At 37.6% G+C, this 57,671-nt stretch carries 56 protein-coding genes, 4 tRNA genes and 1 pseudogene (2 of these 61 running past the window's edge); 35 read left to right on the forward strand and 26 right to left on the reverse strand.

Annotation, left to right across the window (positions count from 1 at the left end):
- Positions 1-144 carry the start of an acyl-CoA dehydrogenase gene (locus G8E00_RS05380; protein WP_166222492.1) on the reverse strand. Its footprint begins 2,493 nt before the window's first position, so the window shows 144 of its 2,637 coding nt (coding positions 1-144); it begins with the start codon at positions 142-144; its stop codon lies off the left edge, out of view.
- A 504-nt stretch (positions 145-648) separates the two neighbouring features.
- Between G8E00_RS05380 and G8E00_RS05385 the strand changes: the two genes are divergently transcribed.
- The gene (locus tag G8E00_RS05385; protein WP_166222494.1) at positions 649-1,059 is read left to right on the forward strand and encodes a hypothetical protein; all 411 of its coding nucleotides are present in this window, start codon (positions 649-651) and stop codon (positions 1,057-1,059) included.
- A gap of 146 nt (positions 1,060-1,205) precedes the next feature.
- Here G8E00_RS05385 and G8E00_RS05390 read toward each other — a convergent pair.
- The 6 genes from G8E00_RS05390 to G8E00_RS05415 form a co-directional block, all read right to left on the reverse strand.
- Positions 1,206-1,281: transfer RNA gene (locus G8E00_RS05390), tRNA-Glu, on the reverse strand.
- A 55-nt stretch (positions 1,282-1,336) separates the two neighbouring features.
- Positions 1,337-1,412: transfer RNA gene (locus tag G8E00_RS05395), tRNA-Glu, on the reverse strand.
- Between the two features lie 25 nt (positions 1,413-1,437).
- Positions 1,438-1,513: transfer RNA gene (locus tag G8E00_RS05400), tRNA-Glu, on the reverse strand.
- 123 nt (positions 1,514-1,636) lie between these two features.
- A complete protein-coding gene (locus G8E00_RS05405; RefSeq protein WP_166222496.1) occupies positions 1,637-2,533 on the reverse strand; it encodes a hypothetical protein in 897 nt (298 codons plus the stop codon).
- 73 nt (positions 2,534-2,606) lie between these two features.
- Positions 2,607-4,019, reverse strand: coding sequence for an amino acid permease (locus G8E00_RS05410; protein ID WP_166222498.1), 1,413 nt, complete (start codon positions 4,017-4,019; stop codon positions 2,607-2,609).
- A gap of 111 nt (positions 4,020-4,130) precedes the next feature.
- Positions 4,131-4,206: transfer RNA gene (locus G8E00_RS05415), tRNA-Glu, on the reverse strand.
- A 32-nt stretch (positions 4,207-4,238) separates the two neighbouring features.
- On the opposite strand from G8E00_RS05415, the gene G8E00_RS05420 reads away from it, so the two are divergent.
- Entirely contained in the window at positions 4,239-4,997 is a 759-nt protein-coding gene (locus G8E00_RS05420) for a hypothetical protein (RefSeq protein WP_166011842.1), read from the forward strand.
- Positions 4,998-5,077: 80 nt separating this feature from the next.
- Here the strand turns inward: G8E00_RS05420 and G8E00_RS05425 are convergent, their stop codons facing one another.
- Entirely contained in the window at positions 5,078-6,508 is a 1,431-nt protein-coding gene (locus G8E00_RS05425) for an amino acid permease (protein ID WP_166222500.1), read from the reverse strand.
- A gap of 237 nt (positions 6,509-6,745) precedes the next feature.
- Between G8E00_RS05425 and G8E00_RS05430 the strand changes: the two genes are divergently transcribed.
- Together G8E00_RS05430 and G8E00_RS05435 are read left to right on the forward strand one after the other, a co-directional pair.
- Positions 6,746-7,213, forward strand: coding sequence for a YaiI/YqxD family protein (locus G8E00_RS05430; RefSeq protein WP_166011844.1), 468 nt, complete (start codon positions 6,746-6,748; stop codon positions 7,211-7,213).
- A 48-nt stretch (positions 7,214-7,261) separates the two neighbouring features.
- Positions 7,262-8,176, forward strand: a complete 915-nt coding sequence (locus G8E00_RS05435) for a DMT family transporter (RefSeq protein ID WP_166222502.1) — start codon at positions 7,262-7,264, stop codon at positions 8,174-8,176.
- 91 nt (positions 8,177-8,267) lie between these two features.
- On the opposite strand, the gene G8E00_RS05440 is transcribed toward G8E00_RS05435, so the two are convergent.
- A complete protein-coding gene (locus G8E00_RS05440) occupies positions 8,268-8,843 on the reverse strand; it encodes a PilZ domain-containing protein (protein ID WP_166011846.1) in 576 nt (191 codons plus the stop codon).
- A gap of 23 nt (positions 8,844-8,866) precedes the next feature.
- On the opposite strand from G8E00_RS05440, the gene G8E00_RS05445 reads away from it, so the two are divergent.
- The 3 genes from G8E00_RS05445 (at position 8,867) to G8E00_RS05455 (ending at position 13,339) form a co-directional block, all read left to right on the forward strand.
- Entirely contained in the window at positions 8,867-10,102 is a 1,236-nt protein-coding gene (locus tag G8E00_RS05445) for a lipoprotein-releasing ABC transporter permease subunit (protein WP_166011847.1), read from the forward strand.
- Positions 10,095-10,772, forward strand: coding sequence for a lipoprotein-releasing ABC transporter ATP-binding protein LolD (gene lolD / locus G8E00_RS05450; protein WP_166011848.1), 678 nt, complete (start codon positions 10,095-10,097; stop codon positions 10,770-10,772). Before G8E00_RS05445 ends, lolD begins: the two co-directional genes overlap by 8 nt.
- A gap of 158 nt (positions 10,773-10,930) precedes the next feature.
- Positions 10,931-13,339, forward strand: coding sequence for a DNA internalization-related competence protein ComEC/Rec2 (locus G8E00_RS05455; protein WP_227591400.1), 2,409 nt, complete (start codon positions 10,931-10,933; stop codon positions 13,337-13,339).
- Here the strand turns inward: G8E00_RS05455 and G8E00_RS05460 are convergent.
- Entirely contained in the window at positions 13,298-14,272 is a 975-nt protein-coding gene (locus G8E00_RS05460) for a lysophospholipid acyltransferase family protein (RefSeq protein WP_166011850.1), read from the reverse strand. The genes G8E00_RS05455 and G8E00_RS05460 overlap by 42 nt on opposite strands.
- 133 nt (positions 14,273-14,405) lie before the next feature.
- Between G8E00_RS05460 and sppA the strand changes: the two genes are divergently transcribed.
- Positions 14,406-15,419: a signal peptide peptidase SppA gene (gene sppA, locus G8E00_RS05465; protein WP_166011851.1), complete on the forward strand. Its 1,014-nt coding sequence runs from the start codon at positions 14,406-14,408 to the stop codon at positions 15,417-15,419.
- Positions 15,416-16,216 carry an alpha/beta fold hydrolase gene (locus G8E00_RS05470; RefSeq protein WP_166011852.1) on the forward strand — a complete coding sequence of 267 codons (801 nt, stop codon included), beginning with the start codon at positions 15,416-15,418 and terminating at the stop codon, positions 16,214-16,216. Before sppA ends, G8E00_RS05470 begins: the two co-directional genes overlap by 4 nt.
- Before the next feature lie 112 nt (positions 16,217-16,328).
- Here G8E00_RS05470 and G8E00_RS05475 read toward each other — a convergent pair whose 3' ends face one another.
- The 3 genes from G8E00_RS05475 to purM form a co-directional block, all read right to left on the reverse strand.
- On the reverse strand, positions 16,329-16,769 hold the full coding sequence (locus tag G8E00_RS05475; RefSeq protein WP_166011853.1) for an META domain-containing protein: 441 nt from the start codon (positions 16,767-16,769) through the stop codon (positions 16,329-16,331).
- Between the two features lie 322 nt (positions 16,770-17,091).
- Entirely contained in the window at positions 17,092-17,721 is a 630-nt protein-coding gene (purN, locus tag G8E00_RS05480) for a phosphoribosylglycinamide formyltransferase (protein ID WP_166011854.1), read from the reverse strand.
- Between the two features lie 18 nt (positions 17,722-17,739).
- Entirely contained in the window at positions 17,740-18,810 is a 1,071-nt protein-coding gene (purM, locus tag G8E00_RS05485) for a phosphoribosylformylglycinamidine cyclo-ligase (RefSeq protein ID WP_166011855.1), read from the reverse strand.
- 136 nt (positions 18,811-18,946) lie between these two features.
- Between purM and cxpE the strand changes: the two genes are divergently transcribed.
- The 7 genes from cxpE to G8E00_RS05520 all read left to right on the forward strand — a co-directional run bounded on the left by cxpE (position 18,947) and on the right by G8E00_RS05520 (position 28,676).
- Positions 18,947-20,161, forward strand: coding sequence for a chloramphenicol efflux transporter CxpE (gene cxpE, locus G8E00_RS05490; RefSeq protein ID WP_166222506.1), 1,215 nt, complete (start codon positions 18,947-18,949; stop codon positions 20,159-20,161).
- Positions 20,162-20,181: 20 nt separating this feature from the next.
- Positions 20,182-20,898, forward strand: a complete 717-nt coding sequence (hda, locus tag G8E00_RS05495) for a DnaA regulatory inactivator Hda (RefSeq protein WP_166222508.1) — start codon at positions 20,182-20,184, stop codon at positions 20,896-20,898.
- A 347-nt stretch (positions 20,899-21,245) separates the two neighbouring features.
- Positions 21,246-23,069: a rhombotarget A gene (gene rbtA, locus G8E00_RS05500; protein WP_166222510.1), complete on the forward strand. Its 1,824-nt coding sequence runs from the start codon at positions 21,246-21,248 to the stop codon at positions 23,067-23,069.
- 5 nt (positions 23,070-23,074) lie between these two features.
- Entirely contained in the window at positions 23,075-25,477 is a 2,403-nt protein-coding gene (locus G8E00_RS05505; protein ID WP_166222512.1) for a CSLREA domain-containing protein, read from the forward strand.
- A 320-nt stretch (positions 25,478-25,797) separates the two neighbouring features.
- Complete coding sequence (locus G8E00_RS05510) at positions 25,798-26,580, forward strand: tellurium resistance protein (RefSeq protein WP_166222514.1); 783 nt, start codon at positions 25,798-25,800, stop codon at positions 26,578-26,580.
- An 8-nt stretch (positions 26,581-26,588) separates the two neighbouring features.
- Entirely contained in the window at positions 26,589-27,728 is a 1,140-nt protein-coding gene (locus G8E00_RS05515; protein WP_166011861.1) for a toxic anion resistance protein, read from the forward strand.
- 27 nt (positions 27,729-27,755) lie between these two features.
- Positions 27,756-28,676 (forward strand): hypothetical protein, encoded by a 921-nt coding sequence (locus tag G8E00_RS05520; RefSeq protein WP_166222516.1) that lies wholly within the window; start codon positions 27,756-27,758, stop codon positions 28,674-28,676.
- A gap of 76 nt (positions 28,677-28,752) precedes the next feature.
- On the opposite strand, the gene G8E00_RS05525 is transcribed toward G8E00_RS05520, so the two are convergent.
- Complete coding sequence (locus G8E00_RS05525; protein ID WP_166222518.1) at positions 28,753-29,361, reverse strand: DsbA family oxidoreductase; 609 nt, start codon at positions 29,359-29,361, stop codon at positions 28,753-28,755.
- 209 nt (positions 29,362-29,570) lie between these two features.
- Positions 29,571-29,774 (reverse strand): hypothetical protein, encoded by a 204-nt coding sequence (locus tag G8E00_RS05530; protein ID WP_166222520.1) that lies wholly within the window; start codon positions 29,772-29,774, stop codon positions 29,571-29,573.
- A gap of 251 nt (positions 29,775-30,025) precedes the next feature.
- Here G8E00_RS05530 and ahpF point away from each other — a divergent pair, with 251 nt between their 5' ends.
- Positions 30,026-31,591: an alkyl hydroperoxide reductase subunit F gene (gene ahpF, locus G8E00_RS05535; protein ID WP_166222522.1), complete on the forward strand. Its 1,566-nt coding sequence runs from the start codon at positions 30,026-30,028 to the stop codon at positions 31,589-31,591.
- A gap of 705 nt (positions 31,592-32,296) precedes the next feature.
- On the opposite strand, the gene G8E00_RS05540 is transcribed toward ahpF, so the two are convergent.
- Both G8E00_RS05540 and trhP read right to left on the reverse strand, forming a co-directional pair.
- Entirely contained in the window at positions 32,297-32,548 is a 252-nt protein-coding gene (locus G8E00_RS05540) for a YfhL family 4Fe-4S dicluster ferredoxin (protein WP_166222524.1), read from the reverse strand.
- Between the two features lie 8 nt (positions 32,549-32,556).
- The gene (gene trhP, locus G8E00_RS05545; RefSeq protein WP_166222526.1) at positions 32,557-33,978 is read right to left on the reverse strand and encodes a prephenate-dependent tRNA uridine(34) hydroxylase TrhP; all 1,422 of its coding nucleotides are present in this window, start codon (positions 33,976-33,978) and stop codon (positions 32,557-32,559) included.
- Between the two features lie 153 nt (positions 33,979-34,131).
- On the opposite strand from trhP, the gene G8E00_RS05550 reads away from it, so the two are divergent.
- The 4 genes from G8E00_RS05550 to arsH are packed head-to-tail and all read left to right on the forward strand — an operon-like array spanning position 34,132 to position 36,710.
- Positions 34,132-34,455 carry an ArsR/SmtB family transcription factor gene (locus G8E00_RS05550; protein ID WP_166011686.1) on the forward strand — a complete coding sequence of 108 codons (324 nt, stop codon included), beginning with the start codon at positions 34,132-34,134 and terminating at the stop codon, positions 34,453-34,455.
- A 15-nt stretch (positions 34,456-34,470) separates the two neighbouring features.
- Entirely contained in the window at positions 34,471-34,944 is a 474-nt protein-coding gene (locus G8E00_RS05555; RefSeq protein ID WP_166222528.1) for an arsenate reductase ArsC, read from the forward strand.
- 20 nt (positions 34,945-34,964) lie between these two features.
- Positions 34,965-36,005 carry an ACR3 family arsenite efflux transporter gene (gene arsB, locus G8E00_RS05560; protein WP_166222530.1) on the forward strand — a complete coding sequence of 347 codons (1,041 nt, stop codon included), beginning with the start codon at positions 34,965-34,967 and terminating at the stop codon, positions 36,003-36,005.
- Entirely contained in the window at positions 36,006-36,710 is a 705-nt protein-coding gene (gene arsH / locus G8E00_RS05565; protein ID WP_166011651.1) for an arsenical resistance protein ArsH, read from the forward strand.
- 9 nt (positions 36,711-36,719) lie between these two features.
- Here the strand turns inward: arsH and G8E00_RS05570 are convergent, their stop codons facing one another.
- A complete protein-coding gene (locus tag G8E00_RS05570; protein ID WP_166011649.1) occupies positions 36,720-37,136 on the reverse strand; it encodes a MerR family DNA-binding protein in 417 nt (138 codons plus the stop codon).
- A 77-nt stretch (positions 37,137-37,213) separates the two neighbouring features.
- Between G8E00_RS05570 and G8E00_RS05575 the strand changes: the two genes are divergently transcribed.
- Both G8E00_RS05575 and G8E00_RS05580 read left to right on the forward strand, forming a co-directional pair.
- Positions 37,214-37,840, forward strand: coding sequence for a cation transporter (locus tag G8E00_RS05575; RefSeq protein WP_166222532.1), 627 nt, complete (start codon positions 37,214-37,216; stop codon positions 37,838-37,840).
- Positions 37,841-38,020: 180 nt separating this feature from the next.
- Positions 38,021-38,443 carry a putative periplasmic lipoprotein gene (locus G8E00_RS05580; protein ID WP_166222534.1) on the forward strand — a complete coding sequence of 141 codons (423 nt, stop codon included), beginning with the start codon at positions 38,021-38,023 and terminating at the stop codon, positions 38,441-38,443.
- A 62-nt stretch (positions 38,444-38,505) separates the two neighbouring features.
- Here G8E00_RS05580 and G8E00_RS05585 read toward each other — a convergent pair whose 3' ends face one another.
- Complete coding sequence (locus G8E00_RS05585; protein ID WP_166011643.1) at positions 38,506-39,285, reverse strand: ferredoxin--NADP reductase; 780 nt, start codon at positions 39,283-39,285, stop codon at positions 38,506-38,508.
- A 105-nt stretch (positions 39,286-39,390) separates the two neighbouring features.
- On the opposite strand from G8E00_RS05585, the gene tsaA reads away from it, so the two are divergent.
- Complete coding sequence (gene tsaA / locus G8E00_RS05590) at positions 39,391-40,104, forward strand: tRNA (N6-threonylcarbamoyladenosine(37)-N6)-methyltransferase TrmO (RefSeq protein WP_166222536.1); 714 nt, start codon at positions 39,391-39,393, stop codon at positions 40,102-40,104.
- Positions 40,105-40,153: 49 nt separating this feature from the next.
- On the opposite strand, the gene G8E00_RS05595 is transcribed toward tsaA, so the two are convergent.
- Positions 40,154-40,978: a hypothetical protein gene (locus G8E00_RS05595; RefSeq protein ID WP_166222538.1), complete on the reverse strand. Its 825-nt coding sequence runs from the start codon at positions 40,976-40,978 to the stop codon at positions 40,154-40,156.
- Positions 40,979-41,408: 430 nt separating this feature from the next.
- On the opposite strand from G8E00_RS05595, the gene G8E00_RS05600 reads away from it, so the two are divergent.
- From G8E00_RS05600 to G8E00_RS05620, 5 genes are all read left to right on the forward strand, one after another.
- Entirely contained in the window at positions 41,409-43,166 is a 1,758-nt protein-coding gene (locus tag G8E00_RS05600) for a GspE/PulE family protein (RefSeq protein ID WP_166222540.1), read from the forward strand.
- Positions 43,167-43,356: 190 nt separating this feature from the next.
- Complete coding sequence (locus G8E00_RS05605; RefSeq protein WP_166011683.1) at positions 43,357-43,758, forward strand: NirD/YgiW/YdeI family stress tolerance protein; 402 nt, start codon at positions 43,357-43,359, stop codon at positions 43,756-43,758.
- Between the two features lie 350 nt (positions 43,759-44,108).
- Positions 44,109-44,465, forward strand: a complete 357-nt coding sequence (locus G8E00_RS05610) for a NirD/YgiW/YdeI family stress tolerance protein (protein WP_166222542.1) — start codon at positions 44,109-44,111, stop codon at positions 44,463-44,465.
- Positions 44,466-44,695: 230 nt separating this feature from the next.
- Entirely contained in the window at positions 44,696-45,358 is a 663-nt protein-coding gene (locus G8E00_RS05615) for a response regulator transcription factor (protein WP_166222544.1), read from the forward strand.
- A 6-nt stretch (positions 45,359-45,364) separates the two neighbouring features.
- Positions 45,365-46,711, forward strand: a complete 1,347-nt coding sequence (locus tag G8E00_RS05620) for a sensor histidine kinase (RefSeq protein WP_171522268.1) — start codon at positions 45,365-45,367, stop codon at positions 46,709-46,711.
- Between the two features lie 232 nt (positions 46,712-46,943).
- On the opposite strand, the gene hemP is transcribed toward G8E00_RS05620, so the two are convergent.
- A complete protein-coding gene (hemP, locus tag G8E00_RS05625; RefSeq protein ID WP_166011633.1) occupies positions 46,944-47,114 on the reverse strand; it encodes a hemin uptake protein HemP in 171 nt (56 codons plus the stop codon).
- A 137-nt stretch (positions 47,115-47,251) separates the two neighbouring features.
- Here hemP and G8E00_RS05630 point away from each other — a divergent pair, with 137 nt between their 5' ends.
- Positions 47,252-48,208: a (deoxy)nucleoside triphosphate pyrophosphohydrolase gene (locus G8E00_RS05630; protein WP_166222546.1), complete on the forward strand. Its 957-nt coding sequence runs from the start codon at positions 47,252-47,254 to the stop codon at positions 48,206-48,208.
- 211 nt (positions 48,209-48,419) lie between these two features.
- Here the strand turns inward: G8E00_RS05630 and G8E00_RS05635 are convergent, their stop codons facing one another.
- On the reverse strand, positions 48,420-48,977 hold the full coding sequence (locus G8E00_RS05635) for a tetratricopeptide repeat protein (RefSeq protein ID WP_166222548.1): 558 nt from the start codon (positions 48,975-48,977) through the stop codon (positions 48,420-48,422).
- A gap of 161 nt (positions 48,978-49,138) precedes the next feature.
- The gene (gene mrcB, locus G8E00_RS05640) at positions 49,139-51,541 is read right to left on the reverse strand and encodes a penicillin-binding protein 1B (RefSeq protein ID WP_166222550.1); all 2,403 of its coding nucleotides are present in this window, start codon (positions 51,539-51,541) and stop codon (positions 49,139-49,141) included.
- 530 nt (positions 51,542-52,071) lie between these two features.
- Between mrcB and G8E00_RS05645 the strand changes: the two genes are divergently transcribed.
- Together G8E00_RS05645 and G8E00_RS05650 are read left to right on the forward strand one after the other, a co-directional pair.
- Positions 52,072-52,977, forward strand: a complete 906-nt coding sequence (locus tag G8E00_RS05645; RefSeq protein ID WP_406741398.1) for an NAD(+) kinase — start codon at positions 52,072-52,074, stop codon at positions 52,975-52,977.
- A 2-nt stretch (positions 52,978-52,979) separates the two neighbouring features.
- Complete coding sequence (locus G8E00_RS05650) at positions 52,980-53,246, forward strand: YeaC family protein (RefSeq protein ID WP_166011625.1); 267 nt, start codon at positions 52,980-52,982, stop codon at positions 53,244-53,246.
- A 301-nt stretch (positions 53,247-53,547) separates the two neighbouring features.
- Here G8E00_RS05650 and G8E00_RS05655 read toward each other — a convergent pair whose 3' ends face one another.
- Positions 53,548-54,546 carry a glycosyl transferase family protein gene (locus G8E00_RS05655; protein WP_166222553.1) on the reverse strand — a complete coding sequence of 333 codons (999 nt, stop codon included), beginning with the start codon at positions 54,544-54,546 and terminating at the stop codon, positions 53,548-53,550.
- Between the two features lie 349 nt (positions 54,547-54,895).
- Here G8E00_RS05655 and G8E00_RS05660 point away from each other — a divergent pair, with 349 nt between their 5' ends.
- Together G8E00_RS05660 and G8E00_RS05665 are read left to right on the forward strand one after the other, a co-directional pair.
- The gene (locus tag G8E00_RS05660) at positions 54,896-55,222 is read left to right on the forward strand and encodes a hypothetical protein (protein WP_166222555.1); all 327 of its coding nucleotides are present in this window, start codon (positions 54,896-54,898) and stop codon (positions 55,220-55,222) included.
- A gap of 203 nt (positions 55,223-55,425) precedes the next feature.
- Positions 55,426-56,581, forward strand: a protein-coding gene (locus G8E00_RS05665; protein ID WP_406741453.1) for an IS3 family transposase whose coding sequence is annotated in 2 segments (ribosomal slippage) — positions 55,426-55,668 and positions 55,670-56,581 — 1,155 coding nt in all. Because the reading frame shifts where the segments join, the coding sequence is not laid out codon by codon here.
- A gap of 16 nt (positions 56,582-56,597) precedes the next feature.
- Here the strand turns inward: G8E00_RS05665 and G8E00_RS16340 are convergent.
- Positions 56,598-57,088, reverse strand: a pseudogene (locus G8E00_RS16340) (transposase); the annotation flags it as partial.
- A 238-nt stretch (positions 57,089-57,326) separates the two neighbouring features.
- On the opposite strand from G8E00_RS16340, the gene G8E00_RS16475 reads away from it, so the two are divergent.
- The gene (locus G8E00_RS16475) at positions 57,327-57,449 is read left to right on the forward strand and encodes a hypothetical protein (protein ID WP_264821384.1); all 123 of its coding nucleotides are present in this window, start codon (positions 57,327-57,329) and stop codon (positions 57,447-57,449) included.
- 22 nt (positions 57,450-57,471) lie between these two features.
- Here the strand turns inward: G8E00_RS16475 and G8E00_RS05680 are convergent, their stop codons facing one another.
- Positions 57,472-57,671, reverse strand: partial view of an RNA 2'-phosphotransferase gene (locus tag G8E00_RS05680; RefSeq protein ID WP_166222559.1) — the 3' portion only. It continues 337 nt past the right edge of the window; the window shows 200 of its 537 coding nt (coding positions 338-537); its start codon lies off the right edge, out of view; the stop codon is at positions 57,472-57,474.

Genomic DNA, 57,671 nt, shown 5'->3' on the forward strand with positions numbered 1-57,671 from the left:
TAAGACGATTGACCAAGGACTAATGAATGCAGCGATAATCGCGACAACAATCGTGACTATGCTACCGATAGACCGTGGAACTTCAAAAAAGAAGATTGCCCATAGAGCAATGAATAAAATAATGATGCTAATGATCAAAGCCATTTATCGTTTCCTCGCGTGTCGCTTTACACCGTGAGGCTGTCATAGGTGTGATGAATATGACGTATGTAAAGGTGTAATTTTTATAGAATGAAGAATGATGTAATTCAGTTATTAGAGCATTTCATTTTTAAGTTAGGTTAAAACTCATTCAAATGAAAGACAGAAGCTGTGCATAAATTGTTTAATTACGTAAATCTTTTTATTTTTCAATTATTAATTCTCAATGAAATATCAATTTGAATATTTTGATAAAACTTAAAAGTGCAATGACACCATTTTTATAAATCGCCTCCTTATCTTTTGATAATAAAAATAATAATAAACAATGTCTTAATATTTTTTGGAATAAATTAAATGTGGAATGCATCACTGAATTACTACAGAACAGTAAGGCAAATTTAGTAAAATTATTGCGATAAATTCATTCAGATTATGAATAAATACTTTAAAAAAAATTTATCACTTATACAGAACGTAATTGCCTATATTTTAGAGGAAAAGAATATGAAAAAAGTTTTCATTTTTTCGTTGTTGTCTGCATGTTCAAGTTTAAGCTTTGCTGCAACTTGCACTAAAACCATGAATAATAATATTGTGAATGGTGATTTAAACATTCCAGCAAATGCTGTGTGTGTATTGAATGGTTCTGTGGTCAATGGTGATATTACCGTTGCTAAAAATGCATCTCTAACCTTGAATAATGCAACGATTCAAGGAGATATCACAGCGCAACAAGCTAAAGCATTTCATCTGAATAAGTCAGCAGTACAAGGTGATGTAAAATTGACACAAACAAGTTCATCGATTGTGATTGATAAAGCTGTAATTAATGGCGATCTAAGTTGTGCAGGTAGTGTCGCATCAACTGGTTCAAAGAACGTAATTAATGGTTCAGTGCAAGGCAAATGTAAATAAGAAAAATTGTTTTGTATTTAAAAGTCAGTATTGTTTTTTGAATCTTATGATCTAGTTTTGTGTGTTATTTGATTTAAAGCATAAGCAATAAAAAAGCCCAAGTCGCAATGCTTGGGCTTTTTTATAAGATGTTGCCATCTTGAATATGGCGTCCCTACGGGGATTCGAACCCCGGTTACCGCCGTGAAAGGGCGATGTCCTAGGCCTCTAGACGATAGGGACAGTTGAAGTAAATATTTTTAAAACCAAAAATTTTACCTAATGCATAGGTCATTAATGGCGTCCCTACGGGGATTCGAACCCCGGTTACCGCCGTGAAAGGGCGATGTCCTAGGCCTCTAGACGATAGGGACTTAATAAAAACTTTACTTCTGAAATTGGCGTCCCTACGGGGATTCGAACCCCGGTTACCGCCGTGAAAGGGCGATGTCCTAGGCCTCTAGACGATAGGGACGTTTCAGAGGTGGGCGTATATTAGGGTGGATATGTTGATGTGTCAAACCTTTTTCTAGTCGAATCTATAAAAAATCAATCAAGTGCATAAAAAGAAAACAAATATGTGAAATGTGCTTTTAAATTAAGCTGTTTCGATGCTTAAACTTTCCAATATGCTTTGAATCACCAATGGGTTGGCAAGATATCCAATAATACGGTGTGGATTGCTAATCAGTGTTTGGATGGCTAAGTTCTCAATCGGGGGGTGAAAATCGAACGGAGGTTCAGTCAGTGGGAAGGCTGTGAGAAAATCATCAGGGGAATAAAAATTAATCCAATCACCTGAAAAATGAGAAGGTCTAGAAATAGGCGTGGAGAGGCGCTCTTGGATCACTTTAAAAGCCAGTGGAGAGCCTAGGGTAATTAATCGGTTTATTCTGCATAATTTATTCTTATGAATGAGATTGTATGCAATCACTGTCCCTAGTGAATGTGAAACCACGATGTACTCTTCATAGGGATCTAAATTGTGCATAATCCGATCATGTACTTCATTCATAAAATCTGGATTGGCTAGGTAAAGATAGGTTTCGATTAAAAATTTTTCAATGAGTGTGGCATGTAATTTGGGATAGTGATTGAGAAAAATCACCAATTCTTTTAATGCTCGATCTTTGGCAAGCGATGAGGTCAGTGCCAAACGTTGTGTCAATGTTTGTGGCTGTATATCTTCATTAGAAGGCAAAGCGGTTAAGCATGGATCTTTCTCTTGAACCACACTCATTGCATTTTTAAAGTGAAAAGGACTTTTAAAATTTTTCCAAGATTTGGGTAAAAATGTCCTCAAATCAAGCGTATTGTTTAATTTATGCTTGCTGAGTAAATCGCCATAGAAAGGCAAAACAATATCAAGTGCATTGACGTCTAAATCGATATTTAAACGATGTAATCCAGTTTGAAACACTTGTAGCCAGAATTGTCTTAACGTTTCAGCATTATAATTCTGCTGATTCATACCATGAATAAAGAGAATCTTCATAGGCTGACAGATTGTGATTGATATGTGTTTTAGATTAAAAAAAAGAGCAGCAATTCGCTACTCTTTTTCTGTGTTAGTTTTGCTTTTGATAAAAAACAAAATAACTGATATAGCAGATTGCAATGAATATTAAGCAACTGATAAATCCTGCTAACATCTCCGTATCAAAAACCATGCTGACACAAGTAATGAAACAGAAGATAAAACCTAGAATTGGAACGATTGGAAATAATGGTGCAGCAAAACCGAGTTCTTTGGCACTATGACCGTCTTTGTACCATTGACGACGGAAATTAAACTGACTTAAGCAAATGCTCATCCAGACAATCACCATGGTAAAGGCTGCAACACCCAAAAGATTCTTGAAAATGGTTTCTGGTGCAAATTGTTCTGACAATAAACCTGGCAATGCACCAAACATGGTGACGATGACAGCAATGTAAGGAATACCACGGCTATTCAGCTTAGAAAACACCTTTGGCAGTTGTTTCTTTACAGAGAGTGACCACATCATACGAGAGGCTGCAAATAATCCAGAGTTCGCAGCTGACAATAATGCTGTGATAATGACAAAGCGAATAATGTCTTCAGCATAAGGAATACCAATGCTATTAAATACAGTCACAAATGGGCTGCTACTGACACCTTCAGCGCCTAAACCAGCCAATTGATGAGGCAGTAGGGCGCTAATCACGACAATCGTACCAACAAAGAAAATCAATAAACGCCAAATTGCGGTATTAATTGCTTTTGGGACATTTTTCGCAGGATCTTGCGTTTCACCCGCGGCAACACCAATGAGTTCAGTTCCTGAGAATGCAAAATTGACAATCAACATGGTTGCAAAGATAGGAAATAAACCCTGTGGAAACCAACCTTGAGCTGTCAAATTGCTGAACAGTGGTGCAGATTCATAACCTTGATAGCTAACTAAACCGAAAATCGCCATTAAACCTAAAATGATAAAGGCAATCACAGTAATGACTTTGACTAAAGCCAGCCAAAATTCAGATTCGGCAAACCATCGTGTTGAACTCATGTTTAAGCCAAAAACGATTGCAGCAAAAATAATGGTCCACAACCAAACTGAAACTTGTGGGAACCACTCCTGCATTAACAGTGCAGCAGCGGTAAACTCTGTTCCCAGTGTGGCAGCCCATGTCAACCAATACAGCCAAGTAATGGTATAACCTGTACCTGGACCAATATATTGTTGAGCATATGAACCGAAAGAGCCGGATTCAGGCATATGAACGGCAAGTTCGCCCAAACACAGCATCACCATATAGGCGATTACACCACCTAGAAAATAGGAGATAATGGCACCAACTGGCCCCGTTTGTGCAATGACTTCACCCGACCCTAAAAATAGGCCTGTTCCGATTGCGCCGCCAAGCGAAATCATGACCAGATGTCGAGTACTCATAGCGCGTTTTAAAGGCGCAGAATTGCCCTGATGCGAAGCATCATTCGGAGATGAGTGCATAAAGAATAGACAATAAAAAATACGAAGGAAGGTATTGTAGATTAAAACGACAAATCTGCAATGGAATAATTATAAGGATGCAGATTTAAATGATCGATCAAGAAGATCAGATGGCGTCCCTACGGGGATTCGAACCCCGGTTACCGCCGTGAAAGGGCGATGTCCTAGGCCTCTAGACGATAGGGACGTTGCGAGGTGATGCGTATGTTATAGATAAGGTTGGGAATTGTCAAAAAAGAAAGACGCTGTTATGGTTTAAAAGTCTATTATTTAATCTTAAAAAACAAAAATATGAATTCTAATTATAATCAATTTATTTATTCAGTTAATTTTGAAGTTAATTCGTTTAATGTTGGCGTTAAAAATGAGCATGCCTATCGTATGTTGATTAATTATGCAGATTGGTTCGAATATTCCATACAAAACTATACACATATCATTTCAAAAGAACAATTTTTAAGCATTATTGATCAGCTATATATCCATGAGCTAGATCAATCCACCAGACAATTTTACCTCAGTTTAAGCACAAATCAAAACGAAGTATTTGCACTCGATCTTCTTAGCCTATTTAAGCTCTATTTGATTCTTAAAGTACGCAGATATCAAACTTCAAATCAAGATCCAAATTTAATAAATCTGAAAAATAAATTGGAAAATATATTTTTGCCACTTGAATGGTCTGAACAAGAAAAGTTAGACCTAAAGATTCAAAAAGCACTTCCAGATTTTTCAGCGAGCAAAAATTCAAATCACGTTACATTACCTTTGTCACTATTGGTCGCAAATGCGGCGTTGATGAAGTTTATTCCATATACAACATTGAGTTTGATTATACATATCGGAATTTTTCTAATTATTGCGGGTTTATTGTCGAATGCACTAAAGAAGACAAAATCTAAAGATGATCAGGCGATGCTAACCGCATGGATATATATCATTGAAAATAATTTAAGACAGCATGAAATGAATAATTAGAAGAGATTAATACATTCTTCGTCTCAACTATATTAATTAAGAAAACCCGCAATAATGCGGGTTTTCTTATAAGATAAAACTTAATTCTTATTATGGTATAGCCAATAATAGCTTCCGTAACAGGCAGCCATAAAAATTAAACACCCAATAAAGCCTGATAACATTTCTGGGTCAGCCGCCATACTCAGTCCCGTCACCGTACAGGTAATAAGTCCTAAAATTGGTACAAGCGGAAACCAAGGTGTTTTAAATTTTAATTCAGACATTGAATGACCTGACTTCAGCCATTTACGACGGAAATTGAACTGACTCCAACAAATACTCATCCACACAATCACCATCGTGAATGCTGCAACACCCAGTAAGTTTTTAAAGATCACATCCGCACCAAACTGTTCAGACAATAGACCCGGTAAACCGCCGATCATAGTGACTAAAATCGCAACAATCGGTGTGCCAGATTTGGTCAATTTTGAGAATACTTTAGGAAGTTGTTTTTGAACTGATAATGCCCACATCATACGTGATGCAGCATATAAACCTGAGTTTGCCGTTGAAAGTAATGCGGTGATAATCACAAAACGCATAATGTCTTCAGCATATGGAATACCAATAAAGTTAAACACAGAGACAAATGGGCTATTACTGAGACCATCACCATGACTACTGTTCAATCCAGCATCTTGATAAGGGAGTAGGGCGCTAATGACAATGATCGTTCCGACAAAGAAAATCATTAGGCGCCATACTGAGGCATGAATCGCTTTAGGTACATCACGTGCTGGATTTTCAGTTTCACCAGCAGCAATACCAATCATTTCTGTACCGTTAAAGGCAAAATTTACTATCAGCATGGTGGTGAAAATAGGGAATAAACCGTTTGGGAACCAACCGTGTGAGGTGAGATTGCTAAACAGTGGGGCAGAATCGTAACCTTGATAATTGATTAAACCAAAAATCGCAGCCAATCCTAGAAGGATAAAGATCAATACGGTTGCCACTTTAACCAAGGATAACCAGAATTCAGACTCTGCAAAGAAACGCGTTGAAGTAAGATTGGAAATGAGGACTGCACTGGCAAAAATAATCGTCCAAATCCAGACGGAGATGCTTGGAAACCATTCCTGCATCAGCAGTGCAGCGGCGGTAAATTCTGTTCCTAATGTTGCTGACCAACCCAGCCAGTACATCCAAGACACCATATAACCTGTCCCAGGACCTATATTATTAGATGCAAAAGCGCCAAATGAACCTGTCACAGGCTGGTTCACTGCCAATTCACCTAGGCAGAGCATTACCATGTAAGCAATCAGACCACCAATAAAATAGGAAATCACTGCGCCAATTGGACCTGCATCTGCAATGACAGAACCAGAACTGAGAAACAAACCTGTACCAATTGCTCCACCTAATGACAGCATAATCAGGTGGCGTTTGGTCATTGATCTTTTTAGGACAATAGAGTCACCTTCAGCACCAGTGGCCTGAGGTTCGTGTATGGGAGAGTTCATAACAACAGAAAATGAATAGTAAAGTAATATTTTAGAATAAAATGTGATAAATCTCAAAACTATCATTTAGTTAAGGTGATTAAAGTGTGTATTAAAATTAAATTATGATAATTAAAGCTTAAATTTGAAATTTATCATTTAATTGCAGATCTAAACTTTGACCCATGAAAAGAATGCTTTCAACACTATTGGCATTTGTTAAACTAGAGGATATTAAATTCATTTGAGTATTTTATTTTGTTGCCATTCAAACTTTGGGTAGATGCTGATGCTTTGCCTAAAATTTTACGTGAGGTGATTATTCGAGCATCTGATCGTTACCAACTTGAAGTGATCTTTGTAGCGAATCAAAATGTCGGAATTACACCATCCGTACGTATTAAATCGATTCAAGTCATGCAGGGCGCAGACCAAGCGGATAAAGAAATTGTAGATCGTATGCAAGCAAATGACATTGTAATGACACAAGACATACCGCTTGCCGCACAAGTGATTGAAAAAGGTGGAGTTGCCATTAATCCTCGTGGAGAAATTTGGACCGAGTCCAATATTAAAGCACGTTTGCATCTAAGAGATTTTATGGACACATTACGCGGAGCTGGGGTACAAACGGGCGGTCCAGCACCTATTTCTGAACGTGATAAACGTGAGTTTTCTAGCAGTTTAGATCAAACGATTCAGAAGCAAAAACGTAAAACAGCATAGTTTTATTTCTATATTTTTATCAATAAATGCTCTTTTAGCGAGATTGAAATGCCATCAAAAGCCAGTATTGTGATGACTTATGCCTTATTGGTTTTTATTTGGGCAACGACACCATTGGCCATTGTGTGGAGTGTGAGTGATCTTTATCCACTTTGGGCATTGTTATTTCGCTTCTTTATTGCCTTACCCATTATTTTGATCTTGCTGCTTACCTTTCGTGCAAAACTTCCTTTCGATCGCTTATCTATCCATAGTTATATTGCTGGTGCTTGTAGTTTTATTGTGGCGCAAATTTTTGTTTATTTAGCGACCCCATATTTAAGTTCAGGCATTATCGCCTTAATGTTTGGTTTGGCTCCAATTATTGCAGGACTCATCGGACACTTTGCTTTCTCAATACATTTACACCGCTTACAGTGGTTAGGAATGTTGATTGCAGTTTCTGGTTTAAGCATTATTTGTTTGGGTGGAAGTAATCAAAATGTGCATCCAACTGGCATTGTTTTGATGCTTATCAGTGTTAGCATTTATTGTGCTTCCATTTTCTGGATTAAAAAGGTCAATGCCCCGTTACAACCCATTTCACAGGCAACTGGTTCTATTTTAATTTCTTGCATTTTTTCGTTATTGATGTTGCCTTTTATTTGGCAACATGCACCTGATCATTTACCACATTTCAAATCGCTTTCAGGACTATTGTATTCATCCATCATGGCATCTGTATTTGCCATGTTATGTTATTTTAAATTGGTCAAAAATGTACAAGCAACCACAATGTCACTCACAACAGTACTTACACCCATGATTGCTTTATTTTTTGGCGCATTTTTAAATAACGAAAAATTAACAGTGATGATCTTTATGGGAGCATTGGTGTTGGTATTCGGCTTGGTGGTTTATTTTTATCGTGATCTGAAAGCGCATGATAAATTTAACAAAAGAATTTCTGCAAAAAAGCAGTAATTTAAATATCGTAAAACGAAATGACAAATTTTGATGTATAACGATTTAAATATATTGAATGTTTTGGAAGATACTTTTGATAAAAGTATCTTCAATCCGATTGATTGTTTCTTATTGAATTGATACAGCTGGCAATTTTGACTTTATCTTGTGGGTGCAAAGTTACGAAGTATGCTCCAATTTTATACATGTCATTGTCTTCGAGTTTAGAATAGGCCACCATCGCAATGGCTGCGATATGAAAAAAGTTCTCAGGATGACTAATCGTGACATGAATATATGAATCTTTAGCAATAGCTTGGTTGGTATAAAATCCAAAACCACTCTCAGAAATGTTCACATTTTGAGGGATTGGTAACATGGTTTGTACAATTGAGTCGTAAAGTGAGCCCGTAATGAGGTTTAATTTTTGGTTAAATAAAGATAATATTCGAGCAATCTGTTGATCTTTTTGATTTAATTGTTCTAATTCGTATAAAAGCGCGTGATCAAATTGATCTAATTCTGCAAGTAAGAGAAAATAACGCGGTAATACAAAATTAGCATCGTACGGATCATTCAGTGCGACTTCATCAGAGATAATCTGATAATTGATTCTTAAGGCGGCATCAATACGAGACATGACGCGTCTTTCATTTTCTTCGTTTTGGTGCTGCATAGCTTCCATTAAAACACCTCGGACTAGATGGTATGTTTAAACCGATCTCGCTGTATATAGGGTTGAGATATACTCGCGCACGGCGGAGTAATCACTTTATTTCTTTTATTGCTTTGGTATCCATGATCGGTTTGACTCTAGGAGTCGCTGTTCTTATTACAGTCTTATCTGTGATGAATGGATTTGACCGCGAATTGAAAAACCGTGTCTTGGGTATGATTCCACAAGCCACTGTTTCTTCAACACAAATCTTAACAGACTGGCCGAATCTTGCCAAGAAAATTGAGCAACACGAACATGTCACTGGTGTAGCGCCTTTTACCCAGCTACAAGGCATGCTGACTGCTCAAGGACAAGTGGCAGGTATTATGGTCACTGGAGTCGACCCAAAATATGAACGTAATGTTTCGATCATCCAAGATCATATGGTTGCTGGTAGTATCGACGCCTTGAAAAAAGGCGAGTTTGGTATTGTTCTAGGCAAACAAATGACCGATGCATTGGGCTTGGATATTAACGACAATATTACGTTGGTTTTACCTGAAGCAACGCCTTCTCCAGCTGGTGTCGTGCCTCGCTTTAAGCGTTTCAAAATTGTCGGTATTTTCAGTATTGGTGCTGAAGTCGACTCAATGATGGGATATATCGCCCTCAATGATGCGGCGACATTATTGCGTTTACCTGATGGTGCGCAAGGGATTCGCATGAAGTTGGATGACATTTTCCGTGCACCAGAAGTTGCAGATGATGTCGTAAAAGCCTTACCAGGTAATTTCTATGCATCAAACTGGACTTATACCCATGGTAATCTGTTCAGTGCCATTCAAATGGAAAAAGCAATGGTCAGCCTATTGTTATTCCTCATTGTACTGGTTGCTGCATTTAATATCGTGTCATCGCTTGTGATGGTTGTGACCGATAAAAAATCGGATATTGCGATTTTAAGAACCTTGGGTGCTTCTCCTGCCACCATTACTCGAATTTTTATGGTTCAAGGTACGGTGATTGGAGTGATTGGTACACTTGCAGGTGCAGTATTGGGGATTATTTTTGCGACCAATATTAGTAGTGCAATTGGCTGGTTAAATACCACATTTGGTTTGAACCTGTTCGATGCCTATTTCATTAACTACTTACCTTCTTACTTAAGATGGCAAGATGTTGTTGTGATTGTCGGTCTCTCTTTATTACTGAGTTTCTTAGCCACGATTTACCCAGCATTCCGTGCTGCTAAAATTCAACCAGCGGAGGCACTTCGTTATGAATAATGTGGTGTTAGAAGCAAAGAACATCCAAAAAAGTTTTACCGATGGTAAAACAACGGTCAATGTGATTAGGGATCTTTCTTTGCAGGTGATGCAGGGCGAGTTTGTCTCGATTGTGGGTTCAAGTGGCTCAGGTAAAAGTACTTTACTGCATGTTTTGGGTGGTTTAGAGCGCCCAAACGAAGGTATGGTCTTTTTGAATGGTCAGCGTTTTGATAGCTTAGGTGAAGCTGAGCGTGGTTTTCAGCGTAATGAGCATTTAGGCTTTGTCTACCAATTCCATCATTTATTACCTGAATTTACCGCTTTAGAAAATATTGCAATGCCGCTTATGTTGCGTAAAGGCGCAGACTTTAAAAAAGTCAAAGAGCGAGCAGAATATTTACTAGAGCGTGTTGGTCTTTCACATCGTATGACGCATCAACCAGGTGAACTCTCAGGTGGTGAGCGTCAGCGTGTTGCGTTGGCACGTGCGCTTGTGACTCAACCTAAAGTCATGTTGGCAGATGAACCTACAGGAAACCTTGATCGTAAGACTGCAATTAGCATATTTGAATTACTTTCAGACTTACGTAACGAGTTTAATATGTCGATGTTGATCGTCACTCATGATGAACAATTGGCCAAATCAGCAAATCGAATTTTACATATGCAAGATGGTGTATGGGTCTAATACTCATCGGCTAAAATCCCATTAAAATCCGATTAGTTGTCTTTTAAAGCTCATGAAAATGGGCTTTAATTGTTTCAACAAGAATATAAACGACAGAACAATAAGAATACATGTTTGGGTATTGCATACTTTTCGGTTGGATTCTAGGTATATCAACCATGGGGATGGTGTTATCTCCTAAACTCATCTCAATGACACTTTGGTTTTGCTTGATCAGCACAGGCTCATTTCTTGCACGTTTTATTGTCCCCAACATCTACAAACAGCAATTTTTTGTCCTCATTTTTCATATATCAGTGTTGTGCAGTAGCTTTTTACTGGGGCATTATTTTGCTGACCATAAATTGAACCATCGTTTAAGCCAGCGTATTGATCAAATCTCAGAACAGACAGTATTGGTCTATATTAATCACATTGACGAGCGCTCATCATCCCAAGAACACGTGAGTGTTAAACAAAAAGTCACCGTGATTGCTGAGAATCATCAACCTTATGATGTGATGCTGTATTTGAAAATGGGGCCAGATCAAAAAGCACTACAACTGGGTGAATATTATCGGGTAAGTGGAAAGTTAAAACCAACGCATTCCTATGCGGTTGATGGTGTATTTGATCAAGAAAAATGGTTTATACAACAAAATATTATGGGAACGATGCAAATCCGTGATGTACAACAGCTGACAGTTGAAGATCGCCTCATGCTCAATTATTCTGTATTTGCCAAACAACAAAAGAAAATCTTCAATAGAATCAAATTATACGCAGAAAAGCATAGATTAAAATTTCGCAATTTTATTCAGAGACAGGCATTTGAGAACAAAGGTTTACTGCTGGGTTTATTGACAGGGGATGAGAGCCTATTGTCTAAAACGACGCAAGATCAATTTAAGACACTGGGTATTGCACATCTTTTGGCCATATCAGGCCCACATGTTTTAATTTTTGCCGTGATTGTATGCTTTGTACTGAATATGGTGGTCACCACATTTATTCCTAAAGTCTTTTTGCGATTACCTAGGCCATATCTGCTGTTATTACCATTTTTGTTCTGTGTGCTGATTTATACTGCTTTTGTTGGGTTTGAAATCCCTGCGATGCGAACCTGTTTAACGGTTTTTATTATTTCACTATTATTAATTTTTAAACAACAAATCAATGCCTTAAAACTACTTTTATGTAGTGCCAGTATTTTGTTATTGATTGATCCATTCGGTATTTTATCTGCGGCGTTTTGGTTGTCCTATGGTGCTTGTTTTATTTTAATCAGGGTTTATCAAACCGTAGTTCAAGAGCCACAAACACCTGCCCAAACTCATCAAACTGAATTAAGTGTATGGAAATCAAAGTTAAGCAAGTTTTTGTACGTTCTATTCGATTCACAATGGAAAATATTTATTGCATTGTTTCCTTTGGTTGCCATCATTTTTCAGCAGGTGTCTTGGATTGCACCCTTGGTCAATCTGATTGCAATTCCAATCATTGGAATATTCGTTGTGCCTTTTGAGATCGTGGGTGCATGTTTGAGTGGCTGGATTGAGCCATTGTCTTTGGTGTTTTTTTATATTGCTGATTGGAGTTTGAGTTTTTTAAATTTTTGCCTAAATACTTTACAAAAAATATTCAATCCTCAATTAAACTGGTTGGCTTTAACGCCTTGGAAAATTGCGCTTCTTGGATTAGGCATTTTCATTTTATTTATGCCCAATGGCACCTTACCCAAAGGCTGGGTGGTCATTTGTGTTCTACTAATATTCATGACAACGCCACCAGCAAAATTTGAATTGACGGTGTTGGATGTGGGGCAAGGGCAAGCGATATTTTTACAACTGCCCAATCAAAATATGTTGATTGATACAGGTGGTTCTTTCGATGAAGATAAATTCAGTATTGGTCATAATATCATTACGCCATATTTGATGAAAAAAGGCATTACCAAACTCGATAAAGTGGTCTTGACTCATTTGGATCAAGATCATGCGGGCGCTTTTGAATATGTTGCCAATCATATAAAAATTAAACATGTCATTTCAAATCAGCAGGATAAAAGATTTGATGCGATGAATTTTGAGTATTGTTCGGCTGGGCAGCATTGGAATTTTGATGGTGTGCAAATTCAAGTGCTATCACCTGATGAAGATCAGCTTGATGAGGTACATACAAATCAGAATGAAAGGTCTTGTGTACTTTATATTCAAGTGCCAGAGGCAGAACAATATCGAAATTTTTTATTGATGGGCGATGCAGGTTGGGAGACAGAGTTTCAGCTTTTACAGCAATATCCAGATTTGAGTGTTGATGTGCTTATTTTGGGGCATCATGGAAGTCAACACAGTTCTTCTTATGATTTTTTACAACGACTGAATCCTCAATTGACCATTGCATCAGCAGGATTTGATAATCGTTATAATCATCCGAGTGGAATTGTACAAGCGAGATTGGCAGCACTTTCAATTCCTTTTGAAAGTACGATTGAAAAGGGGAGTATTCAATTTAAATTGAACAATCACCGAGTGATGCAAAAAAAATCATTTCGTGAATCGAAGAGGTGGTTCATTCGAAGCAGTTGAATTTTCTGCTCGGACTCGATTCACTACAGCCACTGCTTCATCAAAGGGCAAATTATAAATTTCCCGTAATTCAGGGTTGGCTTTAAAACGTTTATAACTCCAGTGCGCATGTTCTGGATATTTACGAATTAAATTTTCAATCGCATGATGGATCACCAAAGTTCCTTCATTTGGTGTTCCTTCATAGATTTTTTCATCAATCGGTTCAATAAACATATCGAAATCTTCAGTATCGTTACGTATTGCATACACCAACAAAGCTTTCGCTTTGGTTTTTTGGATTAATTTTGAACTCAAGTTACTTGATGCCAAAGGTAAACCAAAATAATCAATGGTTTCTACACTATGTTTGGGCGTATGATCAGGCAGAACAACCGTTGTACCACCCATTTTCAGTGCTTTGAAAATTTGTCTTACACCACTTTCATCAGTTGGTACTAGATGTGCACGTTCACGGCTTCGTGCTTGTCGAACAAACTGATCCGCTTCATCATTTTTTATCGGTTTGTACATGATGGTCATTTTGGTATGTTGAGCAAACCAAGCATTCATGACCTCCCATGTTCCAAAATGCGGAGCTAAAAGAACAATTCCTTTTTTTTCAGCCATGGCTTCATGGAAATAATGCTCGCCAGTAATATTACGGATACGTGCAATATTCTCAGCATTGGAGCTTCCCCAAATGCTGAAAAATTCCATATAGGATTGCAGCTCATTACTGATTGCAGCACGAACCAATAATTCTTTATGTTCATGCGACAAATGTGGCAAACAAATTTCAAGATTTAGCCGAATCGATTTGGGAGATTTGCTGAGGTGAAAAAGATTCACTACTCTTGATAAAATTTTCGCGAAGAAGCGTGCGAAACGTATAGGTCGACGACTAAAGAAATTTAAGAGTCGAGTCACCGTAGAAGTGGTTTTTTCAGTCATCTTTCAAGTTATTTAGGCTTAGGTCATATGTTTCAGACATTAGAATTATTATATGCGATTTTGGTTAGATTAGACAGTTTAGCGTATTTACATGTATATAATGGGGGATTAAAAATTAATTAGGATGGTATATATGTCAGATTGGCCACCCCAACCACAAAATGAAAATGTAAATTTAAAAGAGCCTTCAGGAAAAGAGTGGCAACTTTTAGAGAAAGCAGTTTTAGCTTCTGTAGAAGAACAACGTCGGGCACGTCGCTGGGGCATTTTTTTCAAATTGTTAACTTTTGCTTATGTACTTATTGTGCTCTTGCTCATGGTCAAAAGTTGTAATCAACAATCGACTGACCCGACTTCGACAAGCACCAGTCATATTGCTGTTGTCGATATTGTGGGAACCATTGGTTCAGATAAACAAAATGTGAATAGTGAAAACACCAATAAGTCGTTGAAAAAAGCATTTGAAAATAAACAAAGCAAGGCTGTGGTGCTCAACATCAATTCTCCTGGTGGATCGCCAGTGCAATCAGATGAAATTTGGCAAGAAATTCAATATTTGAAAAAAGAGCATAAAGATAAAAAAGTTTATGCTGTGATTGGTGATACAGGTGCTTCTGGTGCTTATTACATCGCTTCAGCTGCCGATGAGATTATTGTCAACCCATCGAGTATTGTGGGTTCTATAGGTGTGATCATGCCAAACTACGGTGTGAATGGTCTGATTCAAAAACTTGGTGTTGAAGACCGAACCATGACATCTGGTGAAAATAAAGCCATTCTCTCAATGACTCAGCCTGTCGACCCTGCTCAAAAGGCTCATGTTCAAGCCTTACTGGATAATGTTCACAATCATTTTATTGATGCAGTGAAAAAAGGACGTGGCGCTAAATTGAAATCGAATGATCCTGCAATCTTCTCTGGACTGTTTTGGTCTGGCGAACAAGCAGTGAAATTAGGTGTAGCAGATCGTTTTGGTAGTATCAACACGCTCAAACGTGAATTAAAAGTAGATAAAGCCGTTGATTATACAATTCAATATAGTCCGTTTGACTCAGTATTAGGCCGTTTAGGCAGTAGTATTGGTCAAGGCATTGCGTCTGCTGTTTCAAATCAAATTCAATCAGAACAAACGACTAAACTTCAATGAAACCACTGATTCATTTTGCGCACGCCAATGGCGTGCCATCTTTGGTGTATCGAAAATTATTTGATTTACTCAAAGATGATTTTGACATTATTTATGTACCACTTTTGGGGACAGATCGACGTTATCCAATCGATGATGGTTGGAAAAGTCTAACGCAACAGGTGATTGATAGTATTGTTCAGCAGGCCAAAGGACGCCCCGTGATTGGGCTTGGGCATTCTTTAGGTTCTGTGGTGACATTTCAAGCGGCATATCAACGACCTGAATTGTTTCAGCAAGTGATTATGCTTGATCCTCCGTTGATCGTAGGTAAAGCATCCTTACTCATGCATTTGACTAAAATGTTCAATCCAAAACTTTTAGACAAAATTACACCAGCAAATTTAAGCTTAAAGCGTCGTGATCATTGGGAATCTCGTCAGCAAGCCTATGATTTATTAAGACCGAAAGGCTTTTATCAGTTGTTTGATGAACAGTGCTTTCAGGATTATATCGATTATGCACTGACTGATGATCCTGTGCATGGTGGTGTAACGCTGACCATTTCAAAATATGATGAAGTTGAAATTTTCCGTACCAATACCACCAAGATGTGGCTTCCTATGCTAAAACCTCCTGTAGATATGCATTTGGTGGTGGGTCGAGATAGTCCATTTTTAAAGCAAAAATTTCCGCAACAATTGCAGAAAAAACTGTCCATTCCTTTTTCTATAACTGATGGTGGACATATGTTCCCATTGGAACATCCGAAAGAAGTGGTTGATCTGGTAAAAAGCTTGATTCAAAAGTCTTCATGATCTAATGAACATGCGAATGCAAGTCGAAAAAGCGGAATATATTCCGCTTTTTTTATGCGTGGAATGACCTTTAATTGACTTGTATTTATTGCTTAACATGGAGAAAGAAATTTTATTTGGTGGATGCGTGAAAGCTGAAGATTAGATTTCTCTTCGAGTCGAATAATTTTAATTCTGTATGACGGAATTCAAAATATTTTACTTTTCTTAGCATGACTGACCATTGAGTTAATGACATTGGATTGTCACTACAAACATGTGCAGTATTCGCCAATTGAGAGAGTTTTATTTGATTGGAGTGAATCTGGTATTCACCAATCAAAGTATTGCATCCGTCTGATGCTGAAATTTTATTTTGATCAAAGCGGATCTGAAGCTTCTTTTTTTGCTGTTTAGTTTGGTCAGTGATATTTTTCCCGTCATCTAAGGCCCATTGAGTATTCTGCAATGGATTAATTTGATGCTGCTCTGTCGAGTTTGAAAGCATTGTACTACAAGCGGTCAAACCAAATAGGGTATGAAATGCTATGACGAACAGGATTTTGTTTGGCATTTTGAATGATTCCATGCTTAAAAAATCAATGTGATGAATGATTCATTTGTTTTTTTATATTAACGACAGACTCGAATGCATGCATTGCCCTGATATAAGCTTAAATCAATCCAAAAAGTCAGTATTTGATAGCGTTGAGTGTATTAGTGATGATCAGGATGTATGGGTGAACCGAGTTATTTAACCTCAATGTTAGGTTCTGAAAACGGTGTTTAAGGTTAAGCCATTTGAACGGATGTAAGTAAGCCAATTTTCATTTGATTTTTTGCGATCATAAAAAACGCATCCGAAGATGCGTTTTGGAATTAGAGATTGAGTGAATCTAAAATTTACAAAATTGAACGGGTTCAGTCATGGGTTGGTCACGGTACATCACCCCATGTTCGGTATGTTGAATGGTTTGAGTGCAAATCCATTCGACCACTTGAGGGTAAATGACGTGTTCTAAAACATGAACGCGTTTTGCTAGAGTTTCAACATGCTCATTCTGAGCAACTTTGAGTACACCTTGTGCAAGTGCCTGACCTCCATCAAGTTCAGCTGTCACATAGTGAACTGTACAGCCATGAAATACATCCCCAGTGTTTAACACACGTTGATGGGTATGCATGCCTTTATAATGAGGCAAAAGAGAAGGGTGAATGTTGATCATTTTCCCTTCCCAAGCTTTCACAAATTTGGCACTTAAAATGCGCATAAAACCAGCCAATACGACCAAATCAACATTCCAATCACATAATTGTTGATGCATAACATCATCAAAGGCTTCACGATTCGGATATTGTTTATGTTCGATAATGGCGGTTTGAATTCCAGCATTTTGAGCACGTTCAAGTGCATAAGCTTCAGGTTTGTTGCAAATCACACCCACAATTTGCCCTGAAAGATTTGCATCAATCAAGGCTTGAAGATTGCTACCGCTGCCTGAAACCAATACCGCAATTTTCATCATGTGAATATCTAAAGTATCTTATGCGAAAATTACACGGATTTTTTCGTCTGCACCTTCAACTGACTCGGCATTGTCAACGATATGACCCATTTTCCAAGCTTTTTCACCCAGTGCATTTAAACGTTCAACAGTTTTGTCAGCATCTGCTGCATCGACTGCCAATACCATGCCTACGCCACAGTTAAATGTACGGTACATTTCAAACTGTTCAACGCCGCCTTCTTTTTGAAGAAGTTTGAACAATTCTGGCCATTCCCAAGAAGATTCATCAATGACTGCTTGTGCGCCATTTGGAAGTACACGAGGAAGGTTACCTGGTAAACCACCACCAGTGATGTGTGCCATGGCATGAACATCAACTTCTTTAAGCAACTGCAAGATAGATTTAACATAAATACGTGTAGGTTCCATTGCTGTATCTGCAAGTGGGCGACCATCAACAATTTGAGTTAAATCGACATTTTTAACATCTAAAATTTTACGAAGCAGTGAGTAACCGTTTGAATGTGCGCCTGAAGATGCAACACCAATTAAAACGTCACCCGCTTTTACTTTTGAGCCATCAATAATTTTGCTCTGCTCAACCACACCCACACAGAATCCTGCAAGGTCGTAATCATCACCTTCATACATGCCTGGCATTTCAGCAGTTTCACCGCCCACCAATGCACATCCGGCAAGTTCACAACCAGCGCCAATACCTGTTACGACATTCGCTGCAACGTCGACATTTAAGTGACCTGTTGCATAATAGTCGAGGAAGAATAATGGCTCTGCACCACATACAAGAAGATCGTTTACGCACATTGCAACCAAATCTTGACCAATTGTGTCATGACGATTTAAGTTGAGGGCTAAACGTAGTTTTGTACCAACACCATCCGTGCCAGATACGAGAACAGGCTCTTCATAACCTTTAGGAATTTTACAAAGTGCACCAAAGCCACCTAGACCGCCCATCACTTCAGGACGTGAGGTACGCTTAGCGACAGATTTGATTCGATCGACTAATAAGTCGCCCGCTTCAATGTCGACACCTGCATCTTTATAGCTTAAACCAGTATTTGGGGTAGAAGTTGAGTTGCTCATAATGAAGTCTCCGCATTCGCGCGGCGATTATACCTGAATATACGAAACTCTTATGTTATTTATGCGCTAAAATGTTATCTTTAATGAAATATTTTTTTACTTCAATAATGATTCATCGAAAATAAGGCGAGATTGCATGCAAGATCGTACACTAAAACGCTTATTTATTATCGCTGGCATAGCGCTCACATTATGGGTTTTATATCTATTAAAGCCAGTGGTTATTCCATTCGTGGGTGCTTTTTTTATTGCTTATCTTTTCAGCCCTGTAGTGAATAAACTGCATCATATTGGCTTGCCTCGTTGGTTATCAATTGCCATCGTCTTTATTGGCATAGGTGTGTTGATTACTTTAGCCATGTGGTATGTGGTGCCATTAATTTGGCAACAGCTGATGTATGCAAAATCTAAAATTCCTGAAAATATTGTTTGGATTAATGATACTTTTCTGCCGTGGTTATCAAGTAAATTTAACCTCGTGCCAATGGAACTTGACACCGATCAAATTTCAACTGCAGTCATGGATTATATTCATACCAACTATAGTATGGACAGTATTCAATCTGTGGTGTTAAAAGTTGCGCAGTCGGGTCTGAATTTTATTCAAGTGGGCGGAACCATTGTCCTTGTACCTATTATTGCATTTTATTTTTTATTAGATTGGAAACGCATGCTCGACAGTCTACGTCGCTTGATTCCACCTAAATATGAAAAAACGACGCTCAATATTGTAGGTGAGTGTCACAGTGTTTTAGGCGCTTTTGTGAAAGGTCAGTTTTTGGTGATGTTCCTGCTGGGTGTGGTTTATGCCGTAGGATTACAATTGATTGGACTAGAAGTGGGCTTAATCATCGGGATGGTGGCTGGTCTTGCCAGTATTATCCCTTATTTAGGCTTTGCTGTTGGGATCATTGCCGCAGTGATTGCATCGTTATTCCAGTTTGGATTTAACTGGACACAATTGCTTTTAGTCTTTGTGGTGTTTGGCGTTGGGCAAATTATCGAAGGATATGTCTTACAACCATTCTTATTAGGCGATAAAATTGGTCTGTCTCCCGTCGCGGTAGTTTTTGCTGTCTTGGCTGGTGCACAATTGGCAGGTTTCTTAGGCATGTTGATTGCATTACCTGTTGCGGCTGTGATCGTCGTGTTATTAAAGCATCTTCGTGAATTCTATGAACAAAGTGATTTATATGCTCAGCCCGACTTGGTGGTTGCCAATGCTTCAGACGGCTCTGTTCATATTGAAACAGAAAGTATGAATGTGGAAGTCGAAGTCAAAGATCAAACTTCAAATCATCAGCAAGTTACCGAAAAATCAAGTAATATTGATCGATCAGAAGATCAATAATGTAAAGGCCTGATAGCTCAATGCGTCAATTGCAATTAGATATAGAACCTCAGCTTGATGCTCGAATCAGTGATTTTTCTGGTCCGGGGTGGGGGCCTGTTATTGATGGTGTTCGGCAACTCCATGCAGGATTAATGAGTCGTTTTTACCTGTATGGTGGGGCTGGGACTGGCAAAAGCCATTTGCTATCAGCGATTTGCGATTCATATTTAGAGGTGGGTAAGTCTGCTATCAAAGTTTCGTTGCTTGAACTTCTTGATGCGCCCATTGAAGCGATTAGTTCTTTAGAGCTTTATGACTTGGTTGCATTGGATGACATTGAAGCCATTAGTGGTGTGCCACATTGGCAAAAGGCAGTTTTTCACTTAATTAACAATCACCATGAAGATGGTGGACAATTGGTTTTTTCATCAAGATTTGCGCCCATTGAACTCAAACTCGAATTACCTGATTTACAATCACGTTTGACGCAAGCGGTGAGTGTGAAAGTGCCCAGTGGTCAAGCTTTCTCAGATCGGCAAGCACTCTTAAATTCGGTACTTGAACGTCGTGGTCTGCATTTTGACCCGCATATTTTAGATTACCTGCTATTTAATGGTCCTACGCAAACCAGCATGTTATTACAGGCTGTAGATCAACTTGAAAAATTACTACAAGGTGAAAAAATCAAATTATCGAATGCGACGTTAAGACAGATCTATGCGCTTATTGATGAGTATCATGAATTCAAAAAATAAATATAAAGCAAAGACTTATATATCCAGTTTTTACTTAATAAACATAAAAATTAGTCATGACTAATAACTGATCTCTCGATCTTTAATTTTTGCTTTTATTTTCCCTTTATTGGCTTTTACATTGTATTTAAATTATCACCTTCATCTTATTGATTGTCTTTAAGTGTTCTTTTAATAAATTTTTAGAAATCATAAGTTTAATAAAGTTAATAAGTTTATTTAGTCACTTTTATCTAAAAGTGATTGAATTTTTTATAAAAATGTGACAAATTTTACAAAAATACATTAAATCGTATAACTGTTTATAATTTACGGATAAAAAATAAATATAAATCAAGGAGATTAAAATGCTCAAGCAGGGCATAGGCCTAGTCCTACTGTGCATGGCAGGTCACGCATTTTGTGCAAATATTAACGTGACAACCACTTTAGATGAAGTCAAAGCAGATGATCAATGTTCGTTAAGAGAAGCCATCGAGTATGTCAATCAAGGGCTTCCAGAACAAGGGTTCAATGGCTGTGGTGGCAAAGAATCATCAAATATCATCTATTTAAATTCAGATGTTTATACATTAAATAGTCAGCTGACAATTTCAAAATCAGTAGAAATCAAAACACAATATCAAGCTGATTTTAATGAGAGTACTTTAGGCAAAAAAAACGCTGTTATCAAAATGACAGGGCAAGATCGGATATTTTTAATTGATCGTTCATTGGCACCAAAACCTACAGTAACGGATCCTAATCAGATTGACTTTGATTTTCCGATCAATGTGTCCTTCACAGAAGTGACATTAGAAGGGTGTAGTGCAGATATTTGTAGCGACATGGGCGGTCTCATTTTTAACAAAGAACGCTTAAAAATGTACTACAGCCAACTGTTGAATGGTCGAGCTCGACTCGGTGGTGCAATTTATAATGACAGTGAATACCAAACTGGCAAAGCGATGGCGCACGTCGAGCTACAAAATACACTGATCAAAGGCAACAAAGCACAGCAAGGTGGTGTTCTTTACGGGCTCTATCCACAATATTACATCATCCAATCTTTAATTCGGGAAAACGAATCGACACAAACGGGTGCGAGTTTATTTGATTCCAAAAATGTATTTAATATTGAGCAAATCAATACCCATGCCACTGAAAATCGAGGAATTATCAATAGCACGATTTACAATAATTCAGGCTATATCATCAGAGTGGTGGATAGCGTTCTCATCAATAACATCACCATGATTTTAAACAAATTGGGTTTAATTATTGATGCACCATTAAATAAAGGCCGTGTGGCCAATAGTATTTTGGTTCAAAACGGGAATGAAGACTGTAGGGTTGTAGCAGGTGGTCAGGCATCGGAAATTTCAAACAATTTGTATTCTGTAGGTTGTGCTGGTACAGCATCACAAAGTTTAGGTTCAGTAAAACTCATTGCAGGAACAACAGCTGAAGGTAAGTGTGATATTAGCTCAGATGGGATTCTATGCCCATTGGCTGAATATCCAGGGTATACACTGCCTTATTTCAAACCTCGTTTATTAAACACCTACCAATATATTTCTGATTCTCCAATTGTGAATCGTGGTCCATTGCCAAACAGTAATTTACAGTTCTGTGCCACAAATGATCAGCGTGCAGAAAAGCGCTTAACCAATTCAGAGCTGTGTGACCGTGGTGCTGTAGAATTGTTGGTGGACTTTGGTAAGTCTTGGATCATTGGTCAAGACCGCTTATTTGGTGAAGTCGGTAAAGCAATGTCCATTGCGGATAAGTTGCATGATGGTGAACTGGTTACTCCAGAACAATGTCAACAGATTTTTGGTGGCGATGACAATGGGAAACCTTGGCAACCGGGCTGCTTGAAGGTGGTTCAAACCAATACCGTTTCAAAAGGTTCTGTGACCATAGACCAAGAAGGAAATGTAAACTATACCCCTGATGGTAATTGGGATGGAGCGGATCAATTTGACATTATGGTGATTAGTACAACCACACGTTTCACCGATGCATCGAACGGCTATATCAAAATTGGAACCAATATTGTTCAGCGTCCACCAAATACATTTGAAGATTCAAAAGTTAAAACTTCTGGCGGCAGCTTCGGTTTAGGAACTTTGATTGTATTCGCAGGATTATTCGGTTTACGTCGTTATAAAAATAACAACAGGTACTAGAAGACATGAAAAATTATAAAAAAGGACTTTTAACGGTTGCCGTTTTATCTGCGATGACGTTGATGGCAGCTGAAGACACTACAATCTATGTAAATACGTTTGAAGATACAGATGTTGATGATAATCAGTGTTCACTACGTGAGGCAGTTATAGCAGCCTCTACACATAAGGCTTATAACGGTTGCCCAAAAGGCCGACCAAACAATACCAATACGCCTAATGTCATTCAACTAGAAGCAGGTGAATATCATTTAAGTAGCGAATTAACGCCTAATAGCCCAATGATTATAAAAGGGAAAGCACCAGCAGATTGGTCAAGTAAAGATTTAGTCACCAATGATTTCCCTGCAAGAAAACCAATCGAAACAAAAATTGTAGGCAAGCAAAGCACAAGACTGATCAATACTACATTGAATGACAAACCTGCGATTACTTTACAAGACCTCATTTTTAAGGATGGTAAAACCAATGGTCAAGGTGGTGCGTTGTTTTTGGGTGGTGAAACTGTTCTGAACAATGTCTGGATTACAAATTCAACTGCAGCGAAGGGCGGCGCAATCTTTTTAGATGGTCCAAATTCGAGCTTGACCATTAATGGTGGGCAGTTTGAGCGTAATAACGCTCTTTCAGGCAGTGTGCTTGATATGTCGTGTAATGCGGCATTGGCATATACCCAACGTAAAATAACATTGTCTGGTTCAACTTATATTGATAACGGTGATGGCACAAACGATAGTGTATTAAATTTTTGTGGGCAGCCCGCACTAAGTTTATTTTCAAACACCATCACTGAAAATAAAGCCAATAGCAATAATGGAAGTATTATTAAATTTTATGCTGACATATTAGGCAATCAACCGAGTTTAAGTTCATCTTCAACTTTAACATTGACCAGTAATACGATTGTAAAGAATACCGCTCAAGGGATCTTTAGCTATGATCAAAATGGGACAAAATTATTAGCTTATAATATCTTAGGATTCAATACGGGTAAGTCTTGCTTGTATCAATCTGGGAATATTGCTGAGACCAAAACAGCAAATATAAGCATCAACACCAATGCATTGAATTTGTTCAATGGTAATGATCAGTGTGAGTTACCTCAAGAGATATTGGCCAGAACCGATACACATACTTTAAATCTAAACGGCATATCGTTTGGTGATGTTCTGAGTCCATTACAACAGGCTAAAGACTATACTTCTTATATGGCCATGTATTTCCCCAAAGACTTAAAAACTGCGAATGATTTTGTCGATATGGGCAGAAATGAATGTGCCAAACTCGATCAACGTGGGTTCTCACGGGTCACTGAACTACAACCAGTCGTAGCAGGGGTCACCAATGATACTTGTGATTTGGGTTCAGTTGAGGTTTTACGTTTTGGTCTAAAAAACCAAGCGCAATCTAATCAAAGCATTTTGAAAATGATACAAGGGTATCAAAATGAAATCGATGTATTTCAACAAGCCATCGATGACCCAAAAACTTGGCAAATTTATATTCCGTATTATAAAAATCGAATCAGTTATTTTGAAAATTTAAAGAAACTGACTCAGGCGAACCAAAAATATCGTCCGGTCTATTTTGATCCATTTCTAAATAATCTTCCAGATGAAATGGTGTATGACGATGGTAGTCGTAAAATTTTAAATCTGGATTTAAACAATTATGATGTTCTTAAACCAGAACCTTTGGGCATAGGAAAACTGGATCAAAACAAACTGTTTTCTGGATTGTATGACGCAAATTTAAAATGCGAATGGGATGCAAATCTTGGGCGTGTCATTATGTACAGAACAGATGATCGTATTACGCCTGAAGGCGATGCAGAATTTTGTAAATACACATTACGTTCTAAGTCGACACAGCATGAAGCCAGTGCATATCTGATGGCAAGATTCGGCAATATTGTACCGAGTGTTGAAGCTGTTTCTTATACGATTGAGCATGGAACCACGCAAACGGTTACTGTTGATCTTTTAAAAAATGCCAATGACAATGGCGATGGTTCAACTGCTGGATTGTTGCTCAATAAAAATAAATCACCTTTTTATCTGAATACAAAAGGTGAAGCGCAAGCGATTCGATTTATCAAAGTTCCTGACAATGTAACCGTGGTTTCAGAACGTCAAGGTGCATGCCCAGGGGCAGATCGACTAGAAAACTGTCATGGAGGCAACATAACTTTGCAATTGATCAATACTTTAGATCCATTCAATTATAAAGTGACCTACGTGGTTTATGATGCCGATGGTGATAAGTCAGCAGAAGGTTTAATTTCATTAAATAACACGGCCGTTGCTGATAATAGTGTGCGTAAAAGCGGTGGTGGTGCTATGGGCTGGATCAGTCTAATAGGTTTACTCAGTTTGGCGTGGGCAAGACAGCGTAAGTTGAAAAATTAAAGCATTTATTGGACAAATCAAAAGCCATTGAAGAAATTCAGTGGCTTTTATCAATGCATTCATTATCAATGAACTGAAATATCAAAAATATAGTTTAAAATTTAACATTGTGTTCTTCTTTCAATTTGCTACATTGGAATGAGTCTAAACACATTATGATCAAAAATGAAAACAACCTAGGTCGAAAAATTTGAAATCAAGCATTTCTTCAGATTAGCTTAAGCTAAGCAGTATTTAATAGGATGATCAATAGAGGTCTGATATTTACCCGCCGAACAGATTGCCACAAACTCTTTTTGAATTAGTGTGATATAAAATATATGAAGCAATTTACGCAGTTGATTCCACTTCAAGAGATTGAAATCAATCGTGATGACATATTGTCAATCAAGCGCAATGATCTTGTTCCGCTATTGGATGATCAAATCTTATTGAACCATTATGCAGATCATTTGATTCAAGCCCAGTCGGTGCTTTTGAATGGCGTAGATCCTCATTTAACGCAACAATTAAGTGAAGTGATATCCAAAATTATCCAACAGTTAAATCAGTCCAAAAAAACCTTAAAGCAAAAAAAGTTTAATGCATTACAAAAATGGTTGGGCTTAGATTTAGAATTTAATGTCGGTCAAATCAAATATTTAAAAGATTTAGATCAGCACATTCATCAGGCCAATGCACTGACTCAGCGTTTAAATATTGAAATTCAAAAATCCCAAGCACGCTTTCAACAAGCCAATGGTTTGCGTGAACAAATGGCGAAATATATAGTGGCTGCAGAAGAATTTTTGCATGAATACCCAAGTTTTGTTAAAAATAGACATCCACTTGATAATTTTGCTGAACGATTATCAAAAAAAATAAATACTTTGCAAACTTTGCAGGCCAGTAATGATATTGCCTTGGCGCAAATGCAATTGACTCAACAAATTTCATTGAGTTTGATGGATCGTTTTAAAGAGGCGCAGCAGGTCTTGATTCCAGCATGGCAATATCATTTAAAACAAAGTAGTGAAAACAAGTCGGTTTCTGCAATGAAAGAACTCGATCAAAGTCGTGAAAAACTCATTCAGTCTTTACAAAAATCATTAGAGAAAAAATAAGGTGCACTATGACAGATTCTCATTCTAATCCACATGCGGTAATCGAATCTTCAAGTTTAACTCCAGAAGTACACAAGCAAGAATTTGAAAATCTTAATTTAAAAGAATTGGGGCTAGAACCGTCTGACTATAATGAAGTGGTTAACGCACAAAAAGAATTGGCACAAATTAGTAATTCAAGTGTTGCTGAATACGGCAAAAATATCGCCACAAAAACCTCGTCTTATACAGATGAGCTGTTGAATTTAGTCAAAAATAAAGACTTGGATGTGACAGGACAAAAACTTAATGAGGTGGTGCAAGTTGCTCAGCAACTCAATACGTCGAGTATTTTGAACAAGTCTAAAAGTTCTGGATTCTTTGGGGGGATTCTTAGTAAATTTCGAGGTGCTAAACAAAGCTTCGATCAGCATTTTAATACCACCAAAGAACAAATTGATGCCTTAGTGGGTGAAATTGAAAAATCACAAACAGGTTTAAAAGCGCGTGTTGGTACATTGGATAAAATGTTTCATGGTGTGCAAGATGAATATAAACAATTGGGGATTTATATTGCAGCTGGAACTTTGAAGCAGCATGAAATCCAAAATGAAATTGCAACACTGACCGCTCAGGAACAAGATCAGCAGACCAATCAACGTATTTATGATTTAAATCATTTGGCGAATAACTTGGAAAAACGAGTCAGTGATTTGCAAGTTTTACAGCAATCAGCAATGCAGACCCTGCCAATGATTCGTATTATTCAATCCAATAATATGATGCTGGTTGATAAATTTTATGCCATTAAAAACATCACTTTACCTGCTTGGAAAAATCAGATTAGTTTAGCGATTTCGTTGCATGAACAAAAAAATAGTGTCCAACTGGCCAACACAATTGATGATGCGACCAATGAGCTGTTAAAGAAAAATGCAGATTTGTTACATCAAAATTCAGTCGATACAGCAAAAGCCAATCAACGTTCAGTGATTGATATTGAAACCCTTGAACATGTACAAAATACCCTCATTAAAACAGTGAATGATGTAATTCAAATTCAAAAAGAGGGTATGCAAAAGCGTGAAGAAGCATCCACGAGAATTCGGACCTTACAGTCCAATTTGCAACAGTTGGTACTCGATTCAAGCGCGAACAAATCACAATAGATTATACAGAATGATGAGGATTAAGCTTTGACCACTGTGGAAGATCATCCGGTTCAATTGTCTGAAATTAACCAAGGTTTGAGCGTCTTAAACCAGCGTCAGAAAAAACTGCAAGTATGGAGCATTATTGTTAGTTCCTTACTATTGGTAAGTGGTATTGGCTTAATTCTACATCAGGATTTGGTTTATAGTTTTTTGGGCTTGACTCAACATGTTCAACAGTTACATTTGCCCTTAAGTGTTGGTCAAGCGATCACAGACTATCAAAATCAGCCTGATTACTTGGTCAATCTGCTTAAATGGATCGGTTGGTTCATTTTGAAAGTTTTAACTGCATTTATTGGTGCATTTATCATTATTTGGATTTTGAAAAAAATTCGCTTTTTCTACGTGCGTTTTCAATCTTTTGTATTGAAATTTGTGGGATGGCTTATTGCTTTTATTCTGATTTGGTCAGTTCTGACTTGGGCACAATATGATGCACATAAAGATGATAAACAAGCAGAGTATGAACTCATTCATTATGATCAACATATCCAACAAAGCTTAATTGCTGAATTAATGGACAATGCTGAAACACCAGAGACCGTTCAAGCCTATGTATTGGCACAGACTGCATTGTTACATAAACCTGTAGATAAAGACCTTGCTACGTCTTATGTTGCACAATTGGTAAAGTCGGAACGAACCAATCCACAATTTATAGAATATGGTTTTAAACCTGAACAATTGTGGGCCATGCAAAATCAAATCTATGGACATGCGGTTACACCTATGACCAAAGCCCTTGATCAGCGTATTTCTCGTGCAAACTCGATTTCAAATTGGGTTGAAATCATACTCATGGTGTTGACCAGTATCACCTTTGTGATCAGCGTGTTTTTGTATTTGCTTGCAAAACGTTTAAAAAATAGAGCATTGAGAATTGCACAACAAATTCATCAATGACGTTTGAATATGCTGGTCTCCATCAAAAAAGCCTTTTAATCAATTCATTAAAAGGCTTTTTTATGCGTTCAGTAATTTAGCATGCATCACGTAATCTAGGTTCGATATTCATCAGGATAAAATTCTCATCATCAACTTGTCCATCTATGATTAAGTAGGGAATTGGATGCTGACGAAATTGTTCTATATAGCGCAAATGTTCCTGTTGTTGATCTGCAATCTCTTTATGTTGAATGGAACGAAGTACATGTTGTCCATCTAAACCTATGCCATCAATAATGCTTTTTAGCACAGCAGGATTGGCAATGTCTTGACCGTGTTTAAACAGGGCATTGAAAATTGCTTGAGTGAGTGCAAAACGATCTAAAGTATGGTCTAAAGCCAAAATCGCTTGATGAGCCAATTGACTATTGGGCATACGTTTCATGTGTTCAATATCAATTTCAAGGTCTTCACTATAGGCAATGAATTTGGTCATCTGTAACTTACGCTGAGCTTCAGTAGAGCCATATTTCTGACTCAAATAACGCATAATATTTAAGCCTTCATCGGAAATTTCGGGCACCATTTGCACTGGAATCAATTCGATATGATGGTTGAGCTGTTGGTCCCAATTTTTTTTAAGTTTTTGGAATGCGACATAACTCATGGGGTATGCAATATCAAATACAAATTGAATTTTCATTGTGAAATCCTCAATAGTAAAATTAAACCTAAAACTGCTTTTGATGACAGATGGTTTTGTCAGAGTGCGTCAATGCATGTGTTTGCTTGAGCATAGGTTTTTAGGTGATCGCTGGAGATTGATGGTTCATCAATTGATGTACATCAGTGAGCAGCATTTTGTGAATATCTTGCTGTGTTCTATGTGGTGTGAATTATTTATGTATCGAGTTAAAGTGCAGTAGGTGCTGAAGGTAATCGCCTTATACAGCATTGCTTTTCATTTTGCGTTGAGTTTGAAATAAAGGACGTTGCAATATAGGATTTTAGAAGATTTATATTTTCTAAAATGCGATTTAAGATAAGTTTTTCTTCAAGAATACTTTTTTTGAGTATGCTTTGATTATGATATTGTTGGAATTGTACTGCTTTCATTTGTTATCCAAGCTGTGGAAACCAAATTCAGCATAGTTTGAATGATTGATCCATCAAAGACTGATTATTAGAACGAACTGTTGCATAAATGTTGAGCTTAATTTAAACCTTCAAAAAATAGATGATTTTTCTGTAATTTTTTACCATCTATTTTTCCAATTACAAGTATTAAAACAAACTGTTTTATCTATTTTTATCTTTCCCTTATCATAGCTCCATCAGATAAATTTACTCCTTTGGAGACGTTAGCAATGTTAGATCAAAACACTTCTGCTCAATTAAAAACACTCCTTGAACGCCTTGAAAGCCCAATCGAATTGGTGGCCACTTTAAATGGCTCTGACAAATCAGACAAAATTAAAGAATTGGTCACTGAAGTTGCTGCACTTTCAGATCAAGTGACTGCACGTTTTGATGGTACAAACGCTCGTGCGCCAAGTTTTGGCATTGCAAAAGTGGGTGAACAACCTCGTGTGAACTTTGCTGGTTTACCGATGGGTCACGAATTCACATCTTTGATCTTGGCTTTGTTACAAGTATCGGGCTATGCACCAAAAGTCTCTGACGAAGTTTTAGCACAAATCAAAGGCTTAAACTTAACAGCTGATTTTGATGTGTTCGTATCGCTCAGCTGCCATAACTGCCCAGACGTAGTTCAAGCATTAAATTTGATTGCCATCTATAACCCTGGCACAACAGCAACCATGATTGATGGTGCATTCTTCCAAGATGAAGTTGAAGAACGCAAAATTATGGCGGTTCCTATGTTATTCCAAAACAGTGAGCACATCGGTCAAGGTCGTATGACATTGGAAGAAATCATCGCGAAATTGGATACCGGTGCAACAGCGAAAGATGCTGAAAAACTCAATGCCAAAGATGCGTTTGATGTACTTGTAATTGGCGGTGGTCCTGCAGGAAACACAGCAGCCATCTATGCAGCACGTAAAGGCATTAAAACTGGTATCGTAGCTGAGCGCATGGGCGGTCAAGTGATGGATACCATGGACATTGAAAACTTTACTTCAGTGCAAAAAACACAAGGTCCGAAGTTTGCAGCTGAGATGGAAGCACATGTACGTGAGTATGGTGTTGACATCATGAACTTACAAAAAGTGTCAGGCATCAAAGGTGCAGCTGAAACTACCAACGGTCTAGTTGAAGTGACTTTAGAGAATGGTGCCAAACTTGAATCTAAAACCATTATTCTTTCTACAGGTGCACGTTGGAGAGAAATGAATGTTCCAGGTGAGAAAGAGTATAAAACCCGTGGTGTTGCTTACTGCCCACACTGTGATGGTCCTTTGTTCAAAGGAAAACGTGTTGCAGTGATTGGTGGAGGTAACTCAGGTGTTGAAGCGGCAATTGACCTTGCTGGTATTGTTGAGCATGTAACATTGGTTGAGTTTGATACTAAACTCCGTGCCGACCAAGTGCTTCAAGACAAATTGAACAGCTTGCCAAACACCACTGTGATTTTAAATGCACTTTCAACTGAAGTGGTGGGTGATGGTTCACAAGTAACTGCACTTAAATACAAAGATCGTGCGACTGATGAAATCAAAACGATCGAGCTTGCAGGGATCTTTGTACAAATTGGTTTGTTACCAAACACTGACTTCTTAAAAGAAACAGCTGTGGAACTTTCAAACCGTGGTGAGATCATCATCAATGATCGTAACGAAACCAATGTGAAAGGTGTATTTGCTGCAGGTGACTGTACAACTGTTCCTTATAAACAAATCATCATTGCCACAGGTGAAGGTGCAAAAGCATCACTTTCAGCATTTGATTACATGATTCGTTCTGGTCAGTAAGATCAATCAGTTATTTAAAGCTTTTGTAAAATTAAAGACCAAAGTGACTTAGGTTGCTTTGGTCTTGACTGAAATTTTAATAAGAAACTGATGTACTGTTTTCAGAGATTGTGTCGCTAACAACACAATCTCTTTTTTTATATAAAAGGGCAAATTAAAACATAACTCATTGATATTGATTTTTTTAATATTGAAAATCTTTTTGAAACTCAATAAATATATTTAATTATAAGTTGTTTCGCATACAAAGTGCGTTGATACGATTGGTCAAATTTGATGAATAAGCAACACAACATCAATGCAATATTTTATGGTTATGCATTGCTGACGTTGGAAAATCACAGGATTGCATTGCTAGATTACATTGAAAGGATTGTAGATTTTAGAAAGATGAGTGAATTAAAAAGAAATCAAAGTGTCCCCAATCACTTTGATCTCTTATTCGCATTATTAGGATTTTTTTGTATATTTTGCAACCATTTTATTTTAATCAATTCATTGACCCAATTGATTAAAGAATAAAATATTGATCGACGATAAAGTGTAATTGTAAAGACCAAAGCCTCCCCAATGACTTTGGCCTTTACATCTGTTGCCAGATTCATTCTTGTTTTATGTGTTGTTGTTATACTTTCCCCAAGGTAATGCTTAAAACCACTATTCTTTTCAAGCAATTATTATTCCAGATATTGTTATTGTTTATTGTTATCCCACAATATTTAAAGCTTTAAACTTGACCAATAATTGTTCCTGAGTTTCCACATATTTTGGATGTGGAATTATGCAATCGATCGGACACACCGCAATACAGGTTTGATGGTCATAAAATCCGACACATTCCGTACAACGATTTACATCAATTTCATAGACTTTTGATCCTTCATAAATGGCTTCATTGGGACACTCGGGTAAGCACATGTCACAGTTGATGCATTTGTCAGTAATGAGTAGAGCCATAGCAAACTTTATACCGCCTGATAGGCCAATGAAGAAGCCGTGATGTCTGTATTCGAATGTGGCAAATTACGAATGAGTAGGGCATAGCTCATATCTACATCTGCTGGAATTGGAATTTCAACAATATGACCAGAACCTTTGGCATTGATGATCCAATTGCCTTTTTTATCTTTCATTTCATTCAAAATAAATGTGATGTTTCCAGATGTTGTCATCAACTCCAATGAGTCACCTACCTCAAAACGATTTTTCACCTCAATTTTGATGTAATCACCATTTCGCTCCAAAACTTCACCGCAGAAAATTTGATGATCGAAGTTGGAAGAGCCATTTTCGTAGTTTTGATATTCACTATGTACATGACGACGCAAGAAACCTTCGGTATAACCACGATTTGCCAGACCTTCCAGTTGCGTCATAAGTGATGAATCAAAAGGTTTTCCTGCAAGTGCGTCATCAATGGCTTTACGATAAATTTGCGCTGTGCGAGCACAGTAGAAATATGATTTGGTACGTCCTTCAATTTTTAAAGAATGTATGCCCATTTGAGTTAAACGAGCAACATGTTGGACTGCACGTAAGTCTTTTGAATTCATGAAATATGTGCCATGTTCATCTTCCTCAGCAGCGAACATATCTTCGTCATTACGTTGTAACAACACTGGTTCATTAAACTGATGTTGTTGTTGCATGTGCTGCTCATCGGCATCAAATGCTGTAACTGAATGGCATCCACAATTTTTATTTTCTGTATTCTCATCTAAATTCTGAACAGGAATTACATCACCTGTTTCATCTTCAACCGCTTCATGAATTTTATACTCCCAACGGCAGGCGTTGGTGCAGGCACCTTGGTTGGCATCACGTTTGTTCATATAACCCGATAACATGCAACGACCAGAATAGGCCATGCACAGAGCACCATGAACGAAGACTTCAATTTCCATTTCTGGAACATTATTTTTTATTTCTTCAATTTCTTCTAATGAAAGTTCACGTGACAAAATCACACGAGTTAAGCCCATATTTTTCCAAAATTTGACTGTTGCCCAATTGACTGCATTGGCTTGGACAGACAGATGAATTGCCATTTCTGGAAAATGCTCACGTACCATCATAATTAAGCCAGGATCAGACATAATCAATGCATCAGGTTGCATCGCAATAATTGGTGTGAGGTCACGAATAAAATTTTTGAGCTTTGAGTTGTGGGGTTGAATATTGACCACTACATAGAATTTTTTACCTAAGGCATGTGCTTCTTGTATGCCAATGGCGAGATGGTCATGATCAAATTCATTATTACGTACACGTAAGCTGTAACGGGGTTGTCCTGCGTAAACTGCATCTGCGCCATAGGCAAATGCATAGCGCATATTTTTTAACGAACCTGCGGGTGAGAGTAGTTCTGTAACGTGTGTAATGCTCATGAATATCGAAAGGCATACAAATAATATGTGTTTATTTTAGGAGTCAAAAAAAATAGATTCAACCCAGTAAAAAACTCGGGATTCAATGAAAAGTGATTCACATGAGATAAAAATCGTTTAATATATATGGATATTCGAATGTGCGTATATATAATGAACCAAATTGATTTTTTTAAATGCTTAGCAGACCAAACTCGTTTAGATATTTTGATGTTGATTGTCCAAAATGGTGAGCGGTGTGTGTGTGAATTAACCGCATATTTGAATTTAAGTCAGCCCAAAATTTCACGTCATTTGGCGTTATTGCGTAGTCATAAAATTTTGCAAGATCGACGTCAAGGACAATGGGTTTATTACCGTCTTCATGATGATTTAGAACAATGGTGTTTAGACGTTTTACATGCAATTCAAAAGACAGAAGGCTACGCCAAAAACAATGGCTTAGATCCACACATAAATCTGAACTGTTGTGAATAGGTATATGAATTAATGATGAATATTTTATTTTTATGCACTGGAAATAGTTGCCGTAGTATTTTGTCTGAAGCTTTGTTTAATGCTCGTGCACCACAAGGATTTCATGCATGTAGTGCAGGTAGTCAGCCGACTGGAAAAGTCCATCCATTGACCTTAAAAACCTTACAACTTTTAAATCTTCCGACTGAAAATCTGTTCAGTAAAAGTCTACAAGACTGTGAACAATTTCAGCCTGAAATCGTGATCTCTGTGTGTGATGCAGCAGCACAAGAACCGTGCCCTTTATATTTAGGAAATCGTTTAAAAGTACATTGGGGACTTGCAGACCCATCGCATTTAGATGTGCCAGAAGCAGAAAAAATGCAGGCATTTATACAAACAGTTGCACATATTCAACGTCGTTTTGATGCCTTTTTTGCATTAAATTTCGACAATCTGTCTGTACATGATTTAAGCATTGAGCTTGAAAAAATTTCTCAGATTACCTGATTAAAGGTTTGAAATTCAATATGCAAAGCAAAAAACTGTCATTTTTAGATCGAAATCTAAGTCTATGGATTTTTGTTGCCATGGCATTAGGAATTGCAATTGGCGTATTTTTGCCCAATGTGTCTTCACAATTACAAGGTATGCAGGCAGGGACGGTCAATGTTCCTATTGCGATTGGGCTTATTTTGATGATGTATCCACCTTTAGCAAAAGTCGATTATCAAAGCTTACCCGAGGTATTTAAGGATAAAAAAACCTTAGTTTTGTCATTGGTACAGAACTGGTTGATCGCACCCTGTTTAATGTTTGCTTTAGCGATTATCTTTTTACAGGATTATCCTGAATATATGACGGGACTGATTTTGATTGGACTCGCACGTTGTATTGCAATGGTTTTGGTTTGGAACGATTTGGCTTGTGGTGATCGTCAATATGTGACGGCATTGGTCGCGTTTAACAGTATCTTTCAAATTTTATTTTTTAGCAGTTATGCATGGCTGTTTTTAAGTGTATTACCGCCTTATTTTGGTGTGGCAGGTCAAATCATTGATGTTAGTTTTTTTACCATCAGCCAAGCCGTTCTGATTTATTTAGGTATTCCATTTTTGCTGGGGTTTCTCACTCGATGGATATTGGTTAAAACAAAAGGCATTGTGTGGTATCAACAGCAGTTTATTCCAAAAATTAGTCCAATGAGTTTATTGGCATTACTTTTTACTATTGTGGCCATGTTTAGTCTAAAAGGTGCTGATGTTGTTCATTTACCTATAGACGTGATTCGGATTGCGATTCCACTGGTTGTATATTTTGTGGTGATGTTTCTGGTCAGTTTCTTTATGAGTCGATGGTTAGGTAACAACTATGCTAAAACGACGGCCATTTCATTTACATCTGCTGGAAATAATTTTGAATTGGCATTGGCTGTTGCCATTGCAACATTTGGGATTGCATCCCCTGTTGCTTTTACCACCATTATAGGACCCCTTGTCGAAGTTCCTGTTTTAATCATGCTAGTGAGTGTGTCTTTGTGGCTGCGTAAAAAATATTTTGTAGAGGTTTAAATGTCATTACAGCATATTGATTTAGATTTACTGGAAAAACCGAGTATTGAACAGATACAAGCTAAGGCTTTAGAACATCCTCCTCGAATATTATTGCTATATGGCTCAAATAGAGAGCGCTCATATAGCCGTTTTGCTGTATTGGAAGCGGGGCGAATACTCGAATATTTAGGAGCAGAGGTGAAAATTTTCCATCCCCAAGGTTTACCTTTACCTGAAGATGCAGAAACCAGTCATCCCAAAGTACAAGAGTTACATGAATTACTGGCGTGGTCTGAAGGAATGGTGTGGTGTAGCCCTGAACGACATGGCGCGATGAGTTCTATTTTTAAAGCACAAATTGACTGGATTCCACTTGCAGCGGGTGCAATCCGTGCAACACAAGGTAAAACTTTGGCATTGATGCAAGTCTGTGGAGGATCACAATCTTTTAATGCCTTGAATCAAATGCGGGTGCTGGGAAGATGGATGCGCATGATCACCATTCCAAATCAATCGTCTGTTCCAAAAGCCTTTTTAGAATTTGAAGAAAATGGTCGAATGAAAGCGTCGAGTTACTATGATCGAATAGTTGATGTGATGGAAGAGCTTTATAAATTCACACTATTAACTCGAGCTCAATCAAGTTATCTGACCAATCGTTATTCTGAACGTAAAGAATCTGCTGAGCAACTGTCAAAGCGTGTTAATCAACACGCCTTATAAAATTGTAGCTTAATTGGTTAAGTCAGATTCGAGTTGCTTAAGAATCTGACATTGATCAATGGTGTTCTGCGTAGAGCAGGTTTGTCTTAGCTGTTTGAGTTGAATTTGAAAATTTTGTAATTCTTCAATTTTTTGCTCAATATGATTTAAATGCTCATCAATCACGTTATTGACTGAACAACAGTCTTGTTGAGGATGTTTTTCCAGTTCAATGAGCGTCTCAATCTCTTTTAAAGTCATATCTAAAGAACGACAGCGTTTAATCAGAATCAAACGTTTTAAAGCATCTTCATTGTAATAACGGTAATTATTTTCCGCACGAAAACTCGGTTGAATTAAATTTTTCTTTTCATAAAAACGAATGGCATCTGTACTGACTTGAGTTTTCTTGGCGAGATCTTTAATTAAATAATGTTGTTGATTCATCGCTTGACCTTGGAGTTACTCTATAGTTTTGAATAAGAATAATACAAAACCAAATCAAAAGAGAAGAGGTATTTTTGATGGCTTGCACTTGTAGTCATGAACCTGCACCACAAAAACCAAATAGTCATTTCCGCACAGCATTGTGGATCGCATTGCTGATTAATATCACTATGTTTGTTGTGGAGTTAATTGGCGGTGCATATGCACATTCATCTTCACTTTGGGCAGATTCATTAGACTTTTTTGGTGATGCTGTGAATTATGGCATTTCACTTGCAGTATTGGGTGCAAGCCTGTATTGGCGAGCAACTGTGGCACTGCTTAAAGGCTTGACCATGGCATTGTTTGGTTTTGTGGTGATGGGTAAAGTGGCTTATGCCTATATGAAAGGTATTCCACCTGAAGCGATTACTATGGGTATTATTGGTGTACTTGCACTAATTGCCAATGTCATCTCAGCGCTGGTGCTTTATGCATTTAGAGATGGAGATTCCAATATGAAATCAGTTTGGTTATGTAGCCGTAATGACGCAATTGGTAATATCGCGGTGATCTTAGCAGCTGTTGGTGTGTTTGGAACGGGCAGTATGCTTCCAGATATCATTGTGGCGGTAATCATGGCAACTTTAGGCTTAACGGCGGGGTATCAAGTAATTAAAAGTGCACTTAAAGAAAGACAACAAACACAACATGTTCATGGATAGAACAATCTAGTTTGAGTCTGATTATGTTGAAGGAGGAAATCTATTTTCCTCTTTTTTTAATGGTATACACATGACGCCACATAGGAAAATATGTGAATAAATACAAATATACTCTAGTAAATGTGAACTGGTATATTAAAAATAGATCATCTAACGTATCAATAATTAGGTCATCTTAATATGAAAAAAATATTTTTAGTCGTTTTCTGTGCTATGGCTTTAACTGCATGTAATAAAAACAATGAACAAAAACTTGAACAAACCAATATCACAGAGTCAAAGCAAGACATTCAAGTTGGCAATAAATTTGTCATTGTGAATGAATTAACCAATAAAAATATTAAATTACAAGCTTTTGAAACCAATCTTTCTAAAGACGGTAAATATTATTATCAAGTTGAAATTGAAAACGTTTCAGCACAGCCGATGAATTTAAAAGCCGAACAGATTGTTTTGGTCGATACCAATGGTAATGAAAACCGCGTACAAATGATTGATCGTGATTTGACTACGCCTTATGAGCCGAAACAGTCTAAAAAAGGCATTATTGCTTTTGATGATCTAGGACAAAGTCAGCCAAAATTTTTAAAATTTAAGGATTAATCTGAATATTGAAAGTAAAAAAACCGAAGCTAAAGCTTCGGTTTTTCGATTCTGAAGGAATCTTATTTTTCAACGAATGCACGTTCAATCACGTAGTCACCCAGAACACCCATCTTCGGAGATTCTTTTAAACCGTGTTGATCGAGAAGTGCGGCAACGTCATCAAGGAAAGCGGGACTACCACATAGCATTGCACGATCCGTTTCAGGGTTGAAACGTGGTAAACCTATTTTTTCAAATAACGCGCCAGTCTCAATGGCAGTGGTAACACGACCTTGAGTATGGAAATCTTCACGCGTTACAGTAGGGTAGTAAACTAACTTTTCTTTAGCGCCTAATTCACCAAAGAACTCATGATTTGGAATTTCATTTTCAATGAGATCTTGATAAGCCAACTCTGAAACAAATCGCGTACCGTGAACCACGATAATTTTCTCGAAACGTTCATATGTTTCAGGATCACGAATTGTAGATAGGAATGGCGCAAGACCAGTACCAGAAGAAAGAAGGTATAAGTTCTTACCTGGGTTTAAGTCATCAAGTACTAAAGTCCCTGTTGGTTTTTTAGAAACAAGAATTTCATCACCAACTTTTACTTTTTGTAAAATAGACGTTAAAGGACCATCAGGTACTTTAATTGAGAAAAACTCTAACTCTTCTTCGTAGTTTGCACTTGCGATCGAATATGCACGCATTAAAGGCTTACCATTCACTTCAAGACCAATCATCACAAATTGACCGTTTTTAAAACGTAATGCGGTGTCACGAGTCGTTTTAAAAGAGAATAAAGTGTCATTCCAGTGGTGTACGTGAGTAATCTTTTCGACGTTAAAAGCAGCCATTAAAGGTCTCATTAAATTATCAAATTAGAACAGCTTGCTATTCTAATCGAAAAACATTCTAGATAAACTGAATATATTTAATTGAGCTTATCAGAAAAAGTGATTATGAATGAGCTAAAACTGCCAATAATTGGCTATATGCATTCTCCTTACCGTGAAAAATTTGGAATTCCACGCCAGCCAAATTTGGTTGATGTTGAATCTTATATAGAATTATCAACACCTTATAACGATATTTTGGCTTTCGAGGGAATCGATGAATTTAGTCACTTATGGTTAATCTGGCAGTTTCATGACAATAAAAATCAACAAGATGTGCAAAAATTTAGACCACAAGTTCGTCCGCCTCGTTTAGGTGGAAATCAAAAAATAGGGGTATTTGCGACGAGGAGTATGTATCGACCTGCTCCTATTGGGCTTTCAGTGGTGAAATTCAAAGCAATCAAGAAAGTTGGGGCGTCAGTTCGACTCTATATTTCGGGAAGTGATTTGCTCGATGGCACACCTATTTTAGACATTAAACCCTATATTCACTATTCAGATGCTGTGCTAGACGCAAAAAGTGCTTATGCGCAGGCAGAGCCTACGAGAAAGTTGGTAAGCTGGAACTCTGATGCGATGCGTGACCAACACGAATTATTAAAAAAGCAGATTATATCGGAGCAACAAATTGCTGAGTTGGAGCAAGTGTTATCTTTAGATCCAAGACCTGCGTACCAAGATGATTGCGAGCGTATTTATGGAATGCACTTTGCAAATGTAAATGTAAAATTCAAGGTTTCTACTCAAGTTGAAATTGTTGCCTTAATCGCTGTGTAATCTTAATCGCTGTTTAATTAAGTAGGGCTTGATTTTTTCATAGATACACTTAATTTTTTCTTGGCACAATGTGACTGGTATTGGCAACTTCAGAAGCAGAAGATACTTGTATATCAGCATTTTTGGTAGGTAAGGGTATTTCAGTTTGATCCATGAATCCATGTTCTGGAAATGCTTTTTTTAACTCTTGAATGGCGACTGAATTATAGAGATCACAACGGGTTGCATCTTCTTCTTGATCTGACTTAAAAGGGAAAATCAAGGCGTGAATTTGATTGGCCTGTTTGTATTTTTTGGCATGGAACTGAATACACATCGATTCTGGATGTTTAAAGGTGTATTTGCCTAAATGATCTAGATTGTTGTATTCATTTCCTTGTTTATTGAGTTGTGGATTGTCTTTGGCGAGTTGAATCACTTTAAATATGAACTGAAATGTAGGTTCAATATGATTTCGCTCAATAAAATTCCAAGTTTGGGATGCGTTGGTCGGTTTTAAAAGACCAAGATACATACCTTGAATAAAATAGTGAATTTCAGATGATATCCAATAGGTGATTGAGTTTTTAGCGAAGTCTGGATCAATATATTCTTCATCTTTAATCACTTGTATGGCGTAAACAGGTGATTTTTCATCTTCATGAGCAGTTGAAATTTTAAATTTTGATAACAGATTTACCCTATTTTTTTTGTTTGATTGTTTTTGCTCAAGTGATTGTTCTAAAGGCACAATTACAATTGATTCAGGCATGTGATATCGATACCATTCTCCCTCAAGTGAAATGTTTGTCAGTTCAGATTTGTTTTCTTCATTACATGCAGTAAGTAATAAAGCCCCAACAATCGTAATCAGTGATACAAATTTTTTATTCATTTTTTTAATTAAATTTTGTTCTGTATGATGAAATTTATAATGTACTTCTGCATATGTATAGTCACATTATTGAGTGATCTATTTCATTAATACGCTTTAAATATAAAGGATAGGGAAATAGGTTTTTAATTCAATATCAGGACTCAGATGGTATATGAACAATGTGCGACCATTGATTTATTCAATGATGTTATTTTTCATGAATTGTTAGATAAAACAAATATAAAACATCAAATATTTTATGTTCTTAGAGTAAATTTTGTATGAGCCAAATATCTAGTTTGGATTAAATGTCTTAATTTTCGATAAATTTGAAAATGGTTATGTATTAGCCAAAACATTCGAACTTTAAAAGCTCAATTATTTCATATGAATACTGATATCTATTTTGCCTTTTTGTTATAGTTATTACATATTTGGGGCGATAAAAATGAAGTTTAATTTTGAAATTGATACCACTTGGTGTCTAGAGCAACTTTTAAAAGATGGGCGCATTGTCGAACGTGATAAATTACTGGTTCAAACGACACGTCGTCAAAAAGAGCAATTAAAATGGCATCCTTTGCAGTGGATTGCTCAATTTGATTTTAATGATGTAGCGCAGCCTGAAAAAAAACTGAATTTAAATCAACTATGCCAATGGTTGGCTCAAAAAGCAGATATTCCTTTTTTTGTGATTGACCCATTAAAATCTGATGTGGCATCACTGACGAAAGTCATGTCGCATGAATTTGCCCTAAAAAATAAAATACTTGCGGTTGAAGTGACTTCAGAGCATGTGCTGATAGGCACGTCACAACCTTTTCTTGGGGATTGGACTCCGAGTCTACAAAAGAGTTTAGGCGACAAGAAAATCTTAAAAGTAATGCTGAACCCCGAGCAATTACAACGCTATCTCAATGAATATTATCAAGTGAGTCGTGCAGTTCACTTAAGTAAATCTGATAAAGCCTATGATCAGGATTACAAAAGTGTTGAGGCTTTACTGCAACTGGGCGACACCCAAAATCCCGATGCCAATGACCAGCATATCGTAAAATTGGTAGATTGGATTTTGCAGTTTGCTTTTGAACAAGAAGCCAGTGATATTCATTTAGAACCTCGCAAAGAAAATAGCAAAGTTAGATTTCGTATTGATGGTGTATTACATACCATTTATCGAATGCCGACCAATACCATGACAGCGGTCATTTCACGATTAAAAATTTTGGGCAGAATGAACGTTGCAGAAAAGCGTAAACCGCAGGATGGACGTTTAAAAACACGTAATACTAAAGGACAAGAAACCGAATTGCGTCTGTCGACTTTACCGACTGCATTTGGTGAAAAAATGGTGATGCGTATCTTTGATCCAGACGTGTTGGTACGGAGTTTTCAGCAACTTGGCTTTGATCAAAAACTATTGGATAAATGGAATGCACTGACAAAAAACAGTCATGGCATTATTTTGGTAACAGGTCCCACAGGATCGGGTAAAACCACAACACTATATTCATCGCTGAAACAATTGGCGACGGAACAAGTCAATGTCTGTACCATTGAAGACCCGATTGAAATGTTGGAACCGAGCTTTAACCAAATGCAAGTGAATCCAAATATCGAATTGGGCTTTGCAGATGGGATTCGTGCCTTAATGCGTCAAGACCCTGATATTATTATGGTCGGGGAAATACGTGATCAAGACACTGCCAATATGGCGATTCAAGCGGCACTCACAGGTCATTTGGTGTTATCTACATTGCATACCAATGATGCGCCATCAAGTTTGACACGCTTACATGATTTAGGTGTACAACCCTTTTTGACTGGTGCAACGATTTTAGGGGTATTGGCACAACGGCTGGTTCGTAAACTTTGTCCAAAATGTAAGGCCAAAGATGATATAGATGCACAGCAATGGGAACATTTAACCGCAGGTTATATAGTAAAAATGCCAGAACAGGTTTTTCATGCTGTAGGCTGCGAATTTTGTCGTCAAACCGGATATAAAGGTCGGATTGGGATCTATGAATTCTTACCTGTAAGTCTAGAGACCAAACAAAAAATCAGTGCCAATATTGGTTTAGAAGAGCTCAAGAACCAAGCCAGAAAAGAAGGGGTAGAACCGCTTCGAATTGCAGGTGCTCGAAAAATTTTGGAGGGCTCAACTACATTGGAAGAAGTTTTACGAGTGGTGCCTTTGCATTAAAAACCATCAAAAAGCTTGAAAAATCATATTTCTTAAGTTTGGCTTCAGGTTTGTCTAAGCGGATTGTGCTTCAATAATGACATTGATTAAATGACAACATAGCTTGGACATAGAAATGAAAATTGCAATGAAAACTTTGACTGCATTGGGTTTGGTAGGTGCAACAACTTTAGCGATTGCTGCAACAGCAATGACGAGCGCTGATCCTGTAGCTGCGAGTCAAACAGTGGCTCAAGCGCAGGTGAAAAATCAAGTTGCAGTGAATCAATCTGCAGTCACACCTGTAAATACGGCGACCAATCAAGTGATCAACCAAAATGCAATTGCACCTGCATTGGTGACTGTAAAACAAGCGCTGAATTTACAAGATGATTCACGTGTTGTATTAAAAGGTAATATTGTCAAATCATTAGGCAATGAAAAATATACCTTTAAAGATAAAACAGGTTCAATGACCGTTGAAATAGATGATGAACTTTGGAATGGTCAACCGATTTCTTCAAATACGCTAGTGACTATTGATGGTGAAGTTGATATCGACTATAAACCAATGAAACGTATTGAAATTGATGTAGATTATGTCAGCTTCTAATGGGATTAAATTCAATCTGCATAGATGAATTTATGATATGAAAAAAAAGGATGAGTTTTAAAGAGCTCATCCTTTTTTTATGCTGACTTTCGGCAAAAGGGATTTATATCTTGACATATACAGGTTTAAAAACAATGTATTGGCTGTAATCTGAAATAAAAAGCGGGCATGATTTGCTATAAACGCATTGTTTTTACCATTCAGTTCTACCATTAAGACTTGATCAAATTGAGACGTTAGTAAGATTTCAAATCAGTACCATTGAAAAACTCAGATTTCTTAAGATTCTATTCATCTTCATTTGTTTTAATGATGACATCGAAAAGAGCATAACCTGAAAGGAAATGAAGATGAACGTATTCACTAAAACTGTATTAGCGATTGGTTTGGCTGGAGCGACTACACTTTCTATGGCAAATACAGTCAATCAAAATGCCATTGCACCGAAAACTGCAACAGTGAAACAAGCTTTAACCCTAAAAGATGACACTAAGGTTCAATTAAAAGGCTTTATTGTAAAATCTATAGGTGATGAAAAATATCAATTTCGTGACAATACAGGCACCATGACTGTAGATATTGATGATGAACTTTGGAATGGTAAAGCAATTTCTGCTACTACACCTGTGACTATTTTAGGTGAAGTAGATGTGGATTATAAACCGACTAAACGTGTTGAAATTGATGTAGATGGCGTACGTTTTTAATCATGTTTTCAGATATTAAATCATGCGTTAAAAGGGGTTGAATGGTAACAATCCAAATTTAAACCCTAAGATTCAATGCGTTTTTTAAAAAGCCACATACTTTTAAGATGTGGCTTTTTATTGAAAGAATAAATGAATCAAGGTATTCAATAATTTTAACTGTATATTTAAGTAGGCATATTGAGTGTGAAATATGCTTTGAATTAAATTATTGAGAATTGAAAGAGACTATGCGAATTTTACTGGCTGAAGATGATTGTTCTCAAGCAGAGAGTATTAAAGCTTGGTTAGAAATGGATGGCTATAATATCGACTGGGTAGAACGTGGCGATTATGCGATTTTAGCCATAGAGCAACATCAATATGACTGTGTCTTATTAGATCGAGGCTTACCTCAAGCGACAGGTGATGAAATTCTGCAAAGCATTCGCCGTAAGCAGAAAGATATTCCTGTGATTTTTATTACCGCTCGCGATAGCATCGATGACCGTGTCGATGGTCTAGATATGGGCGCAAATGACTATTTGGTAAAACCTTTTAGTCTGGAAGAGTTATCTGCGCGTGTCAGAAGCCAAATCCGTCAAAAGCAGGTGCACGCATCTGATGAAATTTGTTATGCGCATTTAGTGTTAAATACGCAAGCGAAAACCCTGACCAGTCATGGCAATCTCGTCAATCTTACTGCAAAAGAATTTCAAATTGTCCATATGCTAATGCAAAGACCTGAGCATGTGGTGACGCGTGAGCGTTTGGAGGAATCCTTATATGCATGGGGTGATGAAATCGAAAGCAATACCATTGAAGTTTATATTTATCAATTACGCAAAAAAATTGGTAGCCAGATGATCAAAACCATACGTGGTTTGGGTTATCGTATGAATCGGGATCAATAAAATTTCATGACAGACATCCAACCCACCGTATCATTGCAAAAAAAACTGGTTAAAACTTCTGTAATCAGTTCAATTGTTGCAGGGCTGATTGCATTTGTATTACTGATGGCTTTAACGGTTTATCAGACCATGGATGTGCATGATGAAATTATGGATGAAATTTCAGATATGTTGTTGGTGTCTGATTTGAGTGCCAGTTCAGGCAATCAATTGGATGAGTTAAGTGATGAATTTGATATTGAATATCAACTCTCTACACCAAGCCATTTGTTGACGCATTCTCCTGAATTTAACCCTGCTTATGAGCGTATTACACCGTCCTATGTTTCGTCTAAAGGCTATGGTTATGCATGGTTAAATGGCACGTTGATGCGTACTTATTCATTTGATCAAGATCAGCAGCATGTCAGTATGTATCAGCCAATGACTGAACGCTTTAAGGATGCCTTGCAAAGCCTATTGGGCTACGCGCTGATTCTATTGATTTTGTGGTTGATCCAGTGGTTTATTTTAAAATATTCAGTGCGCAAACAATTTATATCTATTCACGAATTGTCCAATGAAATCTCAGCAAAAAATGCGCATGATTTAACGCCGATTCAACAAAAATCACCTGCACTTGAAGAACTTCAACCCATGGTTTTGCAACTCAATCAGATGTTGTTACGTCTTGATCATTCTTTGCAAGCAGAACAACGTTTTACCGCAGATGCATCGCATGAGTTACGTTCGCCACTTTCAGCGATTCAAATGCGTCTCCAATTGTTAAAGCGTAAGTATGCAGACACGGCACCGACATTGGCACAAGATATGAATCAAATTTCAACCGATGTCGCACGTGGTACACAAGTCTTAGAAAATCTATTACTACTTGCACGCTTGGATCCATCCCAAACGACAGAGTTGCCTCATGAGCAGTTTGATTTAACCGATACCATACAAGCCGTGATTAAATCTTTGCACCCGTTTGCTTTAGAAAAGCAGGTCACTTTTGATTTACAGCTCGAAAACTCGGTTATCGATGCCAATAAAGACCTGATTTTTACTTGTGTACGTAATTTAATTGATAACGCAATTCGCTATACACCAAATAATGGGCAAATTAAAATTCAGCTTGCCAACAATGCGGATGGCAGTACACAAGTCATCATTGAAAATAGCGGACAAACTTTACCTGAAGAAGTTTTAAATCGTTTAGGTGAGCGTTTTTATCGACAACTGGGCACCAAAACAACAGGCTCTGGATTAGGACTTTCAATCTGTAAAAAAATTATTGATTTGCATCAAGCAGGTATTGCTTTTACACATTCTGAGTTGGGCGGATTGAAAGTGACCATTCATTTTTCACGTTAAAAATAGATGTGATCAATCGAGATGTTTTAAGCTTTATCTTAAACATCTTCAAGCAAGTGAATGCGTTGCAAGCTGGTTTGTTTTTTATGCTCGTCATTCTTCAGCGACTTTGTGTGAGTGCATCTAAAGTATTTAATTCGGTCATAAAATTGGGCAATAAAAAAGCAGTAGACCTTAGAGATTTACTGCTTGTTCCCACGATTATTATTATGTACAGGTGTCGATAGTCGTGTTATTTGGTCAAAATCAGGCGATTATTGCGAGTTAGGCGTAAACGGTATTCTTCCCCAGCATGCATGATGCGAATTTCGCGACCTAAAGCGAATAAATTGTTTGAATGTAGCATAGGTAGTGATTGGTGAGTTTCAGTATTACGTGTAAATAAGCTAAATGGTGCGTTCATTATTTTCGACTCCGTGGTGTGTAGTGAATGGTTTAAATGATAATCATTATCGAATAGATCTGTCAACGATAATTTTTATCATTTATAAAAAAACTATATTTGCTTACACTTGGGCAAACTTAAAAGATTTTTGATGAATGAATAAACCTACAGTACATGTTGCGATTGCACTCTTATTTCACCAAGGTCAGGTCTTGGTCGGTTGGCGAGAAGCCAAACAGCATCAGGGCAACAAATACGAATTCCCTGGTGGCAAAGTGGAAGACAATGAAACCCCAGTCCAAGCGTGTAGACGTGAAACTTTTGAAGAAGTTGGCATCGATATTGAACGTTGGTTTGTATTTGATGAAATTCACCACGAATATGATGATCTGTACGTACATTTGCATTTATTTCATGCAGGGGTTGAGTCAAGTCAGTTGAGTCAAATCAATAGGCCATGGACGTGGTATCTGCGCAATCAACTTAAAAATTTGAATTTTCCTAAAGGCAATGACGTGATTATTCAACGATTGGTTTGGCCTGATCAGATGTGTTTCATAAACGATCAAAACTTTGACCTCAATCAGTATCTGCTTGATCAGGAAAATACCCATATATATTGGGGCAGGCTCAACCCAAATATTGCGACTATAGAAAGCTTGAATGCGCTTTCCGATGCAATTAAAGCTCGATTGATGATTGATTTAGAGATATTTCAGCAACTGCATGCTTTGGAACAACGAAAATATGCTGCTGTATGTGTAGCAACAGATCAGCTCAATGCCGTGGTAGCCAAGATTAACAATATCCAATATGATCGCCAAAAGACTAACCGAGTTGCAGACTTCGTTACACAGCCAGCTATCAATCGAGCTGAACTGCTTAACATACCAATGGCTACGAATGTACTGGCGTATTGTCGAACTTCAAAAGATGTACAACATGCTCTTCATTTAGGCTGCGATGCCATTGTGTGTGTAGATGATGCAATGCAAAAAAGCAATGAACTTAAAACAATATTCACTCAAGCTCAAGATTTTACGCAGGGTAAACATGCAGATGCAGATATAGAACAGACTCAAATGCAATGTCATGTTCCAGTTTACCTGTAATGATTTAAAAGATTTATTTAAAGGATTTCACAGTTCAATTGCATTCTCTCTATGCATTAATCTGAGTACTAAAATTCGATATGTGTAAAAAACGGGTGATCGAGCACCCGTTTGAATCTTTACAATCCGTCTTATTGATTAAGCGTGGTCAACAATGCACATGACACAATAGCTCATGAAACAAACAGCTTCATGACACCATAGTCCATGATCATAGTGCTTTAATTTGAGCTTGAGCTTCTTTTAAGCTTGTCGCATCTTTATTGTTTTGCGCAGCTTTTAATACAATTTGCCAAAGTTGACGTTTCATCGCATTACTTTGTGCATAACTGAGACCACGACGCGCCAATGCGTCTGCTTTTTTTGCTTGGTTGGTGTTGTTCGCCACCAAAGCCAAGTACATATAAGTTTCCGCAGATTGCGGAGCAATGCGCTGTGCCTGTAATGCCGCTTGTTCAGCTTCAGTCCATTTTCCAGATTTATAAGCGCTTTGGGTTTGTTGAATCAATTTTTTAAAGGCAGGGAGGTTGCGTCCATCATCAAATGTTTGTGTTGTTTTTTTCTGTTGCGGTGGAATGATGACATTCATCGATTCACGTTTAATCTCAGGTTGATCATACGGTGTAACTTGTACGCCATCTGGATTACGCGTAGCAGATTCTGTTTTTTTTGAACCTTGTTGAGTGCTTGGTTGAGAACTTTGTGGCAAGGACTGGCAACCCACTAAAGTGACCATAATTGAAAAGAAAAGGCTGTGTTTTAAATACATATTATTTACTCTTATTCAAAAAGCTACACATCATCAAGAATCATTATTTGTCGTTCATTATGGCGATAAAATCAGCATGAATAAAGCAGAATCAATGATGCAGATAAAAAATTACCCCAATTCTCGCTTAAAGAATTGGGGTATTTCAGTAGCATTTTCAATTAAGGTTCGTATTGACCACTAGAAATGATACGGCCGTTATTTGGTCGATTTGAAAGCTCTCTTTGCATGTCACTTTCACTTTCACGGATATAGTTTTCCATGTTATCGGGTTGTTCTGAATTCATTGATTCAGGATCTGGCTCAATGGCTTGTTCCACTTCATAATTAGGCAAACCACATTCAGTTGCACGTCGAGGAACCGTATTCGTTAGCATAGGGATGTAAAGACTACCTTCACAACCTTGGCCTGATAAATCACCGGTTGCTGTGTCAATCCAGTGCCATTGTACATCGTCAGGTTGTCTTAAATTGACAGGTTTCTGGCGAAGCTGTTTCATGACATTGGTCCATACAGGTAATGCCCCTGAAGAACCCGTTAAACCAGTAACTTTGTTATTGTCCAGTCCTAACCAAACCACAGCAACATGATTGCCAGAATAGCCTGCAAACCATGAATCACGTGTATCATTGGTGGTACCTGATTTACCAGCAAGATTGAGCTGATTTGAGAGACTATTATAAGCTGAGCGACCAGTTCCTGATGACATTACTCGTTGTAGGCCGTAGTTCAACAGATAAGCGCTTGCAGGATCAATGGTTTGTTGAACATTGAGCGTATAACGCTCTAAAACTTCACCTTTTGAATCGACCACAGAACGAATTGCTTTGTTTGGATATTTAAATCCGCCTGTTGCAAAGTTGCCGTAAATACTCAGTACTTCCATGGGTGACATATCTACCGCACCCAAGAAAATAGACGGGTAGGTTGGAATATTCGAAGTCACACCGAACTTGGTTAAATGATTACTAAATGAAGATAATCCGAATTCTTGACCTAAACGTACAGCTGACAGGTTATAAGAATTGGCAAGGGCTTGTGCCATAGGCACATTGCCATAACCACTGCCACTATAGTTTTTCGGTGTCCAAGATTTACCGCCATTTACAGGGATGGAGATTGGCTGATCTTCAATTAAACTTGCCCAGTTATAACGACCAGATTCTAATGCATTGAGATAAATCACGGGTTTGAGCAAAGACCCGACTTGACGTTTTGCATCGATGGTCCGGTTAAAGCCTGTAAAGTCTTTGGTCGAGCCGACAGCAGCGATCAATTCCCCATTTTCAGGGTTAGAGACCAACACTGCACCTTGTAAGTCTTTTAAACGTTTTGGATTGGCTTTGGCTAATCGATCGACAGAAGCCACAAAGGTATTTTGGACTTTAGTTTGCGCAATAGGATCTAGGCTTGTAAAAATTCTTAAGCCTTGATTGGTTAAATCACTTTCTTGATATTCATTTTTTAACTGACGACGCACAATATCCATAAAGTCTGGGAAACGTGCTGGACCAATGGTTGGCTTACTAATGATATTCAGTGGTTTAGCAGATTCAGTTTCATACTGCTCTTGAGTCAAATAGCCCATGACCACCATATTTTGCAAAACGATATTTCGACGTTTGATTGCGCCTTCAGGATTTTTCCAAGGGTTATAGAGGGTAGGACCTTGAACCAAGCCGACCAAATAAGCTTGCTGAGCAATACTGAGTTCACTTAGAGGCATACCAAAATAGAATTGTGATGCCAAACCATAACCATTCACTGAATAGTTACCATTTTGACCTAAGTTCACTTCATTTAAATAGGCTTCTAAAATCTCATCTTTGTCATAGTGAAACTCTAATAACAATGCCATGAGTGCTTCGTTGACTTTACGTTTTAATGTACGCTCAGGGGTTAAAAAGAAATTTTTAACCAACTGTTGAGTCAGCGTTGAACCCCCTTGTCGTTTTCCACCTGTCACATTACTGACCAGGGCACGTGCTGTACCACGCACTGAAATACCATGATGATGATAGAAATTGCGATCTTCGGTAGCGATCAAGGCTTCAATGAGTGGTTTAGGCACTTTATTGAGTTTAATCAGAACACGGTCTTCATTGTGCTGCGGATAAATACCGCCAATGAGCATGGGCTCTAAACGCACGATACCCGTTTCAGAAGGTTTAGTGGCTTTAATCTCAGTGATCTGATCATTTCCAAATTTGACCTGCAAAATTTGTTCTGGGTCTATACGTTCACTATAGTCAAAACCGCGGGTATGCACGTACAAGATATTGTTTTGAACCAAATAGCTACCAGACTTGTCATAGTTGTCTGATTTTTTGTAGCCCAACAATTTAAGTTCTTGCTCGAAATCTGCTTGTGCAATGGGTGCATTGCTATAGATTTCTAATGGGCGTGCAAATACTTTCGCAGGAATATCCCAACGATTTCCTTCAAATTTGTCACGTATGACATTATCTAAACGAATAAGATAGATACTAAATCCAACAAATCCTGCAATGATCAACACTGAAAAAATCAATGCGATTAAGCCAATACCACGTTCTGACTTCATAAACGACTAATAAAACCATGATTATTTTCACTAATCATGCGAAGCTTTTTCTTATTTTGCAATAATGAAAATGTGAAATTCTGGAAATATGCCCACTGGTTCATATTTAAGTCACAAAAAAAATAGCTCGGCGAATTGGAAAAATGCTGCATTGTTTTTGATATGAACCGATTACAAGCTTTGCCAAGTCTAGTTTTGCTACTCATCAACCGTAAAATCTAAGAGAATGAATATTGGAAAAATCCAATGTTTTTAAGCTTGAAAATTTTGAAATTATTTTTAATGGTGATGAGTTTTTTGAGCATTGAATCATCAATTGTGAATTTTTGATGTAATTTCACAGTGAAGACTTGACTCAGTGACTAAATTACTGGAATTTTAGTGTAGTAAAGAATACATCTATTTCCGTAATAATAAGTCATTAACAGTAATGATTGAATGTTGAAAACGTTAGATTAGACTGACAAATTGTCATTTATTTGACTGTTAATGTTATTATATCTCGGAATAACACTGGAGCCTCTGCATACGTGCAACTATCAGCCAAGACCTTTCGTAATATTGGACTCATTGGACGACCAGACAATGCTTCTGTCGTTGAAACACTGATTTTAATTCGTGATCATCTATTAAGTATTGGTTTGCACCCTGTATTTGATTCTGAAACAGCCAAACTTGTACCCAATCATAATACGCAAACTGTCAGCCGTGCCTTATTGGGTGAAGTGGTTGACTTGGTGATTGTGGTGGGTGGTGATGGCTCGTTATTACATGCTGCACGGGCACTGGTCAAATTTAACACCCCAGTCTTAGGGGTCAATCGTGGCCGACTCGGATTCTTAACTGACATCAAGCCATCTGAAGTGTTGTTTAAGTTAGATCAAGTATTGCAAGGCGAGTTTCTATTGGAGCGCCGTTTCTTATTGGAAATGGAAATTCGCACCAAAAACGAATCGATCTATGATGCAATCGCCTTAAACGATATTGTTTTACATTCGGGTAAGTCGGTGCATATGATTGACTTCGAATTAAACATCGATGGGCAATATGTTTACCGTCAACATAGTGATGGACTCATTGTATCGACCCCAACGGGTTCAACTGCATATTCGCTGTCGGGTGGTGGTCCAATTTTACATCCAAGTATGGATGCCATTGCGTTAGTGCCGATGCATCCGCATACTTTGTCATCTCGACCAATTGTGGTGGGTGGACAAAGTGAAATTAAGATTTTAATTCGTGAAAATCGTGTATTGCCAATGGTCAGTGCTGACGGGCAAAACAGTGTTTCATTGAATATTGGAGATTGTTTACATATCCGTAAGCATCCTTTTAAACTCACCTTACTCCACCCACCTGGTTATGACTTCTATATGGCATGTCGAACCAAACTGGGTTGGAACCAAGATTTTGATTCATTTCAACAGCAGGATTGACCATGAATATTGAACAAATGCTGGCCGTTTTAGATGCAGATATTGTTGCACGTTTAAAAACAGCCGTTGAAATTGGTAAATGGCCAAATGGTGTTGTTTTGACACAAGAACAACGTCAAATTTCTATGCAAGCTGTCATTGCATGGGAAGCAAAAAATTTACCTGAAACTGAACGTTCAGGCTATATCGACAAAGGGCATAAAACTGAAGATGACGAATGTGATTCGCATGTGCCAGAACCTGAATTTCAACCGATTCGTTTTGTCTAATTCAATTTGAAATCTAAGCAATAAAAGAAGACACTTCGGTGTCTTTTTTATTTTGCTGAAAGAATTAATTTTCTTGAAAATTAAAAGAGATGATTCACGCATGTCTAAATATTTAGCAGGATTGTGTGTCAATAATCTAAATACGATCATTGACGCACAATCTAAATGATCAATAAAAGTCCTTATCTTGCGCCAAATAAATACTTTATAAAACAACATCTCCCTAACCTTCTCCTAAAAGGAGAGGGAACTTACATCATAAATTTCCAACGGTTAAAAACCAATGATGCAACAGGACGAATTATTTTAGACGGTTTTGCCAAAGTTCACGGGCTTTATGCATAGCATCATCATAGTTGTCACACACACCCATCGTGTAAAGTGCAATGCCCATGGTTTCGGTCACAGCCAATTCACCGTATTCGTGTTGTTGTTTGCCTTCCCAAACGGCTTTAAAGATTTCTAAATCGAGTTCTTCTTCAATTGGGCTACGGTCGGGTGTGATTTTAGGCAATTCATGCTCATACAATTCACCATTTTTAATGCCGCAAATGAGGGTTTTGGCATCTGGGTTACGTTCAAATTCACCGCCTTCGCCTTTGATGACCGCACTATTTTTATAGCCTAATTGGAATGCCGCTTGTTGATGCGAACTACGATAAGCGGGATGGAAAATGGCTTGTAATGTGGCTTTGGCGTTGAATGGATTAATTAGACGCGCAAGTGTATGAATAGGAGAGCGTAAACCCATGACATTACGTAGTGCAATGAGATCACTTAAAATAGGGGAAATAACTTCTAACGGAATATAGGCAAAATGACGCTCAGCCAGTTGTTGTGCTACTTCCGTGTCGTTTTGGCAGATTGGATAGCCTAAGTATTCTAAAACCTGTTCGGTATATACTCGGTTAAGGGTATGTCCAGATGCACCATGCATGACAATGTTGTAGCCATTTTTAGCTAGGGTTAATGCAGCCAATAAAAACCATGGATAATGCTTTCGTTTGCCTGCATATGATGACCAGTCGAGATCCACATCTAACGCTTTAAAGTTAAGTTGATCTTTAGTGGCTTGTACAAAGCCTGTCAATTCATCGACCGATTCTTCCTTGACACGAAGCAGCATGAGAAAAGCACCTAATTGCACGTCCAAAACTTCGTCTTTTAATATCATGCTAAAGGCTTGATAGGCTTCATCATAGGTCAGGGAGCGAGCGCCGTTTTTGCCTTTACCAATGATTCGGACAAATTGGGCAAAAGGGTGTTCAAAGTCTTTATAAAGATTGCGTTTGGTGTTCATGGTCGTGTACGAATGACGTTACTTGGCTTTAGTGTACTATTTTTTGCTTGGAGGGTTGGGGGAGAATTGATTATTCTTTATTTGATTTATACTTATCTGTAGTAAGAAAAATGGGGTTAATTACATATCTATAGTTGTATCAGCACCCTTTGCTTTAGCCGATTTAATTTCACCAGATGTTTTACAACTAATCATAGGATTAGGAAAATGAAGCCAGTTAATATATTTGTCTATTATCTACATTGCTTCTAGTAAGCTGTATTCCAATACCAGTGTCTGCACCGATGGCATTATCTGATTTTTATCATCTGATGTAATGCAACTAATTTTTAAAATTGCAGGAAAATAAATGAAATTAAAATACTTAAAAGTTGTTTTTTTAACGAATGCTTTTGCATTATTAGGTGGTTGTTACTATAAAGATAACTGCCTCATACTTCCTCAATCTGTATATTGTATGGATAAAACAATAAGCGATTTTGATAGATACACAAAAACAGGTATTAGTTTAAAACAAAAGGAAAATGATATTAAACAGTGCGGAGGAACTCCAGATAAAAATGGAAATATTTTTGGGCCCTTAAGAAAAGCTAATTCAGGTGGTAATAGTGATTTGTTAGCTGTCAAAAAATTTAGCAATTGTATGAAAAACAAAGGGTATAGCTATACGGATTAAAAAAGTCATTCTAAGTAAGGAATTGTTTACTGATACTTATTGGTTTTTTTACGCAAAAAATATGGTAGTGGTATGGAGAAGATGGAAATACTTCAACAAATCGAACTGAATTTGAAAATAAAGCCTTTGGCATAACGACTGAATAGCCACCGATTTTGTAGACACCTTTTAGTTAGATAAAATGGCTAATTAACGAGGTGCCTATGAGCAGTAAACGATACCCTGAAGAATTCAAAATTGAAGCAGTAAAACAAGTCATTGAGAAAGGTCATAGTGTGGCTGAAGTTGCTACACGCTTAGGAACCACCACTCATAGTCTGTATGCCTGGATTAAACGTTATGATCCACAGCAACCAAAAATAATAGAATCTAGTGATCCAAGTACAGAATTAGCAAAATTAAAAAAAGAGCTGCAAAGGGTCACTGAAGAAAGGGATATTCTAAAGTGAAAGCACTGCTTTCACGCCGCTTCGCAAGCCAGTCCAAATGAGGTACGCCTTTATTCAGGACAATCAGAACATATGGCCTGTCCGTCGTTTATGTTCAGCTCTGGATGTTCATCACAGTGGTTACTATGCATGGCTAAAGCAACCCACCAGTAAAACTGCGAGGAAACGGCAACAGCTTTCAGGATTGATTAAACAGTTCTGGCTGGAATCAGGCGGAGTCTACGGCTATCGCAAGATTCACTGTGATTTGAAAGATGTTGGCGAAAATTGCGGTATCAACCGAGTGCATAGGTTGATGAAAGCGGATGAGCTTAAATCACAGCGTGGCTACCGCAAGCCTAGATCTTATGCAGGTACGCCAAGTATTGTTTCGGCAAACACCCTAGATCGACAGTTTAATCCAACTCAGCCTAATCAACTATGGGTGACTGACATTACTTATATTCGGACTCATGAAGGATGGCTATATCTCGCAGTTGTGATTGACTTGTTTTCTCGTCTTGTTATTGGTTGGTCAATGAAATCTAGAATTACGACAGATCTGGTTTTAGATGCGTTATTGATGACTTTGTGGCGAAGGAATCCAAAGAACAAAGTGCTGATACATTCTGACCAAGGCAGCCAATACACCAGTCATGAATGGCAGACATTTCTCAAGCATCATAATCTTGAAAGTAGTATGAGTCGTAGAGGAAATTGCCATGATAATGCTGTTGCTGAGAGCTTCTTTCAGTTGCTAAAGCGAGAGCGTATTAAAAAGAAAATATATGCATCAAGAACTGAAGCTAGGTCTGATATCTTTGAATATATTGAGATGTTTTATAATTCAAAACGTAGACATGGTTCCAATGGTCAGCGTTCTCCATTAGATTATGAAAAGACCCATCAAAAGATGGTTATGTGTGTCTAGAATTTTGGTGGCTATTCATATAACCATAACTTTCATTGGTCTTTTGATGGGCGATTTTGACCAATATTGTCTGCTGATTGCTTAGAATCTTTCGTTGGCTTAAACAAGGTTTAAGCCAATCATAAAACCTTGTTACTGAGACATTTAGCAATCTAGCCATCATCGTGGTTGGGTATGTGTTTTTGTGCTCTTTCATATAAGCGTACCTCACTGACTTTCTTTGGCAAAGTACGCTACCGCTTTTTTTAGAAATTCTTTTTCCATTTCCGCAGTTTTGAGTTGTTGTTTGAGTTTGTTATTTTCTTCGAGTAGAGCAACGAGATCGGGCGAATATTGTTGTGTTCCTGCTAATGTCCCAAGCTTTGCTTTCTTGTACCAATTTGACAAGGTTTGCATGGAAATACATAGTTATCGTGCTGTTTCAGAGACATTTCCTTTATTTTCTTCAATGGCTTTTATTGCTTCAGCTTTGAATTCTGCTGTATAAATCTTTTGTTTTTTGCTCATGGTAAACTCCTGATGAGTATGTCTAGTTTACCAAGTTAAAGCCTCCGTTTTTATCAGCACACATCACTTTATAATACTCCTGTAGTAGGAATGCCTGCTGTAGAAGAAAATTCTTGTGATTTAGATATTCATCTGAGGTTTTATGGGCATGTTTATTTTACTGTTGGGCTATATTTTTTTAACTTTTAATCCTTAGTTAATGAATATTTAAAAAGAATTTGGAGTTGAGAAACTAATTGTGACACTTGTTTATATTAATGGTGGAGCAGTAGGGGGTTCCAGTTATAACGTGCAATTGGCAGGTGTGATTGTGCAAAAACTTGTATTTCCTAAAAAATCAAATCTGACAGGTGAATCGTAATTTAAATTATCAGATTAATTGTTTAAATTATAAATTTAACAGGCACATGTTCAACAAGCCAGACTCCATTTTCTGCTTGGAAAAACTGAAAGCCCTTATTGTGCATAGCTAAGGCATCTATTGTTAAAATTTTCACTTTTCCGTAACGTTCACCTACAGCATGGGCAGTATTGATATCTGCCGATAAATGAACATACTGACGCTCTTTGGAAATTAAACCTA

Origin of the sequence: Acinetobacter shaoyimingii (genome assembly GCF_011578045.1) — a bacterium.
Classification (GTDB): domain Bacteria; phylum Pseudomonadota; class Gammaproteobacteria; order Pseudomonadales; family Moraxellaceae; genus Acinetobacter; species Acinetobacter shaoyimingii.

What these genes read in the sequence shown, in the direction of transcription:
- G8E00_RS05385 (WP_166222494.1), top strand. Translation starts at nt 649, where the DNA reads ATGAAAAAAGTTTTCATTTTTTCGTTGTTGTCTGCATGTTCAAGTTTA.
- G8E00_RS05405 (WP_166222496.1), bottom strand. Translation starts at nt 2,533, where the DNA reads ATGAAGATTCTCTTTATTCATGGTATGAATCAGCAGAATTATAATGCT.
- G8E00_RS05410 (WP_166222498.1), bottom strand. Translation starts at nt 4,019, where the DNA reads ATGCACTCATCTCCGAATGATGCTTCGCATCAGGGCAATTCTGCGCCT.
- G8E00_RS05425 (WP_166222500.1), bottom strand. Translation starts at nt 6,508, where the DNA reads ATGAACTCTCCCATACACGAACCTCAGGCCACTGGTGCTGAAGGTGAC.
- G8E00_RS05435 (WP_166222502.1), top strand. Translation starts at nt 7,262, where the DNA reads ATGCCATCAAAAGCCAGTATTGTGATGACTTATGCCTTATTGGTTTTT.
- G8E00_RS05440 (WP_166011846.1), bottom strand. Translation starts at nt 8,843, where the DNA reads ATGGAAGCTATGCAGCACCAAAACGAAGAAAATGAAAGACGCGTCATG.
- G8E00_RS05445 (WP_166011847.1), top strand. Translation starts at nt 8,867, where the DNA reads ATGTTTAAACCGATCTCGCTGTATATAGGGTTGAGATATACTCGCGCA.
- lolD (WP_166011848.1), top strand. Translation starts at nt 10,095, where the DNA reads ATGAATAATGTGGTGTTAGAAGCAAAGAACATCCAAAAAAGTTTTACC.
- G8E00_RS05455 (WP_227591400.1), top strand. Translation starts at nt 10,931, where the DNA reads ATGGGGATGGTGTTATCTCCTAAACTCATCTCAATGACACTTTGGTTT.
- G8E00_RS05460 (WP_166011850.1), bottom strand. Translation starts at nt 14,272, where the DNA reads ATGACTGAAAAAACCACTTCTACGGTGACTCGACTCTTAAATTTCTTT.
- sppA (WP_166011851.1), top strand. Translation starts at nt 14,406, where the DNA reads ATGTCAGATTGGCCACCCCAACCACAAAATGAAAATGTAAATTTAAAA.
- G8E00_RS05470 (WP_166011852.1), top strand. Translation starts at nt 15,416, where the DNA reads ATGAAACCACTGATTCATTTTGCGCACGCCAATGGCGTGCCATCTTTG.
- G8E00_RS05475 (WP_166011853.1), bottom strand. Translation starts at nt 16,769, where the DNA reads ATGCCAAACAAAATCCTGTTCGTCATAGCATTTCATACCCTATTTGGT.
- purN (WP_166011854.1), bottom strand. Translation starts at nt 17,721, where the DNA reads ATGATGAAAATTGCGGTATTGGTTTCAGGCAGCGGTAGCAATCTTCAA.
- purM (WP_166011855.1), bottom strand. Translation starts at nt 18,810, where the DNA reads ATGAGCAACTCAACTTCTACCCCAAATACTGGTTTAAGCTATAAAGAT.
- cxpE (WP_166222506.1), top strand. Translation starts at nt 18,947, where the DNA reads ATGCAAGATCGTACACTAAAACGCTTATTTATTATCGCTGGCATAGCG.
- hda (WP_166222508.1), top strand. Translation starts at nt 20,182, where the DNA reads ATGCGTCAATTGCAATTAGATATAGAACCTCAGCTTGATGCTCGAATC.
- rbtA (WP_166222510.1), top strand. Translation starts at nt 21,246, where the DNA reads ATGCTCAAGCAGGGCATAGGCCTAGTCCTACTGTGCATGGCAGGTCAC.
- G8E00_RS05505 (WP_166222512.1), top strand. Translation starts at nt 23,075, where the DNA reads ATGAAAAATTATAAAAAAGGACTTTTAACGGTTGCCGTTTTATCTGCG.
- G8E00_RS05510 (WP_166222514.1), top strand. Translation starts at nt 25,798, where the DNA reads ATGAAGCAATTTACGCAGTTGATTCCACTTCAAGAGATTGAAATCAAT.
- G8E00_RS05515 (WP_166011861.1), top strand. Translation starts at nt 26,589, where the DNA reads ATGACAGATTCTCATTCTAATCCACATGCGGTAATCGAATCTTCAAGT.
- G8E00_RS05525 (WP_166222518.1), bottom strand. Translation starts at nt 29,361, where the DNA reads ATGAAAATTCAATTTGTATTTGATATTGCATACCCCATGAGTTATGTC.
- G8E00_RS05530 (WP_166222520.1), bottom strand. Translation starts at nt 29,774, where the DNA reads ATGAAAGCAGTACAATTCCAACAATATCATAATCAAAGCATACTCAAA.
- ahpF (WP_166222522.1), top strand. Translation starts at nt 30,026, where the DNA reads ATGTTAGATCAAAACACTTCTGCTCAATTAAAAACACTCCTTGAACGC.
- G8E00_RS05540 (WP_166222524.1), bottom strand. Translation starts at nt 32,548, where the DNA reads ATGGCTCTACTCATTACTGACAAATGCATCAACTGTGACATGTGCTTA.
- trhP (WP_166222526.1), bottom strand. Translation starts at nt 33,978, where the DNA reads ATGAGCATTACACACGTTACAGAACTACTCTCACCCGCAGGTTCGTTA.
- G8E00_RS05550 (WP_166011686.1), top strand. Translation starts at nt 34,132, where the DNA reads ATGAACCAAATTGATTTTTTTAAATGCTTAGCAGACCAAACTCGTTTA.
- G8E00_RS05555 (WP_166222528.1), top strand. Translation starts at nt 34,471, where the DNA reads ATGAATATTTTATTTTTATGCACTGGAAATAGTTGCCGTAGTATTTTG.
- arsB (WP_166222530.1), top strand. Translation starts at nt 34,965, where the DNA reads ATGCAAAGCAAAAAACTGTCATTTTTAGATCGAAATCTAAGTCTATGG.
- arsH (WP_166011651.1), top strand. Translation starts at nt 36,006, where the DNA reads ATGTCATTACAGCATATTGATTTAGATTTACTGGAAAAACCGAGTATT.
- G8E00_RS05570 (WP_166011649.1), bottom strand. Translation starts at nt 37,136, where the DNA reads ATGAATCAACAACATTATTTAATTAAAGATCTCGCCAAGAAAACTCAA.
- G8E00_RS05575 (WP_166222532.1), top strand. Translation starts at nt 37,214, where the DNA reads ATGGCTTGCACTTGTAGTCATGAACCTGCACCACAAAAACCAAATAGT.
- G8E00_RS05580 (WP_166222534.1), top strand. Translation starts at nt 38,021, where the DNA reads ATGAAAAAAATATTTTTAGTCGTTTTCTGTGCTATGGCTTTAACTGCA.
- G8E00_RS05585 (WP_166011643.1), bottom strand. Translation starts at nt 39,285, where the DNA reads ATGGCTGCTTTTAACGTCGAAAAGATTACTCACGTACACCACTGGAAT.
- tsaA (WP_166222536.1), top strand. Translation starts at nt 39,391, where the DNA reads ATGAATGAGCTAAAACTGCCAATAATTGGCTATATGCATTCTCCTTAC.
- G8E00_RS05595 (WP_166222538.1), bottom strand. Translation starts at nt 40,978, where the DNA reads ATGAATAAAAAATTTGTATCACTGATTACGATTGTTGGGGCTTTATTA.
- G8E00_RS05600 (WP_166222540.1), top strand. Translation starts at nt 41,409, where the DNA reads ATGAAGTTTAATTTTGAAATTGATACCACTTGGTGTCTAGAGCAACTT.
- G8E00_RS05605 (WP_166011683.1), top strand. Translation starts at nt 43,357, where the DNA reads ATGACGAGCGCTGATCCTGTAGCTGCGAGTCAAACAGTGGCTCAAGCG.
- G8E00_RS05610 (WP_166222542.1), top strand. Translation starts at nt 44,109, where the DNA reads ATGAACGTATTCACTAAAACTGTATTAGCGATTGGTTTGGCTGGAGCG.
- G8E00_RS05615 (WP_166222544.1), top strand. Translation starts at nt 44,696, where the DNA reads ATGCGAATTTTACTGGCTGAAGATGATTGTTCTCAAGCAGAGAGTATT.
- G8E00_RS05620 (WP_171522268.1), top strand. Translation starts at nt 45,365, where the DNA reads ATGACAGACATCCAACCCACCGTATCATTGCAAAAAAAACTGGTTAAA.
- hemP (WP_166011633.1), bottom strand. Translation starts at nt 47,114, where the DNA reads ATGAACGCACCATTTAGCTTATTTACACGTAATACTGAAACTCACCAA.
- G8E00_RS05630 (WP_166222546.1), top strand. Translation starts at nt 47,252, where the DNA reads ATGAATAAACCTACAGTACATGTTGCGATTGCACTCTTATTTCACCAA.
- G8E00_RS05635 (WP_166222548.1), bottom strand. Translation starts at nt 48,977, where the DNA reads ATGTATTTAAAACACAGCCTTTTCTTTTCAATTATGGTCACTTTAGTG.
- mrcB (WP_166222550.1), bottom strand. Translation starts at nt 51,541, where the DNA reads ATGAAGTCAGAACGTGGTATTGGCTTAATCGCATTGATTTTTTCAGTG.
- G8E00_RS05650 (WP_166011625.1), top strand. Translation starts at nt 52,980, where the DNA reads ATGAATATTGAACAAATGCTGGCCGTTTTAGATGCAGATATTGTTGCA.
- G8E00_RS05655 (WP_166222553.1), bottom strand. Translation starts at nt 54,546, where the DNA reads ATGAACACCAAACGCAATCTTTATAAAGACTTTGAACACCCTTTTGCC.
- G8E00_RS05660 (WP_166222555.1), top strand. Translation starts at nt 54,896, where the DNA reads ATGAAATTAAAATACTTAAAAGTTGTTTTTTTAACGAATGCTTTTGCA.